The sequence below is a fragment of the Streptomyces sp. NPDC088252 genome (genome assembly GCF_044740965.1).
GTDB lineage: Bacteria > Actinomycetota > Actinomycetes > Streptomycetales > Streptomycetaceae > Streptomyces.
The window spans coordinates 1-46899 of record NZ_JBIURS010000040.1 but is presented as its reverse complement, the minus strand read 5'-3'; the positions used below and the strand labels follow the sequence as shown (position 1 = coordinate 46899).

At 68.0% G+C, this 46899-nt stretch carries 37 protein-coding genes and 10 pseudogenes; 20 read left to right on the top strand and 27 right to left on the bottom strand.

Annotated features, from left to right (window positions below; all coding sequences use genetic code 11):
- Nucleotides 1-558 precede the first annotated feature (558 nt).
- On the bottom strand, nucleotides 559-1989 hold the full coding sequence (locus ACIOHC_RS40895; protein ID WP_401846570.1) for an IS701 family transposase: 1431 nt from the start codon (nucleotides 1987-1989) through the stop codon (nucleotides 559-561).
- A 164-nt stretch (nucleotides 1990-2153) separates the two neighbouring features.
- Between ACIOHC_RS40895 and ACIOHC_RS40890 the strand changes: the two genes are divergently transcribed.
- Nucleotides 2154-2531, top strand: a complete 378-nt coding sequence (locus ACIOHC_RS40890) for a nuclear transport factor 2 family protein (protein ID WP_072488733.1) — start codon at nucleotides 2154-2156, stop codon at nucleotides 2529-2531.
- Nucleotides 2532-2603: 72 nt separating this feature from the next.
- Here the strand turns inward: ACIOHC_RS40890 and ACIOHC_RS40885 are convergent.
- Nucleotides 2604-2753: pseudogene (locus ACIOHC_RS40885) on the bottom strand (IS630 family transposase); the annotation flags it as partial.
- Between the two features lie 553 nt (nucleotides 2754-3306).
- Between ACIOHC_RS40885 and ACIOHC_RS40880 the strand changes: the two are divergent.
- Both ACIOHC_RS40880 and ACIOHC_RS40875 read left to right on the top strand, forming a co-directional pair.
- A pseudogene (locus ACIOHC_RS40880) lies at nucleotides 3307-3606 on the top strand (transposase); the annotation flags it as partial.
- Between the two features lie 50 nt (nucleotides 3607-3656).
- A complete protein-coding gene (locus ACIOHC_RS40875; protein WP_401846566.1) occupies nucleotides 3657-4376 on the top strand; it encodes an IS6 family transposase in 720 nt (239 codons plus the stop codon).
- A gap of 364 nt (nucleotides 4377-4740) precedes the next feature.
- Here ACIOHC_RS40875 and ACIOHC_RS40870 read toward each other — a convergent pair whose 3' ends face one another.
- Nucleotides 4741-5658: an NAD(P)H-binding protein gene (locus ACIOHC_RS40870; protein WP_389638174.1), complete on the bottom strand. Its 918-nt coding sequence runs from the start codon at nucleotides 5656-5658 to the stop codon at nucleotides 4741-4743.
- 247 nt (nucleotides 5659-5905) lie between these two features.
- Here ACIOHC_RS40870 and ACIOHC_RS40865 point away from each other — a divergent pair, with 247 nt between their 5' ends.
- Nucleotides 5906-6376, top strand: a complete 471-nt coding sequence (locus ACIOHC_RS40865; protein ID WP_351086186.1) for a helix-turn-helix domain-containing protein — start codon at nucleotides 5906-5908, stop codon at nucleotides 6374-6376.
- Between the two features lie 196 nt (nucleotides 6377-6572).
- Here ACIOHC_RS40865 and ACIOHC_RS40860 read toward each other — a convergent pair whose 3' ends face one another.
- Both ACIOHC_RS40860 and ACIOHC_RS40855 read right to left on the bottom strand, forming a co-directional pair.
- Nucleotides 6573-7340 carry a transposase gene (locus tag ACIOHC_RS40860; protein ID WP_401846562.1) on the bottom strand — a complete coding sequence of 256 codons (768 nt, stop codon included), beginning with the start codon at nucleotides 7338-7340 and terminating at the stop codon, nucleotides 6573-6575.
- 549 nt (nucleotides 7341-7889) lie between these two features.
- Nucleotides 7890-9221, bottom strand: coding sequence for a hypothetical protein (locus tag ACIOHC_RS40855; RefSeq protein ID WP_389638177.1), 1332 nt, complete (start codon nucleotides 9219-9221; stop codon nucleotides 7890-7892).
- Between the two features lie 1327 nt (nucleotides 9222-10548).
- On the opposite strand from ACIOHC_RS40855, the gene ACIOHC_RS40850 reads away from it, so the two are divergent.
- The 4 genes from ACIOHC_RS40850 (at nucleotide 10549) to ACIOHC_RS40835 (ending at nucleotide 18859) form a co-directional block, all read left to right on the top strand.
- Entirely contained in the window at nucleotides 10549-11499 is a 951-nt protein-coding gene (locus ACIOHC_RS40850) for a hypothetical protein (protein WP_351086180.1), read from the top strand.
- The gene (locus ACIOHC_RS40845; RefSeq protein WP_401846557.1) at nucleotides 11499-15959 is read left to right on the top strand and encodes a caspase family protein; all 4461 of its coding nucleotides are present in this window, start codon (nucleotides 11499-11501) and stop codon (nucleotides 15957-15959) included. Before ACIOHC_RS40850 ends, ACIOHC_RS40845 begins: the two co-directional genes overlap by 1 nt.
- A gap of 471 nt (nucleotides 15960-16430) precedes the next feature.
- Complete coding sequence (locus ACIOHC_RS40840; RefSeq protein ID WP_401846554.1) at nucleotides 16431-17771, top strand: Mu transposase domain-containing protein; 1341 nt, start codon at nucleotides 16431-16433, stop codon at nucleotides 17769-17771.
- Nucleotides 17768-18859 (top strand): ATP-binding protein, encoded by a 1092-nt coding sequence (locus ACIOHC_RS40835; RefSeq protein WP_401846551.1) that lies wholly within the window; start codon nucleotides 17768-17770, stop codon nucleotides 18857-18859. Before ACIOHC_RS40840 ends, ACIOHC_RS40835 begins: the two co-directional genes overlap by 4 nt.
- Before the next feature lie 20 nt (nucleotides 18860-18879).
- On the opposite strand, the gene ACIOHC_RS40830 is transcribed toward ACIOHC_RS40835, so the two are convergent.
- Nucleotides 18880-19317, bottom strand: a complete 438-nt coding sequence (locus ACIOHC_RS40830) for a hypothetical protein (RefSeq protein WP_351086172.1) — start codon at nucleotides 19315-19317, stop codon at nucleotides 18880-18882.
- 119 nt (nucleotides 19318-19436) lie between these two features.
- On the opposite strand from ACIOHC_RS40830, the gene ACIOHC_RS40825 reads away from it, so the two are divergent.
- Nucleotides 19437-20033 (top strand): hypothetical protein, encoded by a 597-nt coding sequence (locus ACIOHC_RS40825; RefSeq protein WP_401846548.1) that lies wholly within the window; start codon nucleotides 19437-19439, stop codon nucleotides 20031-20033.
- Here the strand turns inward: ACIOHC_RS40825 and ACIOHC_RS40820 are convergent.
- The 3 genes and pseudogenes from ACIOHC_RS40820 to ACIOHC_RS40810 all read right to left on the bottom strand — a co-directional run.
- A complete protein-coding gene (locus tag ACIOHC_RS40820) occupies nucleotides 19951-20781 on the bottom strand; it encodes an IS5 family transposase (RefSeq protein ID WP_401846545.1) in 831 nt (276 codons plus the stop codon). The two genes, ACIOHC_RS40825 and ACIOHC_RS40820, sit on opposite strands and share 83 nt — an antisense overlap.
- Before the next feature lie 185 nt (nucleotides 20782-20966).
- A complete protein-coding gene (locus tag ACIOHC_RS40815) occupies nucleotides 20967-21437 on the bottom strand; it encodes a hypothetical protein (protein WP_401846579.1) in 471 nt (156 codons plus the stop codon).
- A gap of 243 nt (nucleotides 21438-21680) precedes the next feature.
- Nucleotides 21681-21920: pseudogene (locus tag ACIOHC_RS40810) on the bottom strand (helix-turn-helix domain-containing protein); the annotation flags it as partial.
- 330 nt (nucleotides 21921-22250) lie between these two features.
- Here ACIOHC_RS40810 and ACIOHC_RS40805 point away from each other — a divergent pair.
- The 5 genes and pseudogenes from ACIOHC_RS40805 (at nucleotide 22251) to ACIOHC_RS40785 (ending at nucleotide 26477) form a co-directional block, all read left to right on the top strand.
- Nucleotides 22251-22637, top strand: coding sequence for a peptidoglycan-binding protein (locus tag ACIOHC_RS40805; RefSeq protein ID WP_401846542.1), 387 nt, complete (start codon nucleotides 22251-22253; stop codon nucleotides 22635-22637).
- A gap of 38 nt (nucleotides 22638-22675) precedes the next feature.
- Nucleotides 22676-22909, top strand: coding sequence for a hypothetical protein (locus ACIOHC_RS40800; protein WP_401846539.1), 234 nt, complete (start codon nucleotides 22676-22678; stop codon nucleotides 22907-22909).
- A 481-nt stretch (nucleotides 22910-23390) separates the two neighbouring features.
- Nucleotides 23391-24997 (top strand): annotated as a pseudogene (locus ACIOHC_RS40795) (Mu transposase C-terminal domain-containing protein).
- Nucleotides 24997-25704: an AAA family ATPase gene (locus ACIOHC_RS40790; RefSeq protein ID WP_401846536.1), complete on the top strand. Its 708-nt coding sequence runs from the start codon at nucleotides 24997-24999 to the stop codon at nucleotides 25702-25704. Before ACIOHC_RS40795 ends, ACIOHC_RS40790 begins: the two are co-directional and overlap by 1 nt.
- 47 nt (nucleotides 25705-25751) lie before the next feature.
- On the top strand, nucleotides 25752-26477 hold the full coding sequence (locus ACIOHC_RS40785) for a hypothetical protein (RefSeq protein ID WP_401846533.1): 726 nt from the start codon (nucleotides 25752-25754) through the stop codon (nucleotides 26475-26477).
- Between the two features lie 418 nt (nucleotides 26478-26895).
- On the opposite strand, the gene ACIOHC_RS40780 is transcribed toward ACIOHC_RS40785, so the two are convergent.
- The gene (locus ACIOHC_RS40780) at nucleotides 26896-27246 is read right to left on the bottom strand and encodes a hypothetical protein (RefSeq protein WP_401846530.1); all 351 of its coding nucleotides are present in this window, start codon (nucleotides 27244-27246) and stop codon (nucleotides 26896-26898) included.
- A 1000-nt stretch (nucleotides 27247-28246) separates the two neighbouring features.
- On the opposite strand from ACIOHC_RS40780, the pseudogene ACIOHC_RS40775 reads away from it, so the two are divergent.
- Nucleotides 28247-28474, top strand: a pseudogene (locus ACIOHC_RS40775) (hypothetical protein); the annotation flags it as partial.
- Between the two features lie 886 nt (nucleotides 28475-29360).
- Here ACIOHC_RS40775 and ACIOHC_RS40770 read toward each other — a convergent pair.
- Nucleotides 29361-29677: pseudogene (locus ACIOHC_RS40770) on the bottom strand (transposase); the annotation flags it as partial.
- Between the two features lie 24 nt (nucleotides 29678-29701).
- Nucleotides 29702-29812: pseudogene (locus ACIOHC_RS40765) on the bottom strand (transposase); the annotation flags it as partial.
- A 71-nt stretch (nucleotides 29813-29883) separates the two neighbouring features.
- On the opposite strand from ACIOHC_RS40765, the gene ACIOHC_RS40760 reads away from it, so the two are divergent.
- On the top strand, nucleotides 29884-30396 hold the full coding sequence (locus tag ACIOHC_RS40760) for an IS3 family transposase (protein WP_351086565.1): 513 nt from the start codon (nucleotides 29884-29886) through the stop codon (nucleotides 30394-30396).
- Between the two features lie 83 nt (nucleotides 30397-30479).
- Here ACIOHC_RS40760 and ACIOHC_RS40755 read toward each other — a convergent pair whose 3' ends face one another.
- Complete coding sequence (locus ACIOHC_RS40755) at nucleotides 30480-30704, bottom strand: hypothetical protein (RefSeq protein ID WP_365694679.1); 225 nt, start codon at nucleotides 30702-30704, stop codon at nucleotides 30480-30482.
- A 235-nt stretch (nucleotides 30705-30939) separates the two neighbouring features.
- On the opposite strand from ACIOHC_RS40755, the gene ACIOHC_RS40750 reads away from it, so the two are divergent.
- Nucleotides 30940-31245 (top strand): hypothetical protein, encoded by a 306-nt coding sequence (locus ACIOHC_RS40750; protein ID WP_351086568.1) that lies wholly within the window; start codon nucleotides 30940-30942, stop codon nucleotides 31243-31245.
- Nucleotides 31246-31248: 3 nt separating this feature from the next.
- Here the strand turns inward: ACIOHC_RS40750 and ACIOHC_RS40745 are convergent, their stop codons facing one another.
- The 3 genes and pseudogenes from ACIOHC_RS40745 to ACIOHC_RS40735 form a co-directional block, all read right to left on the bottom strand.
- Nucleotides 31249-31833: a YaaC family protein gene (locus tag ACIOHC_RS40745; protein WP_401846576.1), complete on the bottom strand. Its 585-nt coding sequence runs from the start codon at nucleotides 31831-31833 to the stop codon at nucleotides 31249-31251.
- A gap of 27 nt (nucleotides 31834-31860) precedes the next feature.
- A pseudogene (locus ACIOHC_RS40740) lies at nucleotides 31861-32109 on the bottom strand (helix-turn-helix transcriptional regulator); the annotation flags it as partial.
- 271 nt (nucleotides 32110-32380) lie between these two features.
- The gene (locus tag ACIOHC_RS40735) at nucleotides 32381-33355 is read right to left on the bottom strand and encodes an Lrp/AsnC family transcriptional regulator (RefSeq protein ID WP_401846527.1); all 975 of its coding nucleotides are present in this window, start codon (nucleotides 33353-33355) and stop codon (nucleotides 32381-32383) included.
- 131 nt (nucleotides 33356-33486) lie between these two features.
- Here ACIOHC_RS40735 and ACIOHC_RS40730 point away from each other — a divergent pair, with 131 nt between their 5' ends.
- Both ACIOHC_RS40730 and ACIOHC_RS40725 read left to right on the top strand, forming a co-directional pair.
- Entirely contained in the window at nucleotides 33487-34521 is a 1035-nt protein-coding gene (locus tag ACIOHC_RS40730; protein ID WP_351086572.1) for an NADP-dependent oxidoreductase, read from the top strand.
- A 645-nt stretch (nucleotides 34522-35166) separates the two neighbouring features.
- Complete coding sequence (locus ACIOHC_RS40725; RefSeq protein ID WP_401846573.1) at nucleotides 35167-36015, top strand: serine aminopeptidase domain-containing protein; 849 nt, start codon at nucleotides 35167-35169, stop codon at nucleotides 36013-36015.
- A 489-nt stretch (nucleotides 36016-36504) separates the two neighbouring features.
- On the opposite strand, the pseudogene ACIOHC_RS40720 reads toward ACIOHC_RS40725, so the two are convergent.
- The 5 genes and pseudogenes from ACIOHC_RS40720 to ACIOHC_RS40700 all read right to left on the bottom strand — a co-directional run.
- Nucleotides 36505-36948, bottom strand: a pseudogene (locus ACIOHC_RS40720) (transposase); the annotation flags it as partial.
- Nucleotides 36949-37066: 118 nt separating this feature from the next.
- The gene (locus tag ACIOHC_RS40715; RefSeq protein WP_401846525.1) at nucleotides 37067-37342 is read right to left on the bottom strand and encodes a hypothetical protein; all 276 of its coding nucleotides are present in this window, start codon (nucleotides 37340-37342) and stop codon (nucleotides 37067-37069) included.
- A 104-nt stretch (nucleotides 37343-37446) separates the two neighbouring features.
- Nucleotides 37447-38293 (bottom strand): annotated as a pseudogene (locus ACIOHC_RS40710) (IS5 family transposase); the annotation flags it as partial.
- 402 nt (nucleotides 38294-38695) lie between these two features.
- The gene (locus tag ACIOHC_RS40705; RefSeq protein WP_401846522.1) at nucleotides 38696-39169 is read right to left on the bottom strand and encodes a WD40 repeat domain-containing protein; all 474 of its coding nucleotides are present in this window, start codon (nucleotides 39167-39169) and stop codon (nucleotides 38696-38698) included.
- Nucleotides 39170-39195: 26 nt separating this feature from the next.
- Complete coding sequence (locus ACIOHC_RS40700; protein ID WP_401846520.1) at nucleotides 39196-39822, bottom strand: hypothetical protein; 627 nt, start codon at nucleotides 39820-39822, stop codon at nucleotides 39196-39198.
- A gap of 207 nt (nucleotides 39823-40029) precedes the next feature.
- Here ACIOHC_RS40700 and ACIOHC_RS40695 point away from each other — a divergent pair, with 207 nt between their 5' ends.
- Nucleotides 40030-40233 carry a lipopolysaccharide assembly protein LapA domain-containing protein gene (locus ACIOHC_RS40695; RefSeq protein ID WP_401846518.1) on the top strand — a complete coding sequence of 68 codons (204 nt, stop codon included), beginning with the start codon at nucleotides 40030-40032 and terminating at the stop codon, nucleotides 40231-40233.
- 6 nt (nucleotides 40234-40239) lie between these two features.
- On the opposite strand, the gene ACIOHC_RS40690 is transcribed toward ACIOHC_RS40695, so the two are convergent.
- The 6 genes from ACIOHC_RS40690 to ACIOHC_RS40665 form a co-directional block, all read right to left on the bottom strand.
- A complete protein-coding gene (locus ACIOHC_RS40690; protein WP_365694667.1) occupies nucleotides 40240-41250 on the bottom strand; it encodes an aldo/keto reductase in 1011 nt (336 codons plus the stop codon).
- Nucleotides 41251-41379: 129 nt separating this feature from the next.
- Nucleotides 41380-41772 (bottom strand): hypothetical protein, encoded by a 393-nt coding sequence (locus ACIOHC_RS40685; protein WP_401846517.1) that lies wholly within the window; start codon nucleotides 41770-41772, stop codon nucleotides 41380-41382.
- 405 nt (nucleotides 41773-42177) lie between these two features.
- The gene (locus ACIOHC_RS40680; protein WP_401846515.1) at nucleotides 42178-42831 is read right to left on the bottom strand and encodes a TnsA-like heteromeric transposase endonuclease subunit; all 654 of its coding nucleotides are present in this window, start codon (nucleotides 42829-42831) and stop codon (nucleotides 42178-42180) included.
- 153 nt (nucleotides 42832-42984) lie between these two features.
- A complete protein-coding gene (locus ACIOHC_RS40675; RefSeq protein ID WP_401846513.1) occupies nucleotides 42985-45639 on the bottom strand; it encodes a Helicase associated domain protein in 2655 nt (884 codons plus the stop codon).
- 35 nt (nucleotides 45640-45674) lie between these two features.
- On the bottom strand, nucleotides 45675-46094 hold the full coding sequence (locus ACIOHC_RS40670; protein ID WP_351087285.1) for a hypothetical protein: 420 nt from the start codon (nucleotides 46092-46094) through the stop codon (nucleotides 45675-45677).
- Nucleotides 46091-46294 (bottom strand): hypothetical protein, encoded by a 204-nt coding sequence (locus ACIOHC_RS40665; protein ID WP_351087283.1) that lies wholly within the window; start codon nucleotides 46292-46294, stop codon nucleotides 46091-46093. Before ACIOHC_RS40665 ends, ACIOHC_RS40670 begins: the two co-directional genes overlap by 4 nt.
- Nucleotides 46295-46899: the final 605 nt, after the last annotated feature.

Genomic DNA, 46899 nt, shown 5'->3' with positions numbered 1-46899 from the left:
TCCCGAACCCCCACCGTCACCCTCGCCGCATGACCAGGATGAAAACCCTCAAAACCGGCAGCGCGAACTTGACGAAGGACATAGAGGCACCCCCCGGGCAATGTCGAGTTCCGGCAGCACGCCGCACCTTCCTTCTCGTCATCCCGCGATGCATCCACAGGCGTCTACTTGCAGTTAGACTGCAGGCTACGTTAGCTCACCGGGAAGGGGAACTCGGCACCAGGGCACCGCGCTGGCGCCGCCACGTCAGGGAGTGGTGGCGAACATCGAAGGCGGCCGGAAGGTAAGCTCCCGTAGAGCCCCCGGTTCCGCTCGGAGGCTTTGAACGCGGCTCCGGTGGCCTTGAGTTCGGGCGCGAGGTTTCGCGCGGTCTCGGCCACCGAGGTCCCTTCGCTGGCCCGTACGGTTGCTGGATCCATACTGGATCGCGACAAACCGAGCAACGTTTTCGCAGGTGTGTTAGATGTTTCGCTCATGTACCACCACATCGCTGATCTGGCAAACATGCAGGTCAATAAGGGTCTGACTCTGCGGGGCCAGGTCCCTAGCGGTGCTTTGTTAGACCGGGGAGTAGAGATCAAGTGGGTGGCCTGCTCCGACGGCGTTGATCAGGGCTTGGAGTTCGGGTGGCGGGGGTGCGTTGCTCCAGGCTCGCCAGCAGCGTTGGAGGGTGGTCCAGGGGTCGAGCCAGGCCCGGACGGCGCGAATCGCCTGTGGCCAGCTTGCTGGTTGGGGCTGGTGGGGTTTGCTTGGGCCCCTCTCAGCCGGTTCGGCCGGCGGGGCCGCTGGGACGACGACGGGATCCGGGTCCGGAGGCTGAGTGAACCAGGTGTCCCAGCAGAACGAGAACGCGCAGGTGACCAGGGTCTGGTGGCGGCGGATGGCGGTATCGGAACGGACTTGGAAGTCGGCCCACCCGAGTTCGCCCTTGACCTGTTTGTAGCTCTGCTCGATCCAGTGTCGGATGCCGTAGATCCGGACGACTTCGTGCAGGCCGGCGGCCGGTTCGGGGTTGTCGGCCTCGCGGGGACCGCCGGGGCGGGGCAGGTCGGTGGCCAGGTACCAGGTGGCTTGCGCGGGCAGCGTGGCCGGGTCGGTGGTGGCCACGACCAGGCGGACGTTCCCGTCGGGTCCCCACCAGCCGAGGCGGGCGTCGGCGGCCCACCAGGTCTCGGTGTGCCCGTCACGGAAGGTTCGCTCGACGGCGGTCCAGTCACCCGGATGCTCGGGGCCCGTCCAGGTCAAGGCGCGGGCGGCATCGACGGGAGTGTAGGCGTCCTTGCCGTAGGCCCAGGTGCCGTGGCTCGGTTTGAGAGCCATGACGAACGGCAGCCCTGCCGAGGCGAGTTGTCTGCGGAAGCCGTCCTGGTCGCCGTAGGCGCAGTCGGCGGCCACGGCCCGGAAGACCACCCCGGCAGCCTTCGCGGTGCGGGCCAGCTCCGCGGCGATCTGCAGCCTGGTGCGGAAGCCGGGGTCGCTCTTGCCCTTGGGTAAGTGATGGGCGGGGCTGTAGGGCACGGCATGCAACGGGTAGTAGAGGTTCTCATCGGCCCAGCAGGGGGTCACGGTGACGATGCCGTTGTCGGTCTTGCCCAGCCGGCCCAGCCACTGCCGTCCGATGTGCGCGGTCGCCTTCCCGTCCTTACGATCCCCGGAATCGTCGATCACCAGCACCCCGCCCGGGTGCGGCGCGGTCGCGGGATCGGCCAGCAGGAGTTCCACCCTGCGGGCGTTGACCCGCTCGTGGTCCCAGGTCGGTTCGGACAAGAAGAACTGCAGCCGCTGCACCGGGGGATGCTGGGCCCCGACGACGGGTTCGGTGCCGGCCAGGCAGGTCAGCGTCTTGTTGCGGTTCCGCGGCAGCAGCAGCCCAGTCAGGTACTCGCGGAACCCACGGCGCTGTGCCAGTGTGGAGAACAGGTCATCGAAGCGTGCGGCGTAGGCTTCCAGCGGGCCCGGGGCGGGCGGACACGGCAGACGACGGGTCATCACAAGCCCCCAGGCGGCGAGGCAACGTTCCTCTGCTACCGGCCTACTACAGCCCAGACCCGCAGTCAACAAACCACCGCTAGTGCTGTGACCGGGATGGTTCACCGTGATCGGAAGGCGGCCCGGGGGACGAGCGCGCGCGAAACGGCTGGTATTACTGGGGCATGCAGGAAGAGACCGCACGCTCCGCGATCGACACGTTCATCTCCGCGTTCAACGCCTCGGACGACAGCTATGTGACTGCCCTGCTCTCCCAGGCCCTGACCTCAGACGTGGTCTTCTGGGGGCCGTTGGGCCGCAGCGAAGGAATCGCGGCGGTCGAGCGGTTCGTGCTGGACATCCGGCGCCACCCGGCGGGGACCGGCACGATGGTGCGCTGCTCAGCGGTGGACATGCCTGACGAGTGGGCCCGGTACCAGTGGGTCTTCACCACACCGGGTGGAGGCCCCCGCCTGGCGGGAACGGACGTCGTCCATCTGCGACGGAGCCTCATCGACCAGGTCATCGTCTTTGCGGGGGAGATCGAGCCGTCCGCCTCCTGAGTCATCCTTCTGTCGCTGTCCTTCTCGTGAACTTGCCCCCTTCGGCGCTCGGGGGCTGCGGTTCGCAGTTGGTCAGGCTGCGGTGCTGAGGGGGCGTCCGCCCCAGCCGATGCCCTTTTCGCTGCGGATGCGGGCACGTTCCTTGCGTTGGGCGGCGAGTACGTCGGGGTGGCGGGCGTTGGTGGTGCGCCAGCGCAGGTAGCGGTGCGCTGCCTGGGTTTGCTGTTGCGGCTCGCTTGAAGGTGAGCAGGGCAGAGTTCTCTGAGCTGGGCCTTGCTCACTTTGGTGAGCGCATCGCCTCGTAGGACATGCTGCAGACGGCTTCAGGTGGCCGTAGATCAGCTCGTCCATGGAGCCGTTGGCCTGCGTTTCTCACCCTGTTTGTTGGCGGGGACTGCGTTGCTCACATGGAGCGAATGCTGCGCAGCTTCACCGAGCCGCCGGTGTAAGTGATCGAGAGCCCGCGCCCCGGGGGACTGCTTCTGCCGGCTTCGGGGTGGGTTTGGGCGCTCGGGGGAGTGCGGTGATGCAGGCAGGCTCGTTTGAGCTGCTGTGATGACCGAACCCCTGTCACGCCGTTGCTCCAAGCCGTGCCCTCGGCCGTTCCGGAGCAATGCTCAGGACCTGTGGATCGGCCCGGGAAGGCACGCAGAGGGCGTACCTTCCCGAATGATCCTGTGATGGTCACCGAGTAGGCCCGCGTTCGCGGCGCGGGTCGGGAAGGCACGCCCGTGCTCAGCGTAGTCACCGACGACGGCTCCACCCCCTCGGCTCCCTGTTCGACGAGATCGTCCGCGAAGGCGCCCGCCGGATGCTCGCCGCCGCGCTGGAGGCGGAAGTCAACCAGTACATAGCCGAGTTGGCGGCTGAGACTGACGACAGCGGCCGACGCCTGGTGGTCCGCAACGGCCACCATCGGCCCCGCACCGTGGTGACTGCGGCCGGGCCCGTCGAGGTCACCGCGCCACGCGTGAACGACCGCCGCGTGGACGAGGCCACGGGCGAGCGGCAGCGATTCTCCTCGAAGATCCTGCCGCCGTGGTGCCGCAAGTTGCCGAAGGGCACTGTCACGTTGGCCGACGGGTGGGATGATCTTCGGGTTGATGACGGTGGAGGGGGTTGTCCGTGGGCAGTACGCCGCCGTCGTACAAGGGGCACCGGTACCCGGTCGAGGTGATCTCCCACTGCGTGTGGCTGTACTTCCGCTTCCCGTTGTCATTCCGTGAGGTGGAGGAGTTGATGCTGCAGCGCGGCATCATCGTCTCCTACGACACGGTCCGCCGCTGGTGTCTGAAGTTCGGACAGGCATATGCCGACGGACTGCGCCGCCGTTGGCCACGGCCCGGGGACAAGTGGCACCTGGACGAGGTCTTCATCAAGGTCAACGGCGAGCTGAAGTATCTGTGGCGGGCCGTCGACCAGGACGGCAACGTCCTCGACATCCTCGTCCGGAATCGGCGGGACAAGACCGCGGCAAGACGCTTCTTCCGCCGCCTGATAAAGAAGACCCGTACAGTGCCGAGGGTGGTCGTCACCGACAAGCTCCGCTCTTACAGCGCGGCGCACCGCGAGGTCATGCCCTCGGTGGAACACCGCTCCCACAAGGGCCTGAACAACCGGGCCGAGAACTCCCATCAGCCCACCCGGCAGTGCGAACGCGCCATGAAGGGATTCCGTTCCGTAGGCGGGGTCCAGCGGTTCCTGTCCGCATTCAACGGCATCTCGCCCCACTTCCGCCCTCACCGCCACCTTATGGCAGCCTCCGACCACCGAGCCGAGATGACCGTCCGCTTCGCGATCTGGGACCAGATCACCCAAGCTGCCAGCTGGCCCACCACAGCCTGACCACAGGCCCGGACCGCAAGCCCACCATGCCCCAACGCGCCGTCAGGCACCGACATACTCAACAACTTGACAGCGCCCGCTGTGGGCCTCAAGGGCCTTGGCGAGCAACTCGTTCATGTCAGTCCCGGCTGCCTGCCGCATCGCGGCGAGGGGCGCTGGGGACTTCACTCCATCGGCGAGGACGTCCAAGATCGCACGCCGAGGGTGGTCTCCCGGAGGGGCAGGAGTGCCCAGGACCTGCATGACGGCGTCAATGGAGCACCCGCGCGGATCCGGCACCCGGGCCTTTCTTGTCATGCCTGGACAGTACCGAGCGACTATTGGATCGGCAGGTCCAACTTGGCTGTTCAGGGCCCTTTGGCGGTCAGCTTGATTTCGGGGGCACGAAGTTCGAACCGTTGTGATCGAAGTCGTGCCTCCTGTCGATGACGAACTCCTCCACGGTCATGGGAGAGCGATTGCCGATGACCTCGATGAGGTTGTTCGTGCCCTGGAAGATGCCGTTCTGGTAGTCGATGGCGACATTGCTCAGGTGCTGGATCAGGTGGGACTCCCTCCTCAGGGAAGCCAGCCCGTCCGCGAACTCCTCGACGCTGACGGGTTCGTACGTGACGGGGATGTCGAGTGCGCGCGAGACCGCCTTGGCGATTCCGTAGTGGTCCATCTCGACCGGGCCGTGCAGGGGATAGGTCTGGCGATCGTGCGGCTCGGGCTTCTCGAGGATTGCGGCGATCACGTACGCCTGATCAACCGCGGCGACGGGAGCGTGACGGCCGTTTCCGAACGGAAGGCGGAGTACGCCCTCGTCTCCCTGGCGACCCCACCACCAGCCGATCCATTCGGCGAAGAACGTCGGCCGCAGGTGCGCGGTGAGTAGCGTCGTGCGGTCGAGCAGGCGCTCGCCGAGCCAGTGCTGGCGCGCTTGGTTGCTGACGGCTTCCCGGCGGGCAGAGATCTGCGACATGTTGACGACCGATCGGACGCCGGCCTCGGTGGCCGCCTGCGCGAACGTGACCGTGGCGTCGAGCAGGCCCGGGGCGATCGGGTAGCAGAAGTAGGCTCCGCTCACTCCTCGTAGGGCGGTGCTCACGCCATGGAAGTCGAGCAGGTCGCCCACGGCGATTTCGGCGCCCGTGGCAGCGAGCTGCCGCGAACGGTCGTCCTCCCGGTGCACGAGGGCGCGTACACGGTGCCCTCGTTCCAGGAGCAGTTGCACGGTGGTCTTCCCTGTGTTCCCCGTTGCGCCGGTGATCAGGAAGAGTCGGTCATCGTTCTTCGCCATGCTCGTCGACCTCCTTGCGAATCACGCCCGCCTCGGCGGCGAAGTGGTGGCGCCGGGGGAATGGCGCACGTGTTCAGGAGCGCGCCGGGCGGACGGCCGGAGTGTTGTGCCAGGGCGGTCTGCGACCTGCGCGGGACTGGCGCCGGAAACCCTGACTTTTGTTTCCTAAAGCCAGAAGTCTACACCTGATCTGGCTATGGGAAGCTATAGCCAGAGGGGAGGCGGGTAGGAGATGAGGAGTATGCCGATGCGCCTTGTGGGAGCTCTGGCCGATCGCAGGCAATGGGTGGCGGACGACTGCTCGATCGACCGGACGATGCGGATCCTCGGTACCCGATCGGCCATGCTGATCATGCGGGAAGCGCATTACGGAACCACACGGTTCGACGACTTCGTACGGCGCGCCGGGATCACCGAGGCTGTCGCCGCGGCACGGCTTCGCGAGCTGCTCAAGGCCGGCCTGCTTGAGCGGCGCACGTACCAGGAGCCAGGCCAGCGCAGTCGGAAGGAATACGTTCTGAGCCAGGCCGGAGTGGACCTCCAGCCGGCCCTCCTGGCGCTCATGCAGTGGGGCGACCGTCACCTGCCCCGCCCGGACGGGCCACCACTGGTCCTGCGCCACGCCGGATGCGATGCACCGGTTGCCCTGCGGCTGGCCTGCGAGCAGGGCCACGAGGTGCAACCGGAGGAAGTCGCGGTGCACTCCAGACTGAGCTGACCACCCCTGGCTAGGAGTTGTCATCAAAGTGCCACCTCTACATCAGGAACGACGCGAGGGCGACGGCTTGGTGTGAGGTTCCACCGAGTTGCCGGGAGCCGGAGGCTCGAAGCGGTCGAAGAAGTCGTGCCTAAAGGTTGTCCCGTAATTGATCTTCGGCTGTGGCGGAGTGCGCCGTGGGGCGGGGTGGCCTGTGTTACGTGGCCTGGAGGAGGTTGTGCAGGCGGGCGACGCCGAGCATGGCGTGGTGGACGCCGTCGCCCTTGAGGCGGCGGTCGCGCAGGATCTTCCAGCTCTTCATTCGGGCGAAGACATGCTCTACGCGGGCCCGGACCTTCTTGTGGGAGCGGCTTTGCTCCTTCTTCCAGTCGCACAGTTCTCCGCCGGCGGGGCGTCTATGCGGGATGAGCAGGCCGGTGCCTGGGTAGCCGCCGTCAGCGATCGTCATCGTCCGCCCGACGGCGGCCTTCGCCCCGGACTCGGACCATGCCTTGCAGTCGTTGCGGTTGCCCGGCAGGGGCCGACCGACCACGACGACCAGGCGCGTATCGGCGTCGATGACGACCTGGTGGTTGGTGGAGTAGCGGTAGTTCCTGGACTGATCGGCGATGCTGTGGTCGCGGGTGGGTACCAGAGTGCCGTCGACGGTGAGCACGGCGTCCTTGCGGAATCGCTGCCGCTGCTTGAGTGCGAGCATCGGGCCGGTATGGTCGATGATCCGGTCGGCCGCGGACTTCGAGACGCCAAACAGCGGGGCCAGTTGCCGCAGCGTCAGGTTGGTGCGCCAGTAGGCGGCCACCAGCAGAACCCGGTCCTCCAGCGGAAGCGACCACGGCCGCCCTGGACGGGGCGCGTCAGCCCCCTCCCGGCGCAGCATCGTGATCAGCTTGCCGAAGGAGCGCGGGCTCAGCCCCGTGAACGGACCTGTCCACGACGGCTCCGACGCTGTAATCACATGAGGCACCGAAAGATCATTTCATCCGCGATCGGCGGCTCGGGATGCGCCCAGCCTCAGAACTCCCACCAGAGGTCGATGCTCCGGTGGACTCGCTGGCGAAGACAGCTTGAGTGCGTGTAGGCCTTCTGCCGCACGCCACCGCCTCGTGCCGGGTCAATCGCGCCGAATCTGACCTCGGTCGCTGCCTCGTCCTGATCGAGATCGATGCCTTGGTAGCAGAAGCAGCAGATGGGGCTCTGATCCAACGGGGTCCTCCTTGTGTCTGCGAGACGGCCACGACCGCGCCGTCTCGCAGACCCTACGCCGAACATGGTTCGATTACGGGACAGCCCTTAGCGCGAGCTGCTGAGGGGCTGGGGCGTGGTCAAGTCGGTGCCGATGCGTCTCCGTGGTATGGATGGAGCGATCATCGAACACCGTGCTTGGCCACGTCCCAGCCGCGACTTGCCGCGGTCTTCCACCGGAATCCCAGCCGCGAGAACGACGCAGCCCTGCGCTTTGGTCCGCTGGCCGGAATGCCGCAGCGCGGGTCCCGCACTGTCCAAGCCGTTGGTATCAGTGGACGATTCGCTCCATGATCCAGTCGACCAGTGGCTTGGTCACCTGGCTGTGCTCGGTGTTGTCGCTGTCGCACTTGAACTCGTCGAGCGCGCTCTTCTCGTCGGCTTCCTCGACCTTCTCGTACGGGTCGACGTCCCACTTGGCCGGGTCGTAGTCCAGCGCGACCGCACTCACGGAGGGGACGAAGCAACTGAACCTGCACTTCTCCGGAATATCAGCCCCGAGTGCCGCGGCGATCTTGCCGAAGGAGCCGAGGGTGCCACCGGGCGTGCCGTCAAGGCCGGGAACGTACGAGGTGAAGCCCCGTCGGACCTGGCCGATGGCCCGCATCTCACCAATCGGCTTGCGCGTTCCGCTGTCGGGCTGGAAGTTCGCCTGGGCGTAGACGACCAGCGGCACCTGCCGCTTGAACACCTCCGTTCCGGCTGGTAGGTCGCGGCCGGTGCCGTTGCCGGTGCCGTTGGCCACGCCGAGCTTGCGCGGCCGTTGCGGGAACTGGCCGAGGTCGCTCAGTTCGGCCAGGAACTGCGTGCGCAGTTCGCTGGAGGTGGCGACGGGGCCTTCGTACTTCGCGTCCGGGACCCATGCGTACAGCAGCTGCTGCGCGGCGGGGCTCCTGATCAGCTCGGCCTCCTTGACCTTGCCGGGCTTGGCCGGCAGCGACTCGAAGAAGTAGGCCATCTGCTGGAGGATCAGCGGGATCCAGGCGCCGTTGTGTGGGGAGTCCCAGGAGAGGTAGGTCGCGGTCTCGTGGTCCTGGTGCTGGTTCTCCATCTCGGCGAGGGCGTAGCGGGTGATGATGCCGCCCATGCTGACCCCGCCGACGATCAGTGGCTCACCGCCCTGCCTCTCTTGGATGACCCTGTTGATGGCGCTGATCACCACCCCGGCGTTGGCCTGGATGTACGTGTGGCGCTCCTCGAAGCCGACCAGGACAACGTCGATGCCCGCGGTGAGCAGCTGCTCGAGGAAGCCCACGTTGCTGCCCGGGTAGGGCGCGTTGAAGTGGGCGAACAGCCCCGGCAGGTCACTGCGGCCGTAGTTGAAGCCGTCCGCGAAGATGAACGGCCGCTCCAGCTCGTCGTGACCGTCGGCGAGGTAGACCGCAGCCTCGCCGAGGGCCACCTCCCGCCGGTACGGTCGGGCGGACCGAAGCGGCCAGGTGTGCTTCGGCTGCCGGTCGCTGTCGCGCGCCACGCCCGTCGGGGTGCCGAACCAAGGGCCTTGCGGCAGGTTTTTGGCGAACTCCGCCACCTTGTCCGCCGAGGACTTCTCCTCGGCCTGCTTCCACGTCAGTTCGACGTCGATCCTGGCTTCCTGTGCCATGGGACAGCTACCGCCTCTGCGTAGGTGTTGTTCACGGGCCCGCCACAGCCCATCCCTGATCACGCGGGAGCGGGCGGGCAGTGCACGGGATTTGCCACAACTCCGGGCAGAGGATGGGATCCGTCACCTGCCCTCATAGTGACCAAATGCGACAATGTCATCACTCAGCGTGTCGCGCAAAAGCGGCCGGCCTCGCCGCCCAGGCAGCTGACCCCTTGAGCCGGCCGACGCAGGCGCTTGCCGCGGCGGTGGGAATTACGCTGGTAGGGGTGGCCCTACTGGACGCCGGGTAGCCTTAATGGCAGGGGCGAGCGCCGAACTGGCTATCGGGCGCACGAGCGCATGCCGAGGGAAACAGGACCGCGCAACCTCATACGCCAGACGGGTCTTGCCAGCAGTCGACTCACCGACGATGAGCACGAATCCGCTCTCCTGCACGGCCTGCCGCAGCAGGGGCTCGGCATCGCGTTCCACGTAGGGCGGCGCCAATCGGCGATCAAGATGTCCGTCTGCGGGGTGAACGCCGTGTCACGCGGGTCCCATGAGCGTCACCTCTACTGCCTGAGAGTGACCGTCGGTTTCCTGGCATGCTCTGGTCCCGTCACCGTTTCCGGAAGGTAAGCCATTAGAGCCAAGTATCTCCTTCCGAATTCTTCCCGACTGAGTCAGGGATACAGCAAGGCGCCTCATGGCGCACTGAAACCGGTCGGCGACCTGGACGGCGGTGGGCGCCCCGATGCTGGCGCTCTCGGTGAAGAACGGGGCATGGTCGCGACAGACGACCTCGATCCCGGATGCTGGGTCAGCCAGGCCGCGAGCATGCCCGCCTCGCGATCCGGCAGTAGGTCCACCGGTCTGCGGGACTCGCCGTCGACCAGCACGGTCCCGTAAACGCGCCCCTTGCGCATCGCGTGCTCATCAACGCCGACTACCCGTGGGATCCGCGGTTGAGGCTTGGGGAGACCGTCGACCAGGCGCAGGACCGTGTTCCGACTGACCCTCACCCCGAGGACGTCGGCCGGCCGGGCACCCGCTCGACCGGCCAGGGCGAGGCCGACCTCGGCAACGTCGTAGTGACTGTATGAGCCGGCACCGGCAAGCATCCCAGGCCCCAGTGAGGACACGGGCATGTCATCTGGTTGGGAGCCGGGCGACATGCCCGTGCAGCAGGAGCCATCCTCCGTAGAGCCAGTTCCGACAGTAGGCCGACACCGCAACTGCAGGACCGGCTGAGCCAGAACGATCTCAGCAATGTCTCAAAAGGCGTTCCACGCAACGTGCTTGGGGGATCATGCTGTCATCGACCGAAGACGATCGAGGGGGCAGCATGGCGCGTGTCGTGGTGGTGCACGGAATCGGACAGGAGTACCTGGGGCGACGGTCCTTGCGGGATCCCGTCGGCGCCGCACTCGCCGACGGAGTAGAGATTGCCGTTGCCGCCGGGGACATCGGTGGCCCCGCCCCGGCGCCGGACGACGTCGACGTAGCTTTCTACGGAGATGTCTTCCGCGCCCCCGGCACCAAAGGCGCGCAACCCGCGCCACGTAGCGCCGCCGACCTTGCCGACCCGTACGAGCAGGCCCTTCTCGAAGCCTGGGCAGCGGCTGCCGCACCGGACCCCACGAAAGCGGATTCCGACCCGACGAAGGCCCCCACCCCGCGCACGCTCCAGCGCGCCATGAACGCCCTGTTGCGTTCGCCGTTCCTGCCCGGGCCGGTGGCTGAGCGGTTCCTGCTGGGTGTCCTGCGCCAGGTGCGCCGCTACTTCACCGAGGACGCTGTGCGGGCCCGTGCCGCCGAGGCCGTCGGTGCCCGCATCGGCCCCGACACGACCGTGCTCGTCGGCCACTCGCTCGGCTCCGTCATCGCGTACGAAACCCTGTGCACGCACCCCGAGTGGCCTGTCCGCACCTTGGTGACTATGGGCTCTCCGCTCGGCATGCCTTCGCTCGTTTTCGACCGGCTGCGCCCGGCTCCGGCCGCAGGGCGCGGGCAGTGGCCGGGCGGCCTGGAGCGCTGGAGCAATCTCGCCGACCGGCACGATGTGGTTGCGTCGGTGAAGGAGCTGGCCGACCTGTTCAGTCCTCGCCACCCCAGCCCTCTCCCCACCAGCCACGCGACCGCAGCGGGCCAGGTTACCGACGCCGCCGTCGGCGCCAGCCGTTCCGTGCTCCGGGACGTGCCTGTCGACAACGGATGGAAGGTCCACGACCTGCTGCGCCATCTGACCGCCAGGGAGTCCGGAGCGGCGATCGGCGAGGGGCTCGCGGCGGGCTAATGGGAGAGGCGACGCCGAAACGGTACGCGCTGGCCTTCGGCGCCGCGCACTACACGCACGAGGAACTCCCCGCGTTGCCCGGCGTTGCCGAGGACCTGCCGAGCATCCTCAGATCCCTCGCCGGCATCGGATACGAACCGATGCCTGTCTTCCCCGACGGAAAGCTGGACCCCCCTGCCCCCGACGACGTCCTGCGGCCTTTGCTGCGCTGGCTCACCAACGACTTCCAGGACGGCGACACGCTTCTCGTCTACTACAGCGGCCACGGCCAGGAGGAGGGCCCGGCCCACTACCTGATGTGCTCCGACTCCGAGACGGGGCCGGCCGAGGTCCGCCTCAGCGCGCTAGCCGCCCACCAACTCGTGGAACTCCCAGCCCTCAAGGGTGTCCAACGCCTGCTGCTCGTCCTCGACGCTTGCTATGCCGGCCGCGGCGCGGTGGACGCAATGGACCAGGCTGTACGAGCCAAGCTCACGCTCGCCCACGCACCAGGCGCAGATCATCGCTTCCTGAAGTCCTTCGGGGTACTCAGCGCCGCCCGGATCACCGAGGAGGCACACGACGGCGCGTTCAGCGCTGCACTCGCCCACGTCCTCACTGACGAGGCCCGGCTCGGCCATCACGCCAGCCACATCTCGCTGCCCGAACTCGTTGCCGCGCTCAACGCGGAGTTCCGGCGGCGTGAAGTCGACCAGAAGGCGGACTGGGCGCAGCTGTTCGACGACACCATCCAAGGCGACCCGGCGACCGGGTTCTTCCCCAACCCCTACTACGTACCCGAACTACGCCTGGCCGGACGCGAACTCGATATCGCTGAACAGCGCCACTTCGTACGCAGCCTAGGCGCCGCCTCTGCCTTCGAGATCGCTGAACAGCGCCGCCGCTACGCCGACCTGAGTGAGCACTTCTCCCCACGGGGCACTGGCCGGCAGACAGCCAGGGAGATTGGCCACTACTTCACAGGCCGAGCCCGAGCCTTGCGCCGGCTCGCCGGCTGGCTTCGAGGCCAGAACGACCACGACGTCCGAGTCTTCGTCGTGACCGGCCCGCCCGGCGTAGGCAAGTCAGCAGTTCTTGGCCGACTCGTCGCCCTGTCCGACGAGGGCACACGTGACACTATCCCCGCCGAGACCGTCGCGCCTGGTACGCAACCACCGACCGGAGCCATCACGGTCGCCTTACATGCGCGGGCCCTGACCCTGGACCAGGTCGTCGCCGCCCTCGCCGCCGCAGTCGGAGCCCCGGAGCCGACCGTGTCCGGCCTACGGGAACGTCTCGCCTCCCTGAACTCCTTCGCCACCTTCGTGGTCGACGCGCTCGACGAGTCAGGTGTCGCCCATGACGAAGAGCACCACATCGCCCGCTTCCTCGCCGACCTGGCGGACGCATTCCCCCGGCTGCGCCTCCTGATCGGCACCAGGCCTCATATCGTGGGCGCCATCGCGTGGAGGGCACCGCAGGCACGAATCATGGATCTCGCGGAACCTACCTGGACCGATATCGAAGACCTCGTAACCTACTCCGAGCACCTGCTGCGAGCGCCGCTCGGCCCCAACAGCGGCAGGAACCTGCCCGACTCCTTCGTCGCCCGCGCCGCCGGCGAGATCGCCCTAGCTGCTCACCCCCTTTATCTGGTGGCTCGTCTCGTTGCCCGCGCCACGGCCAATGCCGCGGCCGGCCACAGCGCTTCGCCGCTCAGCCTTCCTGCACCCGACCCATCGGACAGCCCTGCGACCGCGATCGGCCGGGCCTTCCGCTGGGCCCTCACACAGCAGCTCACCCTCTCGGAGGCGGCGGAGGTCAGGTCGCTACTGTTGCCTCTGGCGTATGCCGAGGGTCAGGGCATGCCCCTCCCACATATCTGGGCAGCTCTCGCGGCACCCCACCCGCACCAGACCGGACCTACTGCCGAGCGGATCCTCAACCTCCTGCGCAACGACGCTGTAGGCCCCTATCTCGTCGAAACCCTCGATGAGGACGGGCGCTCGGTCTACCGGCTCTACCACCAGGCACTCGCCGACGACCTGCGCCGCCACGACGCACCTCGGGACGCCGAGGACCGCTGGTACCGGCGGCTTCGGGGCACCGTCCCCCGTGCGACCGACGGAACCCTGTCGTGGCGTGAGGCCGACGCGTACGTCCTGCGCCACCTGCCCGCCAAGGCCGCCGCGGCCGGACGCCTCGACGAACTGGTCACCGACGGCGAGTTCCTGATCCATGCGCACCCCGCGGGGCTGGCCCCCCTGCTGCACGGGCTGCGCACCGACGAAGCCCGGTCGGCTGCCGCCGTCTACCGTGACCATCTGGACCTACACCGGCGGACGAGCCCCGATGTCCGCCGTCACGTCCTCGCCTGCGATGCCGCCCGGCACCGGCACACCGCTCTGCTTGACCAGCTGAACACCGGGGGCCGGGCAGGCCGATGGCGTCCCCTGTGGGCAGCGGCAGGCAGCTCCCGTTCCACCCTCTCCGTGCAACGCCTCGCCGACGGCCTGGGACCGATCACCGCAGCCAGCCGCATCGGAGGAGACATTGTCGTCGCAGCCGATGGCGGAAAGCTCCGCGCCTGGGCCATGGCGACCGGGCGCCCGGTCGACCTGCCCGCCCCCGCATGCAGCACAGCCTTCACCTCGCTGACCACTACTACCTCCGCTGGTCACGACCTCCTCATAACTGGCACCGCTACCGGTGCCGTGCACGTCTACGACCTCACCACCGCATGCACAAGGGAAGCTAGCCGCCTTGCCCCCGTATATTCCTCGCCGGTGACACACCTCGTCACGCTCGACCTGGGGGGCCGCAGGATCGCGGTGAGCGCTACCCAGGACGGCGTCCAGCAGGTATGGGATCTCGCGAACGCGACCGCACTGCCGCACCGGCTTTTCCTGCCGGACGGCTGCCCCGGCGGCCTGGCGACGGTCACCGTGGACGCGGACCCTGACGCAGCCGACAAGGTCGGGCGACGGGGCCGGGAAGTGGTCGTCGCCGGCGGTCACCACGGCTCCCTGCACATCTGGGACCTGGCCCGTGGGAAGACCGTGGCCTCCCCGGCCGATCCGCGCCTTCCGCCACTGGATGCAGTCGGCTGTGCTGTCCTGCACGGGGTTCCAGTTGCCGTCACCGCCGACCGAAACGCCGTTCGCATCTGGTCCCTGCGACGTCTGCGCGCGCCACGCGAAGTGGACGCGCTCGTCCTGCCGTCTCCAGCGACCGCCGTCTCCTGTACCACGCCGGGCGGTCGACCCACCGCCGTTCTGGCCTGCGTGGACGGCTCAGTGCACATGCTCGATCTGGAGAGCCGCCGTCTCGTCGCCTCATCAGCGCCCCGGCAACCGACCGACGCCACGACCTCAAGCCCTTCCGGTCTGCAGCGGTCGTTCATCTCACTGCACACCTACGTCTCCGGTGACGGCGCCGCCACCGCCGTCCTTGGCACGCCCGACGGATCCGTACAGGTATGTGACCTCACCCCGCCGCCTGGGACGTCGAACGACGGCCACACCCGGGCCATCGTCGCCGCTGCCTGCGCAAGTCACCGGGGCCAGCCGGTGGTGGTGACAGCAGGGAGCGACACGACCATACGGATCTGGCGGATGGATACCGGGGCTCTCGCCCTGCCCCCCATTACCGATGAAGTCTCAGGTTTCACGGGAGTCGTCTCCGCTACGGTCGACGGCCGTACCCTCGCTCTGACCCTGGCCGCTAACCGGCCGGCCGAAGTGTGGGACCTGACGAGCGGCACCACAATGGACCGGCAGCGACCTCGTTGGGGTATGGCGGTTGCGGTCGGTCACGACAAAGGCCGTCCCGTCGCAGTGATGGTGGACTACGCGCACCGTCTCCAGGTATGGGACATGATCAGTGGCACTTCGCTGCACGACCTGACCAGAGCCGTCGGCCGGGTGACGGCCTTGGCCTGCGCGCCCCAAGGGGGCCCGCTGGACGTAGCCGGCGTCCGATCGGACGGATCCGTAGGACTGTGGCGTCTCGGCACGAACGACCCCGGCAAGACCTTGCGCGGCATTTGGACGGCGACTGCAGTGGCCTGCGTCCGCCCCGGCGAGCGTTCCGTCGCTCTGATTGCATGCGATGACGGCACTGTCAGAGCCTGGGACGGTCTCACGGACATTGTCCTCGGTGAGCAGGGGCCTGGGATCAAGACACTCACGGGGCGGATCGTCAAGGGTCGCCTGCTGCTGGCGACCGGCAACAGCGCTGGACAGGTGACGGTCTGGGAGACGGACGGCAAGGTGTGGCCGCTGGCTTCCCCCGACGCCGCTGTCGATATGTTCACCGTGCCCGACCAGGTTGCGATCAACGCCCTGGAGTTCGCGCCCGACGGACGGCTCATTCTCTCCGCGTACAAAGACGTCTACGTCTTCGGTACCGCCGATAAAAGGGAAAGGTACTCAGCAGATAGCGGGGCAAGCAGCCAGGCCGATGGCATGGGCGGTCACTGAGTCCACGAGTGTCCGCTACTGAACTTGATTGGGTCCTACGTTGTTGGTGGGTCGGACGGGCCAGTCGTATGGTCCTGGGATCCAGAGGCGCCGGGTATGGCTCTGATTGGGTTGCCGTCGACGGTTCACGTCACCTGGCCGCCCGGCGCCTCACGACGACTCGGCCGCTGATTAGGAGCTGCGGGCCCCTGTGGGTGCATCGCTGAGTGGGACCACGCTGGCGAGGTCGTCTGGGAGAACGGGACACATCGAGCGAGCGGAGGAACCGTGGCCCTGATCTGGGCGGGGATGATGGCGCTTTTTGAATCTCCCCACCTGCTGCTCAGCGATGGATCAAACCTGCTCTGTTGATCTCCCCACCCATCGTGTGATCTCGACCGGCGTGTTGCTGTATGTAGCGCTTCATCCGGAAAGCCTGCATGCGCCAGTTCGGCCTGTTCGGGGGCCTGGATGCTCACGCGGGAGGAAGACGTGGATGCTCATGCACTGCGTCGGCAGGGATGGACGATCTCGGCGATCACCCGGCATTTGGGCCGGGACCGCAAGACGGTTCGCGCCTATCTGAATGGTGAGCGGACTGCTGGCCAGCGGCGTCAAGCGCCGGACGCGTTCGTTCCATTCCTTCCGTACTGCCGACAGCGCCTGGCTGACGATCCGCACTTGTGGGCGTCCACGCTGTTCGACGAGGTAGTGGGTCTCGGCTATAAGGGTGCGTACTCGACGTTCACCCGGGCTCTTCGCCGCTATCGGGTCCGGCCTCATTGCGAGCCCTGTCATGCCTCCACCGGACGCAATGTCGCTGTTATTGCGCATCCTCCGGGCGAGGAGATCCAGTTCGACTGGCTGGAGTTGCCTGACCCGCCTGACGGCTGGGGAGTGGGTGAGCGCGCGCATCTGCTGGTCGGTGCCCTCGCACATTCGGGCCGATGGCGGGCGGTGCTGGCGGAGTCTGAGGACTTCCCGCACATGGTCCAGGCCCTGGGCGATGTCGTTCGCAAGCTCGGCGGAACCGCTCGCCGCTGGCGCTTCGACCGGATGGCCGCCGTCTGCTATCCCTCCAGCGGCCAGGTCACCGCGGCGCTTGCTGCCGTCGCCACGTACTACGGCGTCGGAGTGGACATCTGTCCGCCCCGCCGCGGCAATCGCAGGGGAGTGGTGGAGAAGGCCAACCACTCAGCCGCGCAACGCTGGTGGCGCACATTTCCTGATGGCCTCACGGTTGTCCAGGCTCAGTCCGGTGTCGACAAGCTGGCCGCCCGGATGGACGACCGTCGTCGACGGATCGACGGGGCGGTCACTACCGTCGGCGAGCTCGCCGACGCTGAGCCGTTGCTCGACATTCCGGTGCGTCCTTTCCCGGCCGAGCTGGAGGTCGAGCGGACCGTCACCCCGCAGAGCCTGGTCGCTTTCGACGGCAACTTTTACTCCGTCCCGCCCGGACTGCCTGGCGTCCAGGTCAAGGTCCTGCACCGGCTCGGCGAGGACGATCTGCGGATCGCCACGGTCGGCCGGGCGATCATCGCCTGCCATCGGCGGGCCCCGCGCGGCGCCGGACAGACGGTCCGGGACGACGGACACGTCATCGCGCTGGAAAGGGCAGTACTTTCCTCGTTCTCCGACCTGGCTCCCTGCAAGACCAAGGTCCGCAAGCCCCCGTCAGCCGCCGCTCTGGCTGAAGCCGAGCGTCTGCGTGAAGGGCCTGCCACCGGCAGTTCAGCCGAACGGGTCGTGATCGACCTGACCCACTATGCCGCCGTGGCCGACCGGCTGCGGAGTGTCCCCTCACCGAAGCAGGAGGAGAACCCGGAGTGAGTACGTCACCGATGCAGGTGAGCGAGGCCCGCCGATTCCAGCAGCTCAGAGGCCACCTGTCCTATCTCAAACTCAACGACGCCGCCGAGGCGTTGAACCGGGTCCTGGACCAGGCCCGCGCCGAACGGATGTCTCTGACCGCAGCCCTGGAACGGCTCCTGGAGATCGAGGTCGAGGCCGTCGAAGCCCGGAAGCTGGCTGCCCGGGAACGGTTCGCCTGCCTGCCCGAGCCCTGGACACTGAGCGACTTCGACTTCGCCGCCCAGCCAGGCGTCGACGAGAAACTGATCCGGGACCTGGCCACCTTGCGCTTCCTCGACGACGCCTCCAACGTGCTGTTCGTCGGTCCACCTGGAGTGGGCAAGACCATGCTGTCGGTCGCGCTGGGGCGGGCGGCCGTCGACGGCGGCCACCGCGTCTACTTCACCACCGCCGCAGAACTCGCTGCCAAGTGCCACAAGGCTGCCCTCGAAGGCCGCTGGAAGACCTGCATGCGCTTCTTTGCAGGTCCGAAGCTTTTGATCATCGATGAGCTTGGCTACCTCCCGCTGCCCGAGGATGGTGCTTCAGCCCTGTTCCAGGTGATCAACCAGAGGTATCTCAAGTCCAGCACGATTCTGACGACTAACGTCGGGATCGCCAAAGCGCACATGTTCCGGCGAACCCGTGCCAGGTGCTGCCGAAACTCCATGGGTTCAAGCAGAGGACGAGATGGCTGTGGTCACCGCGTCGGGGATCAGCGCGATCAGCTGTTGAGAGCAGCAATCCGATTGCTGGGTTGCGACCTCGGCTCCGCAGGCATCGCAGACGAGGTTGGGGCCGTCCAAGCCGTCAAGTCCGCAGCATCCGTTGCGGCGCCCACGGTCAGGGTGTCTGGCCACCCCCGAGATGTCGTCGGGGTTGAGGACGAACACGCCGGTGTGAGGGCTGACCGCATACGACCCGCGCGGCATCAGCGGTGGCAGGAACCTGTGTCCCGGGGCTTCCTCCGTCACCGGAGGCGGCATCGGCACTTCCCGAAGGTCGGGGCTGATTCGCTGCTGACAGGCACTGCAGGAGAAGGCGGTCATGGCCGCAATTCTGCGTGAGCCTCCGGTGCTGTCTCTCGTCATTTCCGGCCTGGCTCCGAGGCAGGAAGTCGCCCCTCGTCGACGCGGTCGGCGAGATAGATCAGGGTGGCTTGTGGGTCCATTCCGAAGGCGGCGGCGACGAGCTTGGGGTCCATGGTGTTCACCAGGTCGAGCAGGCGGGTGCTTCGGATCATCCGGGGTGGGTATCCGCAGTCGTCAAGGACATGGGAGAGATAGGCAGTTGAGGCCGGGCTTCGCCCGGCCTTTGTTCCTTTGGTGATCATCACGTGAGGGTTGGCGGTCGGCCATGCCTCGCGGTGGGCCAGGCATCGCTGGACCGCCGTCCATGAGGTGGGATCCAATGGAACAGGGTGGGGCCGCTTGCCGAGCTGGACGGTCTGGGCCACCGGGTCGAGGTCGGTGACCTGCAGCATCCGGACCTCGGAACTGGAGGCACCGTGCAGCAGGGCGAGCATGCCCATCAGTGAACCGCCGACTTAGTGCGTTGTGGCAAAGGGAGTCCCTGTTCGATGAGCGGGGGCTTCTTCGTGCTCGGAGCATGACCGTGGAGGGGTAGGGGCAGGCAGCGGACGGCTTGTTGTTGATCGAGGAGGATGCGATGCCGTCGGTGCTGGGGTTGATGGAACGGCGTGAGGCGCGGGCGTGGCAGGATCTGGAGTCCTGGACGGAGGTCCTGGAGCAGGCTCAGGCGGAGGTGAATGCCGCGCGGGAGCGTGTCGATCGGGCTCGGGTGGGGCGGGAGGAGCTCGTGTCGGTGCTGGCCGAGGAGAGCGCGGTGAATACGCCGGCTTCCGTGCCGTCTGGTGGTGAGGTGGCTGCCGCTGTGGGGTCGAGCGGCTCTGGTGCGGGGGCGGGGTATGACGAGCGGCCGCCGGTGTGGCGGTCGGGTATGGGTGAGGAGGTGCTCAGTGGCCTGTATCGGGAGGTGTTCGCCGCGGTGGCGGCCGCGTCGGGGCCGGTGAGCGGGGTGGAACTGGCGCGGGCGGTGGGCCGGGAGACGGAGATCAAGAACGAGGTGGAGAAGGTCCGTCACCGTGCCTATGCGCTGGAGAAGCGGGGCTGGCTGCTGCGGGAGAAGAACGGATGGTTCATGCCCGCGCCCGGGGCAGTCGGTCGGGACGCTTCTCCGGCCAGCGCGGGGCGTCTCCGGCCAGGCGCCGGGACAGCCTGATCATGGCGGCCCACCACACCATCTGGGTGTGGTGATCGGCCCGGCGTTCGTGGTCGCGGTTGAGGCGGCGTGATCGCGAGAGCCAGCTCAGCGTTCTTTCCACCACCCACCTGCGGGCCAGTACGACAAATCCGCGTTGTCCGTCGGATCGGCGCACGACCTCGATCCGGACCCCGTGGCGGGCGAACGCCTTCGCCAGGGCCGGGCCCTGGTAGGCGCTGTCGACCCACACCATTTTCAGCAGCCGACCCGGATCGGTCATGAACGTCTCCAGCAGCGCGGGGGCGGCCTTTGAGTCGTGAACATCGGCCGTGGTCACGGTCACCTCGAGGAGCAGGCCCTCGGTGTCGGTCAGGATGTGGCGCTTACGCCCGTCACGTGATTTCCCGCCGTCGTATCCGCGACTGTCCTCGCTGACGGTTTCGGAGGCGTCCACCGACTGACTGTCGATGATCCCGGCACTGGGCTCGGTGTTTCGGCCCTTGCGTTCCCTGGCCGTGCAACGCAGGCGTTCGTGCAGCTCACGCACGTAGTCGTAGGTCCGCCAGCGGCGGAAGAAGTCGTAGACGGCCCGCCAGTACGGAAAGTCGACCGGCAGGGCCATCCACTTGACGCCGTTGTCGACGAGGTAGCGCACCGCGTCGAGCAGCTCGCGGTGGCAGTACGCCTCGGGGCGCCCACCCTGCCTGAGGAGCCAGGCCGGCACCGGCATCGCGGAGCGGACCTCGGCCCACTCCGCATCCGTCATGTCACTCGGATAGCACCGCGCCCGCCGCCCCGGAACGATCGGACCGAACCGGTGCACGTAGCAGTCACACCCAGGGGTGACCGCGGTGGACGCGACCACAGAGATACTGCTCAACTGGTCGGACAACGGGCTTCCTTGGTCGTGCTGGGTGTCGTAACCGCGTCACTACCAAGGGGCCCGTTCTTTCATGCCCGCGGCCGCACCCGTAACTCTGTCCAGATAGCCATCCGCGCCGCACACCTCGAACGAGATCCGGTTTGCCACAACGCACTTAGACACCGGCCGGTGATGACCGGGCGGATACGGAAGTGGGTTGTGGCAGACGAACCGAAGCGTTCGATGCGGAACTGTTGTGCCCGGTTGTTATCGGGACAGTCGTCGCGGGGTTCAAGCAGATCGCGCCCCGGCCCCTTCACCAGGACGGTGAGGCAGCCGATGCCGTACTTCGCGTGGTGCCACTGAATCCGCACGGTGTTCTTGGCTAACGGTTCGAGGAACACATGCGGCAGGCTGGCCTTCGAGCAGAGACGTTGGGCGGCGACGGCGGTCTGGTAGCGCCCGGTGCGATCTCTGCCTTCGGTGAGGCACAGATCGGGCGTGCGAACGGGGTGGATCCGTGCCCAGCTGCCTACGGCCAGCATTCGCAGCCCGGTCACCGGCATTGTGGGTATAGCGGTCGACGCTGGCGAGTCGTGGAATCGGCTGCTGATGCCGAGTGTGCTCGCAACCCCGATGCCTACGGCGCCGGCCAGGCCGGCCACCCGGGGCCACCACGGGGAGCGCGCTGCGGCAGACGTGTTCGTAGAGGAGGGAACTTCGGGGCTGTCGCCGCTGGCGTCGTTATTTCGTGCGTGCTCGTGGGCGGCGATGCGGCGGCGTGCCTCAAGCCACTCGCGTACTTCTGCGTCACTGAGGCCGCAGGCACGAGTGAAAGCTTTGACGAACCGTTCCCGGGGGAGGGTGGCGCGGCTGAGAGTACTCGCGATCGTGCTCGCCGGGAGTGCCTCGCCATGTGCGGTGGCCTTGCCCTCGAGCTGGCGGTAAGTCAGTTCTGACCAGATGCGCAGCGTCCGGAGTGCCTCGGTGAACTCGGTAGGGGTTCCGGTCCGCGCTGGCTGTGGTGGTTCTCCCGGACTCACTGAGCCGTCCTCCCTTTGACTCACTACTTGAGTATGGCCCCACTGGTGGTGACTGGGCACCCTTTCGAGACGACATCATTCAGGTTTGTTCGGCACGCAGCGCACTCGTTCGGAACGCAGCAAGCGCCGTTCCGAACAGACTCGAACGGCATCCTTCCTTGTCAGTCCAGCAGTCGTGCGGAGATTCTCGGCAACAGGCACGCCTGCCTCACCACAAGGTCCTTCCACGTGGATATCGGCGCGTGTGCTGACAGCAATCGCCGGTGCGCCGCTGACACTCTCGTGCGGGAGGCACACGGGCTCAGGGTCCAGTCATAGATGGAGCAGATCATGAGATTGCACGGAAAGATTGCCGCGTATGCCGTCGCAGGGGCAACGGCCCTTGCGGGGCTCACCTTCACAGCTTCAGGCGCTTCCGCAACGCCCACCGCCACCACCGCCCCAGCCATCGCCTCTACGGCTGCGGCCGAAACTCCCTGCCCCTACAGCGGGGGTCACCCGAACCTCTACTACACCGACACCGGCTCGGCCGTCAGGCACGCACAGTGCCTGATCAACCTCTACGGCTACGGGGTCGCCGAGGACGGCATCTTCGGCGCTGGTACGCGTACTGCCGTCAGGGACCTGCAGAGTCGGTGCCAGATCACCGTGGACGGCATGGTCGGCCCGAACACGTGGAACTGCCTGCACCCGGACAAGAGCCCCAACCCGCGCTGAGATCGTTCAACGGAGGGGCGCGTTGCGGCGAGTGCGAGATGTGCGAGCGACAGCCCGGCCCGGCCGACTCGGCTTCACCGGCCGTACTCACCGCCGCGCGGATCGAGGCCGCCCGCTACGGCGGGGCCGTACTCTACGCTGGCACCGTCGAGCTAACCGGCCCCACCCTCAACGAGCAGGCTACCGCCCAGGCCCTGCGCACCGCCGTCCAGGCGGGGCAGCTGGTCGGCGCCCGCATCACCATCGGCGTCCTGGGGCCTGCCCAGGCATAGCCCGCCCCGCCCCGCCACCAGTGCGCCGAGACCACCCCGGTCCCGGCGCACTGCGCTGCTGGCCCCCCAGGCCGGCGGGCAACGCGAGATCTTTGATGGTGGCAAGCAGTTGTGATCCAGCGCCGAGGACAAGTGCCGCCAGGCCGGATCCGGCCTTCACCAGTTGCGATCTCTCGGTTTTGGGACAGTGAGGTGAGAGACAGTGGGGTCTGGGTGTGTTGTTGCTGGTCGGTGGCGGTTCCGAGGCGTGGGGCCACTGTCCTGGGCATGAGAGAACCGCGGGGTATTGCTGTCCTGGGGCGTTATTGCATGAGGGGTGACGCTGTCTCAGTTTCGTGAGTTCTGATCCGCTGGCCGAATGGGTGTTGGTGTGCTCGGGGGCGTGGATCAGGGAGAGCAGGGTCCGGCCCCGGAAGGGGCGGGTGGTGATTCGAGCGGGGCTTTGCCGGCTGTCTCGGTTCGGGCGTTGCGGGGGCCGGCGGTGCGCGGTCTGCTGGCCCTGCGGCGGGAGGGGAAGGTCACCACTGGGCAGGTGAGGTCGGCGGCGGACGTGCTGGGGGTGCGGGAGCGTGCGGTGTGGCGGTGGCTGGCGGCCGCCGAGCGGGACAAGGCTGCGGCCCTGGCACCGGGGGAGCGGGCCGCGTATCCCGGGCGGTTCACGGTTACTGATGAGGTCAGGGCTCTGCTGGGGCTGTGGAAGGGCAACGTCGCGGCGGTGCATCGTGAACTGACCGCTCGCGCGGCCAGGGGCGAGGGCGAGTCTCCTCCGTCGATCCCGACGCTGCACCGGGCGATCCGTCGTGATCTGACGCCGGGGGAGCGGGCCGGGCTCGCCGGCGGTGAACGCGAGGCACGTAAGCATGATGTGTTCCTGGCCCGGCCGCGTCCCTGGCGTAACCAGGTGTGGGAGACCGACCACATGCAGGCCCCCGTGCTCATCGACGTTGACGGCACCGCCCGCAGACCGTGGATCACCTGGTTCACTGACTGCGCCACCAACGCGATCACCGGCGTCGCCGTCACCCCGATACATCCCTCGCGGGAGTCGGTGCTGGCCGCGCTGCGCTCCGCGGTCCTGCGTGAGGACCCCTACGGTCCGTTCGGCGGTCTGCCGGAGAAGGTGCGGGTGGACCGCGGCAAGGACTTCCTGTCTAGGACGGTGACGGCTGCGTTCGATCTCCTGGACGTGACGGTGGAGGACCTGCCCGCCTACACCCCCACCTCAAGGGCACGGTGGAGGGCCTGAACCGGGCGGTGGAGAGCATGTTCCTGGCCGCGCTGCCTGGCTACGCCCGCCAGCCGCGCCCCGGCAAACGGGCTTCCCGGCCGAAGGACGAGGTGCTGCTGGGCTTCGAGGATTTCACCGCCCGGCTGCTGGATTGGACGCTCTGGTGGAACACCGAGCACCGCCCGGCGCCGTTGCGGGGCAGGACTCCGCTTCAGGCGTGGCAGGACGATCCCACCCCGCTGCGGGATGTGCCGGCCGCGGATCTGTGGACGTTCACCCTGGAGGATGCCGGTATCCGCACGCTGACCACCCGCGGCATCCGCTTCAAAAGGCGCGACTACGTGGGGCCGTGGATGACCGGCCAGGCCGGGATCCAGGTCCGCATCCGCTTCATGCCCCACTACGACCACCGCATCGAGGTCTACCACGCCGCCACCGGCCGCTACCTGGGCCCCGCGGACCTGGCCGACCAGGCCGCCGACGAACAGATCAACGCCGTACGAAGAGCGCGGGCCGCTCGCGCACGCCGCCTGAAGAAGGACCTGGAGGCATCCCAGCGCGAGCGCTACGCCGCCGTGAACCAGCCCGAGGCACCTCAACGGCTCGGCGCGCTGACCGGTGCGCAGGCCGAGGCCGAACTCGCCCAGACTGCCGACTCCGACCTCGCGCAGCTCGCGATGCCAGACCTCATCCCGCACGCCGCGCCCCCGGCCGACTGGCGCACCCCGGCTTCCCTGGCCGCGCTGACCACGCCAGGACCGCCCGTCCGGTACCCGTACGGCCGTGACGGCGCTTCCGCCCCCGACGGCCCAGGCGGGCGGGCCGCACCTCCCACCACCGACGAAGACGGAGACACCTGATGACCGCGGCCACCTACCAGTACGTCGACCTGCCCGACGCATCCGTCGTCACCACCCGCGCCCCGCTCACCGCCCGGGAGAGCATCACCGACACCGTCGCCGCCCGCGCCATGATGTGCATCCACGGCGGCGCCGGCTTCGGCAAGACCCTCGCCGTCAACACCTGCCTGCGTGAACTCGAACCCGGCGAGGACGTCCACCGGGTCACTTTCCGCGCCCGCCCCACGGCCCGCGCGGTGCGCTACGAACTGTTCACCGCTCTCGATCTGGCCGGCGAGCCACCGCGCCACCCCAGCGAGTTCGACCGTCTGCTGAAGACAGCTCTGGCCGAACGCCCCCGTACCTTCCTCGTCGACGAGGCCCAGTGGCTCAACGGGGAGGCGTTCGAATACTTCCGCTACCTGTGGGACGAGCCCTCAACCCAGCTCGCGATCATTTTCGTCGGCGGCGCGGGCTGCCACACCGTGCTGCGCCGCGAACCGATGCCGTCCTCCCGTGTCTTCATCTGGCAGCAGTTCACCCGCCTCACACCCGACGAGGTCCTCGAGGTGATCCCGCTGTTCCACCCGGTCTGGGCCGACGCCGACCCCGAGGACATCGCCTTCGCCGACAGCCACGCCGCGCACGGCAACTTCCGCGCCTGGGCCCAGCTGACCGCCCACACCTGTACCGCACTGGCCCGTACGGGACGTGCACGTGTCGACTAGGAGCTGCTGCGCTGGGCCTTCAGCCGCCTCGCCTGACCACACCGTCCATGCCTCCCGCCCCGCCGCTGCCCTCGGTCACCGTGGTTCTCAACCGTCACGACGACGCGCTGCACACGCACACCGCTCTGGCCGCCCACCATCCGCCGTCCGGCCGGATCACCCTGCACCCCGGCCCGGGTACTACCAGCGAGACCGGCCTCGCCCACGACCTTCTCGCCGCCCTGGGCAAACCGCCTCTGCTCCCGGGCCGCTTTCCCGGCGGCCGTCAGCCCGCCTGGGAAGCCGCCACGGCCTGGATGACCGCCCTGCCCGTTATGCGGCTGACCGTCCTGCGCGCTCACCGCCTCACCGCCCGCCGCACGATGCGCCTCCTGCAGCTACAGGCCCGCACCGGTATCCACCTGACCCTGGTCTGCCACCGCCCTCACCTTCCCGCCGCTCTGCACCAGGCCCTGCGGACGGCCGACTACACCGTCACCGCCGACTTCGAGGCAGCCCGCCGCCACTACTACGGCACGCCTATCACCGAACCCTCGCCAGCAGACGAGCCCGCCGGGCCGGTCAGTCGGTGGCTCACCCTGCCCGCACTGGACCGCCTCGTCTCCTACGACAGCCCCCGCCCCTGCACCGCCCCGTGCACGCCGCCCCCGATCGTCTGGCGGCACCGCCCACCGCCCGTGCCGCTCACCGCGCACATTGCCCAGCAGGTTGCCACCGACTGCACGCGGCGACCGCACATCCCCACCTCGCCGCGGCTGTCGCCGCCGCACTGACCACCGGCGCCTCCCTCCAGCAACTCGCCACCGCACGTCCCCGCGACTACAACGACGCCGCGGCCACGCTCGCCCTGCACGACCACGCCCGCTACACCGACAGCTGCGCCGCCTACCCCGTACCGCCCTGGGCGGGCGTCTTCCTGCGGGCTGCGGCCTGCTTCACCCGGCTGGTATCCAGCGAGGAGCAGGAACTGCTCGCCGCGCCAGGCGACCGTGGGCACCTGCTGCGCGTGGCGGAGACGGCCAGGCTGCGCCCGCCACAGCCGCCCGCAGCCCGCCGCAAAGGCCCAGTCGGCCGTGTGGAGTGGGACTGGCGCGAGCGGCAGGAAGCCGAGAGGTACGAAGCGACGCCGGCCAGCCGCGTCAGGACCTCGCGACGCTGAACCCCCTGACGCGGTCGCTCGAAGAGTCAGCCTCAGCCGATCGAGAAGTCGGCGAACTCGACGTCGCTGAAAGCGATGTGCAGACCGTGGGCCCGGCGGCCCCATTCGCGAAAGTAGGCGTGTCCCAGCGCGCGGGCCAGGATCACCGTTTGCTGCTGGTATCGAGCCCCAAAAGGGCGAGGCGGGAGAGCTCCGCCGGATGGAGAACTGGCGCGGTCCTTCGGCTGCGCCTTGTCCGCGACGCCGTCCGGCACGCACATGAGCCGAACGACCCGTACGCGGAGAACACCACCGCCTTCGTCGTCGCCGACGAAGGGAAGAGCCGACGGCCGAGCCGGTATCCTGCCCGCAGGGCTGACGCCCTGGGCTTCGCCGACGCCCACACCGCACCCGGACACCCACACTGCCCGGAACACTGGTGGAAGGTCTTCCGGGATCAACGGACCGCTTGACGAACACCCTGAGGATCCATCGAGCCGGGGTTGCCGTGTGGGGGTGAGGCCCCGGTGCCGAGAGGACCCGTCCATGACCAAACGCACTACCGAGCAGCAGCGCGCCCGCGAACTCCAGCGCACCGCACGCGAGCAAGGCACACACTTCAGCTACCACGAAGCCCTCAACTGGGTACGTGCCACCGCCGGGGCACAGGCTGAGAATCCAGATGAGATCGTCGTCTTCGCGCCGCGCGCGGCCTGCATCGTGATCTTCGACGCGGACGAGGACCCCGAGTACATCCGTGACTCGATCACGCCGATTCCCGCGGCTGAAGCCGGGCTCGCCAACGAGCTGCTCCAGCGGAGAAACGCTCTGATGCGCGCCCACTCCAAGGCGCAGCTCGTAGCCATGATCCGCAGCAGGTGGGGTGTTCCGATCGCGGATCTCGTGCGCTCCACCAAGCAGGAGCTCGCCAATGATCTTGTGGACGGCGAGGACAGCCGCGAGCGCTACGAGGCGTACGGGCGGGTGGCGCTGATCAACGGCAGGCCGACGCGCGACTCACGACCTCTGTGCGGGGGCGTCGGCTGCTTCGGCCACGACAGCGCGACGCCCTGGCCGGAAACCCGCGCGCGCTTCCGTGCCCAAGGGCCCTGCACCGACGCACAGTGGCCCGAGTGGCTTCTACGCCCTCGCCCATTCCAGTCCGAGCGCGGCGAGGGCGGCGTGCTGACTCTCACTTCAGCGCCTGAGCGGCTTCTCATCGTGGTGCCTGCAGAAACGGGTCCTGAGCGGTCCTTCCTCGGCATGTCGACGAGACGATCACGGACGCATCGTGAGAATGCTCAGAACAGCAAAGCGAGAGTCAGCACTGCGACCCCGCCGGCGGCGACGGCGACGACGTCGCGCCCGACCAGCCGGAGACCACCCGCCGGTGACCACCCGCCGGTGACCACCGGCCGCACCAACGCAGCGCCCCGGCCCACCGCCGGGGCGCTGCGCCTCGTTGAGGCCAGCACCACCCGGCCGAGATCCGTGGACATCAGCGACTACGCACGGCAGATGACCGCCCACTGCCCCTACCTGGCCCCGTCGCTGAGAGAGGGTCTGACGACCTGGACGGTCTACCGCGCCGACGGCGACGCCGAAGCCGTCCAGGCGGAGCTCCTCCACGCCTGGTGCGTCGTCGGACAGAAGCGGTGGGGCGGGGGAGATGGGGCGGGGGCGCAGGCTGCCCCGAGATCGAGGTTAAACATGATAGGCGCGTGATATATGACACTCCGTCGCCTATTACGATATGGGTATTTCAAACTACTTGCACTGTTGCATCGACTCCTTTCTCTGCGTCAAGATCACCTATCGTAAACGCATCTCGCAATAGGAGGTTCAATGCGACGGGTTACTTCGATACTCGCTGGGATTCTTCTGCTCTTGGGTGGGAGTTTCATTCTGGCGCCTTCTGCCAGTGCTGCCGCTACCGGCGCTTATGGATGTAGTGGGAGTGAGATTGACACCTACCAAGTGAAGACTACGGGCGGCACTGTTTACGGTAATGTTCACCTGTATTACGACTCTTCAACCGGAAAGAACTGTGCGGTTAATGTAGCCACGAGTGCGGGTGGCTACGGTACTCCCACCTTTAAATTCGTCATGCTCGTAAAGTGTGTCGCCGGAACCGTTGCAGGATCTACCTGCACGCAAGACACATACTCTCAGGACCCTTCTACCACAGGTGTCACCTACAGTCAGTATGCTGGTCCGGTCAACCTCTCTGCTGCCGGACGGTGCATCTCGGTGACAGGCATTATCAGCCTTTCTAGCGGGCCGACCTCGTCGCAGGCAACGTACACTGGTAAAGCGACTCATTGCGGATAGCCTCGAATTTCCAGACGGCCCGTCGGTTTTCCGCCGGGCCGTTCTTCTTCAGGATCGAGGTCCTGCTCGGAGGAGGTGCGGCGGTAGCCGATCCACCGCCACCGATCAGCGGCCGGTTCAGAGAACCCAGCCACCACTGCCATCGCACCAGGCGCGGCAGCGCAGCGAAACTTGCTGGAGATATTGATCAGAAACTCATTGGGTTCACTCGTCGAGGACGTATCGGACGTGCGGGGCTTTGAAGTAACCGGTGACGATGTGGGGCTGGCGCTGTCGGCTGTGGAAGAACCTGCGGGTTTCAGTAGCGAGTTCGGCCCGGTTCCTGGCCCGCTGGGTGTGGGGCAGACTGCGTTTGAGGTCGGCGTTGACCAGCTCGTCCGGGTTCAGCTCGGGTAAGTACGAGGGCAGGAAGTGCAGCTCGATCTCGTCCTGGTGGTCGGCGAGCCAGGCCCGGACGGTCTTCGAGCGGTGGGCCGAGTGCCGGTCGACGATCAGGTGGACCTTGTGGTCGATCGTGTCCTGCTTGACCCAGTTCCGCAGTCCCTCGGCGCTGACCCCGATCTCCCGGGCCACCTCGGTGACCGTCTTGCCGGAGGACCGGACGAGCGCGACCGCGTCGCGCTTGAACTCCTCCGTATACCGCCTACTGCGATTGCTCTTGCTTTTTACCTGGCACTACTTCCTCTGGAACCTCACGTCCCAGTCTCCAGGTGTCCAACATCAAGGGGGAAGCGAAGCTTCACGCTGACCACGGCGGAGAAGGAAGAGCTCCAGCGGCTGCGCAGGGAGAACCGGGAACAGCAGCAGACGATCGAGATCTTGAAAAAAGCCTTCTTCGCGAAGGAGACGATGAAGTAGGCACTCTGTGCCGTTTCATCGACGCGGAGAAGGCCGCCGAGGCCAACCCCGACGGCTACAGCGTGGCTTTGCTGTGCCGCGTCACGGGGATCAACCGCTCCACCTACTACTCCTGGCTGGCGGCCCGGCCGGCAGCAGTCGAACGGCAGTGTGCCGAGGACGAGTTGACTGCGGAGATCCGCGAGATCCACGCCTCCTCACGGGGTGCCTACGGCGCCCCGCGCGTGCACGCCGCGCTGCGGCGCAAGGGCCATGCGATCAACCGGAAGAAGGTCGAGCGCCGCTTGGCGGAGGAAGCCGCAGCCCGGGAGGCGGCCGAAGCGGAAGCGAAGAAGAACCGTGGACTGTTCCGCCGGCGGACCTGACGCCCAGCTCGCAAGGCAACGCTGCGCCCCGCACCGCCTTCAGGACGGTCGTGGGGCGCAGCGGGCGAGACCTCATCGCGTGTTTACGGCTGGCCCTCGGTCAGTTGGCCGGCGGTGTTCTCGATCCACAGCAGCGTCCATTCGACTCCGGCCTGCCACCCGGGTTCCGCGCTGGCGTAGCGGCCTTCGGCGTCGGCGCGGATGTTGGCGGTGAGGGCGCGCAGGTCCTTCTGCAGTCCCTGCCGCTTGGCCGTGTCCATGGCCTGGATCATTTCGTCGGTGATGTCACCGGGTCGCAGTGCGCTCATCGTCCCACCTTGGACGACCGCCCCCGCTGATGGCCATAGCGCGAGGTCAGCATGCTGGACGTCGTGGCCGCGAAGCTCTGGCCAGCCGGTGATCTTCCGTGGCAGGCTCGGGCTTTCCAGGCGAGGGGAGTATCCGGTGGAGGGTTTCGCGGAGTCGGAAGGCGATGTGTGTCCGGACTGCAAGGCGGGTCCGGGTCCGGAGAACGCCTGCGTCGGGGTGGGGATGCCGATCCAGATGTGGCATACGCCTGACTGCCCGCAGTGGACCGTCATGCAGATCGGCTGGGAGGCAGGTTCCCGGCGCATCAAGGAGCAGGACGCGTGGGCCAAGGACGTCTTCCCGGCCGCGTGTGAACGCTTGAAGCAGGCCGCCGCCGCGATGCCGCCGGGCACGCCCGCTCAGCCGTTTGTCGATGCGCTGACCGAGCTGGTCCAGGCGCAGGCCGACACCACCGGCTTCGTGGTCCTGCACCGATGGGCGGAGATCCTGGAGCGCCATTTCCCGCCGGAGCTCCCCGATGTGGACCACGTCACCGAATAGTGCCTACGGCCAGACGGCAACTTCCTCAATCGCGTCAGCGATCAGTGTCGGCAGCTGCTCCAGGGCCCGTTCGAGGATCTTCTCGATCGGCACCGCATGGCGGCTGCCGTCGATATCGATGTGTTTCGCCCACTGAGCGGGCTGGTAGCGAGCCAGCATCGACAACACGTACAGCACGACCCACCACGCCATCAGCGGATGGAGATCGCGAGGCAGTCCCGCCGTCGCCGGGAAGAAGTACCGGTGGCCGGCATACCCGCGTGTCATCGCGCGCAGGCGTGCCCGGCGCTGTTCTGCCGAGTCGGCCCCCGAAGGCATGGCCCAATGCATGGTCAGCCAGCCGCGTTTCCGATCACTTACCGGACGCCCTGCCTCGTGAAAGCACGAGGCTAATGCGGCACCGGGGTTCAATGTGCGCCCTCCGGACAATGGGGCCTTCGGCTGTCGAAGAACGACACCGTGGGGCCGCTCTGGCTCACCACCGCCAGAACGTCGCCTTCCCGCCCTGCCAATGCGTCGTGCTACATCTGTTTCTCCTCGTCGTCTGGGAATGTGCCAGGCCAGTCTCGAAGAGGCGCCTATCGCCAAGCAATGCAAAGATAGGCAGGTAATCTTGGCGGTCCGCAGCCCGACGGCGACCGCAACGGCCTCCTCGTCGTCCAGCAGAAGCGGCGGCAGCATGGCGCCCGCGCCCAGGGGGTAGTCGCCTGCCACCCCGGATGTGGCGTGGACCTTGTAGCCCAGGCTGCGCAGTTGGTCGACGTCCTTGCGGATGGTGCGAGTGGTGACGTTGAGCCGTTCGGCGACTTCGGGGCCGTTCCAGTCCCGTCGGGATTGCAGGAGTGACAGCAGGCGCAGTAGCAATCAACTATTTGGCGGCCGGTGTCACGGTTCTTGCCTACCCAACTCCTCGGCCGCCGACGGCAGCTGTGCCTGCATGCAGGGATACGGCGGTAGCGAGGCGACCGCAAGGGTGTCGCCGGGCTGCGGTAGCCCAGGGCCTTCCAGAGTTCTTCGCGTTCGGCGTTCTTGCCGAGGTTCTTGCCGGCGAAGATCCGGATGGGGCCCGCCCTAGTCAGGGCGTCGAGTCGGCGATCGAGCTTCTGGGCGCGGGTGAACACCTGGGCGTAGCCGATCAGGGCGTCGCCGGGGTGATCGCGCCGACGCGTTTGACCGTCCGGAGGATCGGCGCGGTTTCCATCGCTCGGATGCCGGGGAGGCTGCCGACCTGGCCGGCGACGTAGTCGTAGAGGGCGTACACGTCCGAGGCCACCACAGAGCCCAGGAGGTTGGTCGGGCCGGTCGTGGCGGCGGCGAAGGAGATCTCGGGGTGCTGGGCGAGCGCGTGTCCGGCCGCGGCCAGCTGGGACGGTTCAATGGAGATCCACAGCAGGGCGGTTCCGGTGTAGCCGAGCAGCCGGGTGTCGACGTCGAGATCGAAGTACAGGGTCCCGGCTGAGCGCAGGGCTGTGATCCTGCGGCGGACCGTGGTCTCGTTCCAACCGGTGGCCCTGGCCAACTGCGCGTGGCTGGCGCGGCCGTCGTACGCCAACTCGGCCGCGAGGATGCGGTCGCCGTCGTCCAGGGTGACGGGGGCGGAGTGCGGCAGGCTGGGTGCCAGAGCAGGCGGGGTGAGCTGGGCGGCCTGGTCATCGGTGAGGGCTGAGGCCGTTGGTCGCCAGCCGGTCGGGCCGCCGAAGTAGGTGCGCAGGACACAGTGCGCGCTGATGGCGGTGACCGGGCGGGTGGCGGCCAGCCGGTCCAGCAGCAGCGCGTCGCGCTCGTGCTCGCTTTCGGTTCGGACGTTGCACACCACGTCGGTTCCGCCCGAGGCGAGGCGGACCCAGTGGGTGTCGTCGCGTTTGGCGAGGGCGGCGGCGATGGCAGCCGACGAACCAGGTGCGCACTGGAGGCGGATCACCCATTCCACGTGCCCAAGACGGCGGGTGTCCAGCCGGCCGCGGACGTGCAGCACGCCGGTCTGACGCAGACGCCGGTAGCGGCGGGCGACAGTCTGGTCGGACACGCCCAGGACGGCGGCGATCCGGCTGAACGGCGCGCGGCCGTCGAGGTGGAGGGCATGAATGAGCTGACGGTCGAAGGAATCCACGTATCCGGACTCTAGCGGTGTCGAAATCCGGCACAGACGACCAGCTGGGTGGGCCACGGTCCGGGGGTGGGGCCACCGTGGAGGCGGGCTATCTGCCCGGTGACCGCAACTCCTCAACCAGGAGGTACCTGATGTCTGATCTTCCGTCGACCTACCAGGAGGTACGGCTGGCCGCCCGCCCAGACGGACTGCCCGCACCCTGGCACTTCACGATCGCGGAGGTCCCGCTGCCCGGCCCGGTGGCCGGCCAGGTGCTGGTCCGCAACCGCTACTTCCGTGTCACCGCTTCTCTGCGCATGATGATCAGCCAGGGGGCCGAGAAAGTGCAGGGCGTGCCGTTCCCCGCACTGCAGGTCGGCGACACCCTGGCGGGGGAGGCGATCGGCGTGATTGTCCGCGCACCGGCCGGCAGCGCCCTGCGTGTCGGCGACCTGGTGTCCCACTTTCTGGGATGGCGCGAGTACGCCCTGGTGAACGAGGCCGCGTGCACGCGGCTGGAACCGACGCTGCCGGACCCGGTCGCCCACCTTGGGCGTGGAGAGACCGCGTACGCGGCACTGACGCGGGGAGTGAACATCATCCCCGGTGACACCGTGTTCATCTCCGCAGGCGGTAGCGCCATCGGCTCAATGGCCGGACAGATCGCCCGCCTGCTGGGCGCCGGCTACGTGATCGGCAGCGCTGTCTCACCGGGCCAGGGCGAACGGCTGGTGCGCGAGCTGGGGTACGACGCGGCGGTGATCCGTGATGTGGACGAGCCGCTGGAGGAGCAACTGGCCAAGGCGGCCCCTGACGGCATCGACGTCTTCCAGGACAATGTCGGCGGCGACCAACTGCGCGCGGCCGTGGCGGCCGCGCGCGAAGGGGCGCGGTTCGTCCTGACCGGCGCACTGTCCGGACAACTGTCGCCTGACGGCACCGGCAGGACCGCACCCGTGGAACTGGACTCTTTCCAGATCCTGACCAAGAGGATCATCATGCGGGGCTACAGCGCCGACGACGATCCCGACGCGCACGCCGAGTGGATCCAGCGGTTCGACGACTGGCTGCGCTCTGGCGACATCGTCTTCCCCCACGTACGCGTCCGCGGCATCGACCAGGCGCCAAACGCACTGATGCAGGTCATCGAGGGCCGCCACCTGGGCACCGTGGTCGTCGAACTGTAAGAGAGAGCCGCGGCGACAGGCGTGCACGATCGGTGAGCTCGACCGACTGGATCGTCGGCGACGCGACCAGGACCGTGAGCCGTGGTTCGGTGTTCGCCGAAGCGCGGAGGTGAGGCCGCGTCATGCGGTGGGGCCATCTCAATGGGTGCGCACGCCCAGGTGGGCCGCCGTCTGGTAGCGCGGTGCGACGGTCTGGAGCCGCGGCACCAAGGGGGGCAGCGATGCAGTGAAACGGCGAGTCATGAATTACCGCGATCGGCAGACGGCCGCACGCGTTGTATCTCGCCCCTCCCGAACCGCTCTTCCGGATGCCGTGCTGATGCGGAACGGGTTCTTCGCCCAGTCCGTGGCGGCCGGATCCGATCTGGTGACACTGCGTCGAAAACATGATCAAGGATAGGAGGCATCATGCGTCAGAAATCCCTGCGGCGGTGGCGGGCGTTGGCAGCCGCGCTGGGAGTGGCCCTGTTGACCATGCCGGCTGCGGCAACTGTGCAAGCAGCCGTGCCGGAGCACCAGTCAGCCCTGCATTGTTCGGATCGAGTGCTTGCGGCCCGGCTCCGCGACCCCGGTCCGGCCAGCGGCCGTTTGTGGGGGCAGTTGTGCTTCCGAGGCCCTACTGAGCCGGCTACGGTCCAACTGTTGGTGCCCGGCGCGACCTACAACCACGTCTACTGGGACATGCCCTCCGAGCAGAGCCGATATTCCTACGTGGACGCCGCCACGCGGGCGGGTTTTGCGGCGTTCAACGTGGACCGGATCGGCACCGGCAACAGCGCGCACCCGGCGGGCGAGGGGTTGACGATCGCGTCTGGTGCGGTCGCTCTGCACGACGCGATCACTGCGCTGCGATCGGGCCGAGTGGATGGACACAGGTTCCAGCGGGTGATCTGGGTCGGCCACTCTTACGGATCGCTGCACGGCTGGGAGGAAATCGCCCGCTACCACGATGTGGATGCGGCGATCTTCACCGGTGCGCTGCACGCGTTGAGCCCCTCGGGACTGGCCGCGTTGCGGGCCGCGAGCTTTCCCGCGGCCGCTGATCCGAAATTCGCGGGCTCCGGCCTGGATTCCGGATATTTCACGACCAGACCAGGCACCCGCCAGCAGCTGTTCTATGCCAGGTCCACCGCGGATCCGCACGTCGTCGCGGCGGACGAAGCCGCCAAGGACACGGTGACGGCTGGGCAGTTGGGCGACCTGGACAAGTTGTACGGTCTGCCGCCGGAGGACGCGCCATCACGTCGCGTCACCGTGCCAGTCCTGCTTGTCGACGGTGTCGAGGATGCCGTTTACTGCGCTGATGTCGTCCAATACGACTGCTCCGATCCGGTATCGGTGGCGCGCTACGAGTCTCGGTACTACGACCCCCGTACTCACATGAAGGTCGTGATCATTCCTGCCACAGGACACGACCTGGCGTTATCCACAACGGCACCCCTCGTCGATCGCGTCATGATCGGCTGGGCTCGTCGAGCGGTGGCCGGCGGGTGAGAAGGGCTCCGTAACACGAACGATGTTTCGGCCGTTGTCGGCCGGAGGCCGCCGAACAGGCCAAATGCGTGCACCGCCATCATGCAAGCTCCGGTCTCCTCGCCCGTACTCGATCCACGGGTACGGGCGCTCACCACATCAGCCCGCCGGCACGGCCCCATCAGCCGCTACACCTTCCCCGGCGGCAAACTCGGCGGCTGATCAGGGACACGAGCTGGTCAGGTCGGTACTGGCCGACTCGCGCTTCAGTTCGCGCAAGGAACTCATGCTCCACCTGGCCATCGACATCCCCGGCATGAAGATCCCTCCGCGCCGCCCGGCGAATTCCTCCTCGGGACGAGCCCCAGCACGGGCGCGACAGCGGTACGAAGGTCATCAGCCTCACCGAGAACTTCGACCTCGACACCAAAAGAAGGCTGGTTCATGTTCGCGGCCCTGGCCGCCGCATCCGAATGCGCACCCGAACTGCGCGCCGAGCGCCAAGCCGAAGCCGTCCAGGTCCACAATTACCTGGCCTCCGGCGTCCGGGGCCGCGTTCTTGGCCACGTCCCAGACGTGTTCGCGGACTTCGGACCGGGCGGCTCGTATCGCGGAGAGAGCCTTCGGCCCGGCCGGGGCGAGGGTGTCGATGAGGCGGGAGACCGTCGGGTCGGAGGCCACCGGCCCGAACACGTCCGGCTCGGCCCGCAGCATCCCGACATCCGCGAGGCAGTCCCCGCCCAGCGCGACGGCGAGAGCCACGTCCAGCAGGATCTTCCCCGGATCGTGCACGGCCCGCGGCTTGCGCCACGGCGTCAGTGCCGCCGTTATCGCCCCGCCCAGCCCTGACTTGCGGACCGTCTCGACCAGTAGCACCGCCCCGGCCTGTGAGACCACCCCGCGGCCACCGCCTTCGACGCGCACACGCGGGTAGAACCCGATACTCTTCTTCACCTGAGAAGTGCCTCCGGCTCGAGCAGGAAAAAGGACCTCGAAAATCCTCATTCTTGCTGGTCAGATTCGCTTACCTGACCACCCGTCGGACAGTCCGCTTCATGAAAGCCCGAGGTTATTAGCGCCGTGAGCAGCTATTGAGGCCGTGGGCGAAGAACGCGACGGTGGTGCGGACGGTGTAGTTCTGGGCCTTCTGGGGGTGCTGCCCGGCGTTCGGTCCGTACTTGCTGGTGGGGTTCTTGCGGGTGCGGGCCTTCACTCGTTGCCGCCGGTGGGCGGGCAGGAGGTCGCCCAGGGCCGCGTGGCCGATCGTGCCGACCAGGTCGACGAGGGTGCCGGGGAAGATTCCATGGCCGGTGGTGACGGTGTCGGTTGCGTCGGCCAGCAGGAGCATCGTCTCGTCCAGGGCGGTCAGGAGCCGCTTGGCATAGGGAGTTCGCCCTCGGACTCCGGTCCGAAAGCGGCGGCTAAGACCCCGCGCGAATAGGCGGGTGTCATGGGCGGCGGTGGGGGGCGTTCGTCCCAGCGGTGGGTGGTCCAGGCCCGGCGGATCAGACTACAGACGGTGATGATGGCGTCGGCGAGGTCGAAGAAGGCGTCGATGACATTGATGCGCCGTTCGTAGCAGCGGGCGAGCCGGTGAAAAGCGTTCTGCCAGGCATGAGTTCGCTCGGCATGCCACCGTCGGGTGGCCTGGATGGGTGCGTTGGTGCCTTTCTGGGCGATCCGGCCGTGCAGCCCTCGCTCGCCGAGCAGGGTGCGGGACTTGTCCGAGTCGTAGCCGGCGTCGAGGTGCACGCTGATCTCGTCGGGCAGCGGCCCGAGCTCTTCGAGGAGGTCGAGGGTGGGGGCGAGGAGAGGTGAGTCGTGGCGGTTGGCGCCGGCCAAGGACGCGGCCGAGGGGGATGCCGTAGCCGTCGGTCATGCTGGAGCGTTTCATGCCCTGCTTGCCCCGGTCGACGGGTGAACGTCCGGCCGCTTCACCCCCGCCCCGCCGGGGGGCCTTGGTGATGGCCCCGTCGATCGCGATCTGGTCCAGGACGAGACCGACGACGTGGTCGTAGGCGTCGAGTGCGATCTGCTTCAGCCGCGCGAACAGGCCCAGGCGTATCCACTCATCGCGGCGGGCCCGGATCGTGCTGGCCGAGCATGCGGCATCCGCGATGGCCTCGTAGGAGCAGCCGAACCGCAGGACCTGCAGCAGTTTGTCGAAGGCGGTGCGGTCTCCGATGCGGCGTCGGTGGCAGCCCAACGGGTGGGCCGGATCGAAAACGGGCCGTGCTGGGAGCAGGGCAGCAAACTGGCCCCACAGCGGTTCGGTCAGCCACGACGGCAGTACTGGCACGTTACTCCCCAACGGTCGTACGGTGCCGCGGGTGTGGTGAACGCGGCGCTGGTGGTTGTCTCGCCGGAGAGGCGAGTGGCAGCCGCGCAGGCAGGGAGCACGAAGAAGTGGACTAGTGGTCCAGCCCGCCGTGACGGCGTGTCGCGGCGCCTGTACCGTTTCACCAGCTGATGCAGGTGAGGGGTTACGGCGGTCGAGGGTGCGCGTGCTCGACCGGTGGACCCGTCAGCGCCGCCTTGTGGTCCGGTTCGGCGGGTGCGGGCCCGCCCGCGCCGGGCCCGTATGTTGCCGCCGCCGGTGACATGCGCTGTCTGGCCCGGCCCGGTGCCAGGTAGTGGCAGCCGCCGGAACGGTACCGAAAGGTCCAACGGGATCTGCTCCGGGCAGGTCCGGCGTGTGGGGTCAACGGGGGGACAAGCAGGCGAGTTCCCAGCCGAAGCCGACCAGCAGCTCTCCGCCCGGCGCCACCGCCACCGCGTGGACAGGTGCGGGGAACGGCAGGGCGGGAGCGGCCTGCTGGCCGGTGGCCAGGTCCCACATCCGCACCGTCTCATCGAGGCTACCGGTGACGGCGACAAGGCGGCCGTCCACCACCGCCGGCGCCACCGCCCACACCTCGCGGGTGTGGCCGGTCAGGAGATCACCAATCTGCTGGCCGGTGGTCAGATCCCACACCCGCACCATCGCATCGCCGCTGCCGGTGACCGCGATGGGCCGGCTGTCCACCACCGCCGTTGCCACCGCCCACACCTCGCGGGTGTGGCCGGTCAGGGGATCACCAATCTGCTGGCCGGTGGTCAGATCCCACACCCGCACCATCCCATCGTCGCTGCCGGTGACCGCGATGGGCCGGCTGTCCACCACCGCCGTTGCCACCGCACGTACCCCGCTGGTGTGGCCGGTCAGGGGATCACCAATGGGTTGGCCGCGGCCAGGTCCCACACCCGCACCGTCTCATCGAAGCTGCCAGTGACAGCGATCGGACGGCCGTTCACCACCGCCGTCGCCACCGCCAACACCCAGCCGGTGTGGCCGGTCAGGGGATCACCAATGGGTTGGCCGGCGGCCAGGTCCCACACCCGCACCATACGGTCCCAGCTGCCGGTGACAGTGACCGGACGGCCCTCCACCACCGCCGTCGGCACTGCATACACAACATCGGTGTGGCCAGTGAGGGTGTGCCGGAGCTGGTGGGAAAGCATGCCACCTGTGGCCCAGTCCACCCCCCACCGCGCCGCCGGCTCACCCTCCACCGGCGCGGCCACGATCCGGGCTGCCAACTCCCGCTCGCCGTACCGGGCTGCCTCCAATGCCAGCAACTGCCGCCGCATCCCAGCCCCCGCGTCCTGGTGTAGATACGCAGAGGCCCGGTACACCGCAGCCGCCAGCACCTCCTCCCGACCCGCCGCACCGCCCAGCGCCGCCAGGACCTGTTCCGGGTCGGTATTCACCAGCCACCCCGGATCAGTCAACCACCTACCCGCTATGGCACTTTTACGCGCGCCGCCATTTTGAAGATCGTCAGACATACACGCCACGGTAACCACCCCCACTGACACCAACTCGCCCTCAAGCACACACACCAGGAACGAAATTGCACCTTTCTGCGCGGGCCCCACCCGAGAACCCTCACGGCAAGTGATGACGGCTGGATCTCAGCACGGCTCCGACCGGTCACCCCAGCCCTGCCTATTCGCGCGAGTTCTAAACCAATTGACCAAACTCAGGAGCAGTCGGTGGACGTCAGCTACTTCGGTGCCCACGAGCACGTTCCGCTGCGCGTGGCCCTGCTGCTGGCCGCGGTGGCGGGCATCCTGCTCACCGCGCTGGCGGGCAGCGCGCAGGTCATGCAGTTGCGCGCGGCCGCCCGCAAGCACCGCCGGGCCGGCCACAGGGCTGTGAAGGCCGGGGCCAAGGACTCGTCGAAGGCCCGGCGGTAGCCCGGACTACCGGGAGCCCGCCACAGGCCGCTGCTTGTAGAAGGACTCCTCCAGGTAGGCGGCCTCGTGCGGCTGGTAGGGCTCCTCCAAGTAGGCGGCCTCGTCTTCGTCGAGTTCGACGTCCACCGCGGCTACCGCGTCGGCCAGCTGGGCCGGCTTGGTGACCCCGACGATGGGCGAGGTCACCGCCGGGTTGCGCATGACCCAGGCCAGGGCGACCTGGGCCGGGGACAGACCCCGCTTGCCCGCGATCTCGTGGACGCGCTCGGCCACTGCCTGGTCCCCGTCGCGGTAGAGGATCTTGCCGCCCTCGTCGGCCTCGGCACGCGCCGTGGCGGTGCCCCGGGCCCGCGTCAGCCTGCCCCGCGCCAGCGGGCTCCACGGGATCACGCCGATGCCCTGGTCGGCGCAGAGCGGGAGCATCTCCCGCTCTGCTTCCCGGTGGATGAGGTTGTAGTGGTCCTGCATCGACACGAACCGGGTCCAGCCGTTCAGGTCAGCCAGGTACAGGGCCTTGGCGAACTGCCAGGCGTACATGGAAGAGGCTCCGATGTAGCGGACCTTCCCGGACTTGACCGCGTCGTGCAGCGCCTCGAGGGTTTCCTCGATCGGGGTGTCGTAGTCCCAGCGGTGGATCTGGTACAGGTCGATGTAGTCGGTCCCCAGTCGCTTCAGGGAAGCGTCGAGCTCGGCGAAGATCGCCTTGCGGGACAGCCCGGCGCCGTTCGGGCCGGGGCGCATCCGCATCCAGACCTTGGTGGAGAGAACGACCTCCTCGCGCCGGGTGAAGTCCTTGACCGCCTGGCCGACGATCTCCTCGCTGCTTCCGGCGCTGTACCCATTGGCCGTGTCGAGGAAGTTGACGCCGCCCTCGAGGGCCTGCTTGATGATGTCCCGGCTGGCGTCCGCGCCCAGCGACCAGGGCTCGCCGCCCCGGTCCGGCTCGCCGAAGCTCATGCAGCCGAGGGTGATGGCGGAGACTTCCAGTCCGGTCGTTCCGAGTTTGATGTATCGCATGCTTCGGAACCTAGGAGTTGGAGTGCGCTCTAATGCAAATTCGGAGGCGTGGGGCATGCGCGCCCTGTCAGGTTTCGACCGTTTCGGCCAGACGTACCAGAGAACCCAGTAGTAGCGAGTAACAAACTGTCAATTCTCGGCTGTGATTCCGGGGTTCATAGGCGGTGTGGCATGGGCGGTTTGAAATGGGGTGTTGGGGGTTTCCTGAGAAGCGGCAGGGCGTGTTCTGGGTACGAGGTGGGGTGATGGCGGGGCTTCTATCGCACTCGAGGGCAGCGGCACCACCCCGTCCCCGTACTGCTCGGCCAGCAGCCGCTCGGTGTACATCCGAAGCCGTCCCAGCGTCCCGCTGGAGCGCTCCTGCCCGGCCTCCAGCACCTCCCGCAGGGCGGCTACCACCCGCTCGTCCGCACGCCCCAGGACGGACCGCGGCCGGGTGGCCCGGTGGTCCACTAGTCCCCACACCCCCTCCCGGCGGTAACGGGCCCGCATCCGCCGCACCGTCACCGCGCTGGTGGGCATGGCGGCCGCCGTCAGCTCCGTCGCTCGCCTCCTCGCGCTGCGCCAGCGTCCGCGTCTGCGGGTCGTACTCCGCCCGTGGCGGACCTGCCGCACCGGACCCGCCCGGCCGCCCCGTCTCCACCTCCCGCACATGGCGCTCCCACGCCAGGGCCCGTTCCCGCACCATCTTGGGCAACGACTCCAGCAAGCCGAGCGGCGGCACTCTGGGCACTTCCGGCGCATCCAGGATTTCGAACCCCGCATCGGCGAACAGCAGCGACAGCAAAACCGCCGCTACTGCACCGTCCTCGGCGACCAGCCGCACCTGACCATCAGTAAGGGCCGCCACCATCCAGGTACGCCCCCCGAACCGCACCTGGCATCCCAGCTCCGCCACCGGCCTGGCCGACATCACGCTGCCCGCCCTCACACTGCCCCCTGCGCCCACACCGGCATCCGCTCATGCATCGCCGCCCCCAGGTCCGCCGCCAGCCGTCCTGCCCACAGGGCATGGAACAGCGCGGGAAGCACTATCAGTGGGTTCCCGATCCTGCGTACGCCCTCCCACAGCGGCGCGGGCTCGGCGAACGCCTCCTGCAGCGCGGCAGCCAGCAACTGACCACCGCGGTGCCGCGGGTGCCGGTATCCGGCCAGCCAGGTCACATTGCGCCGGTAGATCGGGTCGACAGGCCCGAGCACCCAGTACCGCCAGCCCGCCGCCGTACAGATCTCTCCGACCGCTGCAGCAAGAGACCGCTGACACCGAGATAGCTCTCCTCTCCCTGTGCAGTCGGCGAGCACCCCCTGGCCATCAGCCAGCCGGAGCATCAGCTGAGGAGCATGCGCCCGCACCCCGCTCGGCCCATGCCACCGCAGTTCAAGCGGCCGGGCGGCCAGGCCGCTGACACGCGGGTCGCGGTCGAGCAGCATCACGTGCAGTCGCATCGCTGCGGACCCGTAGTGCACAAGCCGTCCGGTGGTGGCCGACCACCACCATCCCGGTGCCAGCCGCTTGCCCTTGCGGGCTGGGAACGCCTTCAGCGGCGGACCTCGGCGGCGGCCGACGACCACCTCGAACACTTCGTTGCCCCGCCCGCAGCCTGGAACAGCACATCAACCGACTCGACTTCGGGCCGCCGTGCCCTCGCTCCGTCCCACCCAGCATCCTGCATACAGAACCAAACGGCTTATCGGCCCATCCGGTAATGGGCGTGTGGGGCCTAACGGCAAACGTCAGCTGCGCCCGGACTGTTCTGCAGCCCAGGTGTAGCCCAGCTCGGCGAGGGCGGCCCGCTGTTTCACATCCAGGCGGTCACGCCTGGCCTTCTGGTTACTCAGAAACACACCCAGCCTGATCGCTGAACCGTCCGGCAACTCCTCGATGTGCGCCCTTCCAACGATGGTTCTGCCTTCCCGCTGGATGTACTGGGTGAGGGCCGCCAGACCGCGCTGGAAGGCTGATGCCTTCCCGGTGCCCTTGGCCGCCGAGGCCGGGGCGGGCCGTTCGGCGGGTTTCACGCCCAGCGCTGTCAGCCGTTCCTGCTGTTCGGCGGAGAGCTGTGTCCAGGTGCTCGCCTCTCTTTGCCGCGTCAGCCATCGTCCGATGTCGTCGCCCTCAAAGAGCACGCCGGGCTGGATGTCGGGCAGGCTGCCGTCGGCGTCGACCAGGTCCGCGAGTACCTTGTAGTGCCGTTGCCAGTCGAGGGGCCATGGGCAGTTCCAGTCCGGGTCGATGGCCGTCAGCTGCGCCGCGCGCTCTGCTGCCCGTTCCGGGTCCTTGCCCAGGCCGTTCTTCTGTCCCTTGCGGCGGAGGTTGGCCAGGTGCTGTCCGATGGGCACCATCGCCTCGCCCTCGCCCCACAGCGCGTCTTGCCGGGGTGCGAGGTGCCCGTGCGCACGGTGGTAGGAGCGGAGTGCGGCGAGTTTGTTCTCCCATGCTTCGTCGCCTGGTTCCCAGACCATCCCGGCTTCGTCGAGGAGCTCTTTGCGGTGGGGGTCGAGTTCGCCGCCGCGCAGCGCCTTGCGCTGCTGGTGCACCCACCGGCCCAGGGGAAAGTCCTTCGTGACGCCGACCTCGGTCTCGACGTCATAGGGGACGGCGTGCAGGCCGGGGATACCGTTCTCGGTGCGCCACCGGACCAGGGCCTGGTAGCCCTGGAGCCAGACCAGGGACTGGGGCCGGATGACGCGGCAGCGGGTCAGGGCGGCGATGTCGGCGGCGTCGCGGGGGGCAGCGAAGTTGACCACGACCGAGGTGACGCGGTCGACCTCCCGCTGAGCCTCGTCACTCGCCTCTTGGCCGTCCCCGTTTTGCGACCCGGTTGCGGGGGCGGGGTGGACGTGGATGCGGCGGTGTTCCTCGCCGCGGGTCAGGGCGCGGGAGGCGAGCTGGTCGACCATGCGCTCCGAGTGCGAGCGCAGGGCTTGGAGGATGTCGACCAGGGGCTGGTAGCTGGCGGAGGCGACCATGTCCTTCGGGTCCTCCCCGGGCTGCAGGAAGACCGGGATGATGATCCGCGCGGTCTTGGCCGAGCCGTCGGGGTTAGGGCGCAGGGCCCGTCCGATGTTCTGCACGACGTCGACTTGGGAGCTGCGGGAGCCGACGATGCACACGGCCTCGACCCCGCGCAGTCCGGTGATGTCGACCCCGACCCCGAGCGCCCGTACCGAGGAGAGGAACGCCCGGTGTACGCGCCGGTTCTGCGCGTTGATGCCGTTGGCGAACCGGTGGATCACCTCACGCCGGTGTGCGATGGGGTGGTCGCCGCACAGCCAGTCCGCCCATACCCGGTCCGCAGGCACGTGACGGCCCTCCTCCAGCTCGTACAGCTCAGCATCGATCGACGACGCGGGCAGTTCCTCCGCCCCGGCCAGCGCCGCCGCGGAGGCCTCGGCGGTATACAGCTCGGCGGCCGTGCGCGGCATCTGCTCGGCGAACGCGGCCGCCTCCTCCACCCGCTGGTGGAACACCATGGTGGTGTGCAGATTCATCTGGGCCGTGTGCTCCAGCAGCGCCGCCTGGAGCAGGGCCATGCGCCGGCCGCGCAGCGCGTCCTCCGACAAGCCCAGGACCGGGTCCGGGTCGCGGATCTCCAGCACGTCGATCTCGAACCCCGCGAGGATCGACCGTTCCACCGCCTCCGCCAGCCCAAGATCGAAAATCCGGGTGCCGTACGTGAGCGAGTCCTCCTCCATCGAAGCGACCACCAGCTCCTTGCCGTCCCTCCCGCGCTGCGGCCGGGGCGAGGCGAGGATCCGCGGGGTGGCGGTCAGGTAAAGCCGGAAGTCGACGGGGATCCGGCTGTTGTCGTGGATTGCCGCCCAAGGCCGCCCGATGTCCCCGGCGGTCATGTGTCCCTCGTCCAAGACCGCCAGATCGAACGGGGCCATCTGCTGGCCGTACAGCCGCTCCCCACCCGCCAGAGCCGCTTCCAGCGGCCCCGGGACCCTCCGCCGCCCGGTGATATCGGCGGGGTCCTCCCGCTCCACCAGCGAGGCGTAGGTCGCGAACACCACGACCGGCCCGGATCCAGCCCACAAGGCCAGTTGGATCGGGTTGGTGGTGGCCCGGACCCCGAGCTGCTCCAGGACCTCGTCCCTGTCCACCGAGCAGACCGCCACCATCGGCGCACGGTGACCGACCCGCCGCCAGGACTGGGCACTCTGCACGATCAGGTCGAGCGTGGGCACCATCACCAGAACCCGGCCCTCCGGGAAGCACTCCAGTGCGCTCGCGGCGGCCGTGATCGTCTTCCCGGACCCGGTCGCCGACACACCCGTGGCACGCGCCCCCTCCGGCGGCACAAAAGATCTTGCAGAGAATCCCACCCACTTCCGGAAACTCAACTTCTGATCTACCTGGTGTTCCTTGAGCGGAATCAAAGACATTCCCTTACCTCCCATTTCGGTGTTCTCGCGGAATTTCAGGCAGTCGTGTGCGGATAGCAGGCGGCACCGGCGTCGCTCCAGATCGCCCCGCTCGCGAGATGCCAGCCGCCGGGTGTCCCGTCCGATTTCCCGCGCTTCCACCCCGGTAGGTCGTCCGGGTCGTAGTGCCCGGCCTCGCGCGTGCAGACGATGACGTCCCCGTCGCTGTCCACCGTCCGCGCGGTGCACAGACCGCCGGCCTCGCCCAGCACCCGGCGCCGCTGCGCGGTGTTCGGGCACGTGCGCGGCAGCACGGTCTCCCGGACGAACCTCTCCAGCCGCACCAGGTCGGCCCGTTCACGCCGCCTGACGTCCGCGATATGTACGGCCAGCTCAGCGGCCCCAGCCGACCGGCCGCCGCGCCGTGACCAGCCCCGGTCCGCGATGCCCACCAGGGCCTCGCTCACGGCCGTCACGCCCTCGTCCCAGCCGTCCGCGAACAGCGCGCACCCCGAGAGGCCGGCGCCATTCCGTCCAGCTCGACCACCTCGCTCTGCGCCCCGGCGACCGCACCGGCCTCCAGGTTGTCCGCCTCGCCCGCAGGCACGCCCTGGGCGGCCAGGAGCGCGAACAGCTTCAACCGGGCGTTGGTGCCCGCCGTCTGATACTGACTCACCCGGCGCACAGAATCGCTGCTCAGCGCGGGATCGGGTCCCGTCAAATTCGTGGTGACCGGTCATCTGCAGCCGTTCCTCTCGGAATTTAAGGAGGTTTCCGGGTGGTTGGTGGGTGTCCCATGTTTCCGCCAACGGTACATGCTGCATCAACCTGATGCAGCCACTGCACTGGAACCCGACACGAACGAGCGATCCCCGCCCCTTGCAGCCATTCAAGCCCGCGTAGCGGGCTTCAGGTCCTGGAGGCGTAGCCGGAAGGACCAGGGGTGGGGGAGCGCAGCGGACACACCCTCAGACGGATACGAAGTATCCGTCAACTCCCTTACAAAAAGAACAGATCAGCTGCATCTGACATTCCGCCAGGCCGGTCCCCCGCGCAGCGGGGACCACCGGCCAGCAACGCGGGCCAGCCCCCTCAACTCCAGGAGTGAAGCGGAGGGAGTTGGCCCCGGCTTGCCGGGGCGTGGTAAGCGCAGCGAACCACCCCTCAACCCCAGGGCGCAGCCCTGGGGTTCGCAACCCGCGGAGCGGGTTGCGCAACTGCCCCGCGTAGCGGGGCAGTTCGCTTGCACATCGCGCAGCGATGTGGTACCCGCTCCGCGGG

Bases quoted from the DNA above. Each gene is read 5' to 3' on its own strand.
- ACIOHC_RS40830 (WP_351086172.1), bottom strand. From the start codon at position 19,317: ATGCTCGCCCTGCTGCACGGTGCCTCCAGTTCCGAGGTCCGGATGCTG.
- ACIOHC_RS40865 (WP_351086186.1), top strand. From the start codon at position 5,906: ATGCGCCTTGTGGGAGCTCTGGCCGATCGCAGGCAATGGGTGGCGGAC.
- ACIOHC_RS40895 (WP_401846570.1), bottom strand. From the start codon at position 1,989: ATGACCCGTCGTCTGCCGTGTCCGCCCGCCCCGGGCCCGCTGGAAGCC.
- ACIOHC_RS40755 (WP_365694679.1), bottom strand. From the start codon at position 30,704: ATGAGCGCACTGCGACCCGGTGACATCACCGACGAAATGATCCAGGCC.
- ACIOHC_RS40890 (WP_072488733.1), top strand. From the start codon at position 2,154: ATGCAGGAAGAGACCGCACGCTCCGCGATCGACACGTTCATCTCCGCG.
- ACIOHC_RS40855 (WP_389638177.1), bottom strand. From the start codon at position 9,221: ATGGCACAGGAAGCCAGGATCGACGTCGAACTGACGTGGAAGCAGGCC.
- ACIOHC_RS40675 (WP_401846513.1), bottom strand. From the start codon at position 45,639: ATGTCTTTGATTCCGCTCAAGGAACACCAGGTAGATCAGAAGTTGAGT.
- ACIOHC_RS40790 (WP_401846536.1), top strand. From the start codon at position 24,997: ATGACCGCGGCCACCTACCAGTACGTCGACCTGCCCGACGCATCCGTC.
- ACIOHC_RS40750 (WP_351086568.1), top strand. From the start codon at position 30,940: ATGTGGCATACGCCTGACTGCCCGCAGTGGACCGTCATGCAGATCGGC.
- ACIOHC_RS40715 (WP_401846525.1), bottom strand. From the start codon at position 37,342: ATGCTCCTGCTGGCCGACGCAACCGACACCGTCACCACCGGCCATGGA.
- ACIOHC_RS40820 (WP_401846545.1), bottom strand. From the start codon at position 20,781: ATGACGGATGCGGAGTGGGCCGAGGTCCGCTCCGCGATGCCGGTGCCG.
- ACIOHC_RS40850 (WP_351086180.1), top strand. From the start codon at position 10,549: ATGGCGCGTGTCGTGGTGGTGCACGGAATCGGACAGGAGTACCTGGGG.
- ACIOHC_RS40845 (WP_401846557.1), top strand. From the start codon at position 11,499: ATGGGAGAGGCGACGCCGAAACGGTACGCGCTGGCCTTCGGCGCCGCG.
- ACIOHC_RS40785 (WP_401846533.1), top strand. From the start codon at position 25,752: ATGCCTCCCGCCCCGCCGCTGCCCTCGGTCACCGTGGTTCTCAACCGT.
- ACIOHC_RS40800 (WP_401846539.1), top strand. From the start codon at position 22,676: ATGTGCGAGCGACAGCCCGGCCCGGCCGACTCGGCTTCACCGGCCGTA.
- ACIOHC_RS40870 (WP_389638174.1), bottom strand. From the start codon at position 5,658: ATGGCGAAGAACGATGACCGACTCTTCCTGATCACCGGCGCAACGGGG.
- ACIOHC_RS40685 (WP_401846517.1), bottom strand. From the start codon at position 41,772: ATGCCCACCAGCGCGGTGACGGTGCGGCGGATGCGGGCCCGTTACCGC.
- ACIOHC_RS40730 (WP_351086572.1), top strand. From the start codon at position 33,487: ATGTCTGATCTTCCGTCGACCTACCAGGAGGTACGGCTGGCCGCCCGC.
- ACIOHC_RS40805 (WP_401846542.1), top strand. From the start codon at position 22,251: ATGAGATTGCACGGAAAGATTGCCGCGTATGCCGTCGCAGGGGCAACG.
- ACIOHC_RS40690 (WP_365694667.1), bottom strand. From the start codon at position 41,250: ATGCGATACATCAAACTCGGAACGACCGGACTGGAAGTCTCCGCCATC.
- ACIOHC_RS40700 (WP_401846520.1), bottom strand. From the start codon at position 39,822: ATGTCTGACGATCTTCAAAATGGCGGCGCGCGTAAAAGTGCCATAGCG.